57 protein-coding genes and 1 tRNA gene (1 of these 58 cut by a window edge) are annotated in these 56,755 nt (G+C 66.2%); 26 read left to right on the forward strand and 32 right to left on the reverse strand.

Translation table 11 applies throughout. The features are described from left to right. Positions 1-166: 166 nt before the first annotated feature. Positions 167-565 (reverse strand): metallopeptidase family protein, encoded by a 399-nt coding sequence (locus HY058_19725; protein ID MBI3499530.1) that lies wholly within the window; start codon positions 563-565, stop codon positions 167-169. Positions 566-642: 77 nt separating this feature from the next. Between HY058_19725 and HY058_19730 the strand changes: the two genes are divergently transcribed. Next, positions 643-936, forward strand: a complete 294-nt coding sequence (locus HY058_19730) for a 4a-hydroxytetrahydrobiopterin dehydratase (GenBank protein ID MBI3499531.1) — start codon at positions 643-645, stop codon at positions 934-936. Positions 937-1,030: 94 nt separating this feature from the next. Here the strand turns inward: HY058_19730 and HY058_19735 are convergent, their stop codons facing one another. The 3 genes from HY058_19735 to HY058_19745 form a co-directional block, all read right to left on the reverse strand. Then, complete coding sequence (locus HY058_19735) at positions 1,031-1,792, reverse strand: SDR family NAD(P)-dependent oxidoreductase (GenBank protein MBI3499532.1); 762 nt, start codon at positions 1,790-1,792, stop codon at positions 1,031-1,033. A gap of 25 nt (positions 1,793-1,817) precedes the next feature. Continuing rightward, a complete protein-coding gene (locus HY058_19740; protein MBI3499533.1) occupies positions 1,818-2,363 on the reverse strand; it encodes a GNAT family N-acetyltransferase in 546 nt (181 codons plus the stop codon). Between the two features lie 75 nt (positions 2,364-2,438). Continuing rightward, positions 2,439-3,443, reverse strand: a complete 1,005-nt coding sequence (locus tag HY058_19745; protein ID MBI3499534.1) for a DMT family transporter — start codon at positions 3,441-3,443, stop codon at positions 2,439-2,441. A gap of 69 nt (positions 3,444-3,512) precedes the next feature. Here HY058_19745 and HY058_19750 point away from each other — a divergent pair, with 69 nt between their 5' ends. The 5 genes from HY058_19750 (at position 3,513) to HY058_19770 (ending at position 8,451) form a co-directional block, all read left to right on the forward strand. Then, positions 3,513-5,477: an acetoacetate--CoA ligase gene (locus HY058_19750; protein ID MBI3499535.1), complete on the forward strand. Its 1,965-nt coding sequence runs from the start codon at positions 3,513-3,515 to the stop codon at positions 5,475-5,477. Positions 5,478-5,619: 142 nt separating this feature from the next. Continuing rightward, a complete protein-coding gene (locus HY058_19755) occupies positions 5,620-6,540 on the forward strand; it encodes a diguanylate cyclase (GenBank protein MBI3499536.1) in 921 nt (306 codons plus the stop codon). An 82-nt stretch (positions 6,541-6,622) separates the two neighbouring features. Next, positions 6,623-6,928: a hypothetical protein gene (locus HY058_19760; GenBank protein MBI3499537.1), complete on the forward strand. Its 306-nt coding sequence runs from the start codon at positions 6,623-6,625 to the stop codon at positions 6,926-6,928. Positions 6,929-6,943: 15 nt separating this feature from the next. Continuing rightward, positions 6,944-8,116, forward strand: a complete 1,173-nt coding sequence (locus HY058_19765; GenBank protein ID MBI3499538.1) for a pyridoxal phosphate-dependent aminotransferase — start codon at positions 6,944-6,946, stop codon at positions 8,114-8,116. 110 nt (positions 8,117-8,226) lie between these two features. Further along, complete coding sequence (locus tag HY058_19770; protein ID MBI3499539.1) at positions 8,227-8,451, forward strand: DUF1127 domain-containing protein; 225 nt, start codon at positions 8,227-8,229, stop codon at positions 8,449-8,451. Between the two features lie 48 nt (positions 8,452-8,499). Here HY058_19770 and HY058_19775 read toward each other — a convergent pair whose 3' ends face one another. From HY058_19775 to HY058_19785, 3 genes are all read right to left on the reverse strand, one after another. Continuing rightward, a complete protein-coding gene (locus HY058_19775) occupies positions 8,500-9,147 on the reverse strand; it encodes a glutathione S-transferase family protein (protein ID MBI3499540.1) in 648 nt (215 codons plus the stop codon). Between the two features lie 101 nt (positions 9,148-9,248). Further along, a complete protein-coding gene (locus tag HY058_19780) occupies positions 9,249-10,490 on the reverse strand; it encodes a class I SAM-dependent methyltransferase (protein MBI3499541.1) in 1,242 nt (413 codons plus the stop codon). A gap of 13 nt (positions 10,491-10,503) precedes the next feature. Next, positions 10,504-11,547: an asparaginase gene (locus HY058_19785; protein MBI3499542.1), complete on the reverse strand. Its 1,044-nt coding sequence runs from the start codon at positions 11,545-11,547 to the stop codon at positions 10,504-10,506. Between the two features lie 77 nt (positions 11,548-11,624). Here HY058_19785 and HY058_19790 point away from each other — a divergent pair, with 77 nt between their 5' ends. From HY058_19790 to HY058_19800, 3 genes are all read left to right on the forward strand, one after another. Beyond that, entirely contained in the window at positions 11,625-12,161 is a 537-nt protein-coding gene (locus HY058_19790; protein MBI3499543.1) for an RNA methyltransferase, read from the forward strand. Between the two features lie 297 nt (positions 12,162-12,458). Continuing rightward, a complete protein-coding gene (locus HY058_19795) occupies positions 12,459-13,091 on the forward strand; it encodes a hypothetical protein (protein ID MBI3499544.1) in 633 nt (210 codons plus the stop codon). Continuing rightward, positions 13,088-14,980 (forward strand): hypothetical protein, encoded by a 1,893-nt coding sequence (locus HY058_19800; protein MBI3499545.1) that lies wholly within the window; start codon positions 13,088-13,090, stop codon positions 14,978-14,980. Before HY058_19795 ends, HY058_19800 begins: the two co-directional genes overlap by 4 nt. Positions 14,981-15,428: 448 nt before the next feature. On the opposite strand, the gene HY058_19805 is transcribed toward HY058_19800, so the two are convergent. Then, a complete protein-coding gene (locus tag HY058_19805; GenBank protein ID MBI3499546.1) occupies positions 15,429-15,806 on the reverse strand; it encodes a DsrE/DsrF/DrsH-like family protein in 378 nt (125 codons plus the stop codon). Between the two features lie 54 nt (positions 15,807-15,860). Here HY058_19805 and HY058_19810 point away from each other — a divergent pair, with 54 nt between their 5' ends. From HY058_19810 to tcuA, 7 genes are all read left to right on the forward strand, one after another. After that, entirely contained in the window at positions 15,861-16,685 is an 825-nt protein-coding gene (locus HY058_19810) for an alpha/beta hydrolase (GenBank protein ID MBI3499547.1), read from the forward strand. Positions 16,686-16,700: 15 nt separating this feature from the next. Continuing rightward, positions 16,701-17,792: a lipoate--protein ligase family protein gene (locus HY058_19815; GenBank protein MBI3499548.1), complete on the forward strand. Its 1,092-nt coding sequence runs from the start codon at positions 16,701-16,703 to the stop codon at positions 17,790-17,792. 102 nt (positions 17,793-17,894) lie between these two features. After that, complete coding sequence (locus HY058_19820; GenBank protein ID MBI3499549.1) at positions 17,895-19,958, forward strand: ABC transporter ATP-binding protein; 2,064 nt, start codon at positions 17,895-17,897, stop codon at positions 19,956-19,958. 51 nt (positions 19,959-20,009) lie between these two features. Continuing rightward, complete coding sequence (locus HY058_19825; protein ID MBI3499550.1) at positions 20,010-21,599, forward strand: ABC transporter substrate-binding protein; 1,590 nt, start codon at positions 20,010-20,012, stop codon at positions 21,597-21,599. A gap of 139 nt (positions 21,600-21,738) precedes the next feature. After that, entirely contained in the window at positions 21,739-22,692 is a 954-nt protein-coding gene (locus HY058_19830; protein MBI3499551.1) for an ABC transporter permease, read from the forward strand. Between the two features lie 10 nt (positions 22,693-22,702). Then, entirely contained in the window at positions 22,703-23,596 is an 894-nt protein-coding gene (locus tag HY058_19835) for an ABC transporter permease (GenBank protein ID MBI3499552.1), read from the forward strand. A gap of 2 nt (positions 23,597-23,598) precedes the next feature. Beyond that, the gene (gene tcuA / locus HY058_19840; GenBank protein MBI3499553.1) at positions 23,599-25,116 is read left to right on the forward strand and encodes an FAD-dependent tricarballylate dehydrogenase TcuA; all 1,518 of its coding nucleotides are present in this window, start codon (positions 23,599-23,601) and stop codon (positions 25,114-25,116) included. On the opposite strand, the gene HY058_19845 is transcribed toward tcuA, so the two are convergent. After that, positions 25,076-27,181: a tetratricopeptide repeat protein gene (locus tag HY058_19845; protein MBI3499554.1), complete on the reverse strand. Its 2,106-nt coding sequence runs from the start codon at positions 27,179-27,181 to the stop codon at positions 25,076-25,078. The two genes, tcuA and HY058_19845, sit on opposite strands and share 41 nt — an antisense overlap. Before the next feature lie 168 nt (positions 27,182-27,349). On the opposite strand from HY058_19845, the gene HY058_19850 reads away from it, so the two are divergent. The 3 genes from HY058_19850 to HY058_19860 all read left to right on the forward strand — a co-directional run bounded on the left by HY058_19850 (position 27,350) and on the right by HY058_19860 (position 29,672). Continuing rightward, positions 27,350-27,976 carry a glutathione S-transferase family protein gene (locus HY058_19850; GenBank protein MBI3499555.1) on the forward strand — a complete coding sequence of 209 codons (627 nt, stop codon included), beginning with the start codon at positions 27,350-27,352 and terminating at the stop codon, positions 27,974-27,976. Continuing rightward, positions 27,973-28,350 carry a hypothetical protein gene (locus tag HY058_19855; protein ID MBI3499556.1) on the forward strand — a complete coding sequence of 126 codons (378 nt, stop codon included), beginning with the start codon at positions 27,973-27,975 and terminating at the stop codon, positions 28,348-28,350. The genes HY058_19850 and HY058_19855 overlap by 4 nt, the downstream gene beginning before the upstream one ends. A 113-nt stretch (positions 28,351-28,463) precedes the next feature. Next, complete coding sequence (locus tag HY058_19860) at positions 28,464-29,672, forward strand: argininosuccinate synthase (protein ID MBI3499557.1); 1,209 nt, start codon at positions 28,464-28,466, stop codon at positions 29,670-29,672. Between the two features lie 9 nt (positions 29,673-29,681). On the opposite strand, the gene HY058_19865 is transcribed toward HY058_19860, so the two are convergent. Further along, positions 29,682-30,383: an NnrU protein gene (locus tag HY058_19865; GenBank protein MBI3499558.1), complete on the reverse strand. Its 702-nt coding sequence runs from the start codon at positions 30,381-30,383 to the stop codon at positions 29,682-29,684. Between the two features lie 89 nt (positions 30,384-30,472). Here HY058_19865 and HY058_19870 point away from each other — a divergent pair, with 89 nt between their 5' ends. Then, positions 30,473-31,210, forward strand: coding sequence for a YbhB/YbcL family Raf kinase inhibitor-like protein (locus HY058_19870; GenBank protein MBI3499559.1), 738 nt, complete (start codon positions 30,473-30,475; stop codon positions 31,208-31,210). Positions 31,211-31,364: 154 nt separating this feature from the next. Here the strand turns inward: HY058_19870 and folD are convergent, their stop codons facing one another. Genes folD through HY058_19885 form a run of 3 tightly spaced genes read right to left on the reverse strand, consistent with a single transcriptional unit; the run spans position 31,365 to position 32,865 of the window. Then, positions 31,365-32,252, reverse strand: a complete 888-nt coding sequence (folD, locus tag HY058_19875) for a bifunctional methylenetetrahydrofolate dehydrogenase/methenyltetrahydrofolate cyclohydrolase FolD (protein ID MBI3499560.1) — start codon at positions 32,250-32,252, stop codon at positions 31,365-31,367. Then, positions 32,249-32,542 (reverse strand): DUF167 domain-containing protein, encoded by a 294-nt coding sequence (locus tag HY058_19880; GenBank protein ID MBI3499561.1) that lies wholly within the window; start codon positions 32,540-32,542, stop codon positions 32,249-32,251. Before HY058_19880 ends, folD begins: the two co-directional genes overlap by 4 nt. Positions 32,543-32,574: 32 nt before the next feature. Further along, positions 32,575-32,865, reverse strand: coding sequence for a YggT family protein (locus tag HY058_19885; GenBank protein MBI3499562.1), 291 nt, complete (start codon positions 32,863-32,865; stop codon positions 32,575-32,577). Between the two features lie 125 nt (positions 32,866-32,990). On the opposite strand from HY058_19885, the gene HY058_19890 reads away from it, so the two are divergent. Further along, positions 32,991-33,066 (forward strand) — tRNA-Ala (locus HY058_19890). Between the two features lie 217 nt (positions 33,067-33,283). On the opposite strand, the gene HY058_19895 is transcribed toward HY058_19890, so the two are convergent. The 7 genes from HY058_19895 to ccmD form a co-directional block, all read right to left on the reverse strand. Beyond that, positions 33,284-34,576: a TRAP transporter large permease gene (locus tag HY058_19895; protein MBI3499563.1), complete on the reverse strand. Its 1,293-nt coding sequence runs from the start codon at positions 34,574-34,576 to the stop codon at positions 33,284-33,286. Continuing rightward, positions 34,573-35,076, reverse strand: a complete 504-nt coding sequence (locus HY058_19900; protein ID MBI3499564.1) for a TRAP transporter small permease — start codon at positions 35,074-35,076, stop codon at positions 34,573-34,575. Before HY058_19900 ends, HY058_19895 begins: the two co-directional genes overlap by 4 nt. Before the next feature lie 123 nt (positions 35,077-35,199). Continuing rightward, the gene (locus HY058_19905) at positions 35,200-36,102 is read right to left on the reverse strand and encodes a TRAP transporter substrate-binding protein (GenBank protein MBI3499565.1); all 903 of its coding nucleotides are present in this window, start codon (positions 36,100-36,102) and stop codon (positions 35,200-35,202) included. Positions 36,103-36,309: 207 nt separating this feature from the next. Beyond that, positions 36,310-37,164: a FadR family transcriptional regulator gene (locus HY058_19910; protein MBI3499566.1), complete on the reverse strand. Its 855-nt coding sequence runs from the start codon at positions 37,162-37,164 to the stop codon at positions 36,310-36,312. A 125-nt stretch (positions 37,165-37,289) separates the two neighbouring features. After that, positions 37,290-38,663 carry a c-type cytochrome biogenesis protein CcmI gene (gene ccmI / locus HY058_19915; protein ID MBI3499567.1) on the reverse strand — a complete coding sequence of 458 codons (1,374 nt, stop codon included), beginning with the start codon at positions 38,661-38,663 and terminating at the stop codon, positions 37,290-37,292. A gap of 29 nt (positions 38,664-38,692) precedes the next feature. Continuing rightward, the gene (ccmE, locus tag HY058_19920) at positions 38,693-39,139 is read right to left on the reverse strand and encodes a cytochrome c maturation protein CcmE (GenBank protein ID MBI3499568.1); all 447 of its coding nucleotides are present in this window, start codon (positions 39,137-39,139) and stop codon (positions 38,693-38,695) included. Beyond that, a complete protein-coding gene (gene ccmD, locus HY058_19925; protein MBI3499569.1) occupies positions 39,129-39,335 on the reverse strand; it encodes a heme exporter protein CcmD in 207 nt (68 codons plus the stop codon). The genes ccmE and ccmD overlap by 11 nt, the downstream gene beginning before the upstream one ends. Before the next feature lie 224 nt (positions 39,336-39,559). On the opposite strand from ccmD, the gene HY058_19930 reads away from it, so the two are divergent. Continuing rightward, entirely contained in the window at positions 39,560-40,447 is an 888-nt protein-coding gene (locus tag HY058_19930; GenBank protein MBI3499570.1) for a hypothetical protein, read from the forward strand. Here HY058_19930 and HY058_19935 read toward each other — a convergent pair. The 10 genes from HY058_19935 to HY058_19980 form a co-directional block, all read right to left on the reverse strand. After that, complete coding sequence (locus tag HY058_19935) at positions 40,444-41,163, reverse strand: heme ABC transporter permease (protein MBI3499571.1); 720 nt, start codon at positions 41,161-41,163, stop codon at positions 40,444-40,446. The two genes, HY058_19930 and HY058_19935, sit on opposite strands and share 4 nt — an antisense overlap. Before the next feature lie 37 nt (positions 41,164-41,200). Continuing rightward, positions 41,201-41,866 (reverse strand): heme exporter protein CcmB, encoded by a 666-nt coding sequence (ccmB, locus tag HY058_19940; protein ID MBI3499572.1) that lies wholly within the window; start codon positions 41,864-41,866, stop codon positions 41,201-41,203. Further along, positions 41,863-42,501: a heme ABC exporter ATP-binding protein CcmA gene (gene ccmA / locus HY058_19945; GenBank protein MBI3499573.1), complete on the reverse strand. Its 639-nt coding sequence runs from the start codon at positions 42,499-42,501 to the stop codon at positions 41,863-41,865. Before ccmA ends, ccmB begins: the two co-directional genes overlap by 4 nt. A 258-nt stretch (positions 42,502-42,759) precedes the next feature. Then, on the reverse strand, positions 42,760-44,007 hold the full coding sequence (locus HY058_19950) for an AMP-binding protein (protein ID MBI3499574.1): 1,248 nt from the start codon (positions 44,005-44,007) through the stop codon (positions 42,760-42,762). Further along, positions 44,007-44,819 carry an ABC transporter ATP-binding protein gene (locus tag HY058_19955; protein ID MBI3499575.1) on the reverse strand — a complete coding sequence of 271 codons (813 nt, stop codon included), beginning with the start codon at positions 44,817-44,819 and terminating at the stop codon, positions 44,007-44,009. Before HY058_19955 ends, HY058_19950 begins: the two co-directional genes overlap by 1 nt. 181 nt (positions 44,820-45,000) lie before the next feature. Then, entirely contained in the window at positions 45,001-46,329 is a 1,329-nt protein-coding gene (locus tag HY058_19960; protein MBI3499576.1) for an ABC transporter substrate-binding protein, read from the reverse strand. Positions 46,330-46,517: 188 nt separating this feature from the next. After that, positions 46,518-47,582 (reverse strand): branched-chain amino acid ABC transporter permease, encoded by a 1,065-nt coding sequence (locus HY058_19965; GenBank protein MBI3499577.1) that lies wholly within the window; start codon positions 47,580-47,582, stop codon positions 46,518-46,520. A 4-nt stretch (positions 47,583-47,586) separates the two neighbouring features. Next, complete coding sequence (locus tag HY058_19970; GenBank protein ID MBI3499578.1) at positions 47,587-48,483, reverse strand: branched-chain amino acid ABC transporter permease; 897 nt, start codon at positions 48,481-48,483, stop codon at positions 47,587-47,589. A 153-nt stretch (positions 48,484-48,636) separates the two neighbouring features. After that, the gene (locus HY058_19975; protein ID MBI3499579.1) at positions 48,637-49,500 is read right to left on the reverse strand and encodes an ABC transporter ATP-binding protein; all 864 of its coding nucleotides are present in this window, start codon (positions 49,498-49,500) and stop codon (positions 48,637-48,639) included. After that, positions 49,443-51,416 carry an AMP-binding protein gene (locus HY058_19980; protein ID MBI3499580.1) on the reverse strand — a complete coding sequence of 658 codons (1,974 nt, stop codon included), beginning with the start codon at positions 51,414-51,416 and terminating at the stop codon, positions 49,443-49,445. The genes HY058_19975 and HY058_19980 overlap by 58 nt, the downstream gene beginning before the upstream one ends. A 150-nt stretch (positions 51,417-51,566) precedes the next feature. Between HY058_19980 and HY058_19985 the strand changes: the two genes are divergently transcribed. Then, the gene (locus tag HY058_19985; GenBank protein MBI3499581.1) at positions 51,567-52,379 is read left to right on the forward strand and encodes an alpha/beta hydrolase; all 813 of its coding nucleotides are present in this window, start codon (positions 51,567-51,569) and stop codon (positions 52,377-52,379) included. On the opposite strand, the gene puuE is transcribed toward HY058_19985, so the two are convergent. Both puuE and HY058_19995 read right to left on the reverse strand, forming a co-directional pair. Beyond that, entirely contained in the window at positions 52,376-53,332 is a 957-nt protein-coding gene (gene puuE / locus HY058_19990) for an allantoinase PuuE (GenBank protein MBI3499582.1), read from the reverse strand. The genes HY058_19985 and puuE overlap by 4 nt on opposite strands. A gap of 74 nt (positions 53,333-53,406) precedes the next feature. Further along, complete coding sequence (locus HY058_19995; protein ID MBI3499583.1) at positions 53,407-54,132, reverse strand: aspartate/glutamate racemase family protein; 726 nt, start codon at positions 54,130-54,132, stop codon at positions 53,407-53,409. Between the two features lie 126 nt (positions 54,133-54,258). Here HY058_19995 and HY058_20000 point away from each other — a divergent pair, with 126 nt between their 5' ends. The 3 genes from HY058_20000 to HY058_20010 all read left to right on the forward strand — a co-directional run. Next, a complete protein-coding gene (locus HY058_20000; GenBank protein MBI3499584.1) occupies positions 54,259-54,960 on the forward strand; it encodes a GntR family transcriptional regulator in 702 nt (233 codons plus the stop codon). Positions 54,961-55,216: 256 nt separating this feature from the next. Beyond that, the gene (locus tag HY058_20005; protein ID MBI3499585.1) at positions 55,217-56,215 is read left to right on the forward strand and encodes an ABC transporter ATP-binding protein; all 999 of its coding nucleotides are present in this window, start codon (positions 55,217-55,219) and stop codon (positions 56,213-56,215) included. Positions 56,216-56,255: 40 nt separating this feature from the next. After that, positions 56,256-56,755: the 5' end (the start) of an extracellular solute-binding protein gene (locus HY058_20010; GenBank protein MBI3499586.1), read on the forward strand. 808 nt of this gene lie beyond the right edge of the window; only the first 500 of its 1,308 coding nucleotides appear in the window; it begins with the start codon at positions 56,256-56,258; its stop codon lies off the right edge, out of view.

Genomic DNA, 56,755 nt, shown 5'->3' on the forward strand with positions numbered 1-56,755 from the left:
ATCATTATCGGCAGATTGCGCTCCGGGGAAACAGCATTGGTCTGCACTACAGCCGTTTCGCCATACCCAGCCTGTGCCAGCTCAACAACTTACAGGCAAAACAATCCCAAAAGCCGGGTCGAATCCGCGAAGATCGGCTAGGTTGCGGGCCTGGTCTCGATCGGCCTCACACGCCGGCTTCGATCGCTTCCATGTCTTCGTCCGAAAAGCCGAAGTGATGGCCGATCTCGTGGATCAGCACGTGGCGCACGAGGTGATGCAGATCCTCGCCCGATTCCGCCCAAAAGTCCAAGAGCGGCCTACGGTAGAGGAAGACCATGTCGGGCTGGTGCGGCACATCGTGGAGGCTCTTGCGGTCGAGCGCGGTGCCGCGATAGAGGCCGAGAATGTCGAAGGGGCTTTCGAGCCCCATGTCGCGCTCGGTCTCCTCGTCGGGAAACTCGTCGACCCGGATCACCACGCCCTCGGCATGCTGGCGCAGCGCCTCCGGGATCGAGGCGAAGGCCTCGTAGGCGATCGCCTCGATGTCGGCGAGGCTCGGCGGTTTGGTGCTGGCGATAGCCATGGCCCGAAATTAGCGATGCTTGCGCGCGCCCTCAAGGCGCGTTAACCAAGCCCGATAGGCGACCAAGGGAGAATGCGATGGCAGGCAAGCTCACCGGCGCCGGGCGCGCCAAGGCGATCTCCCAGCTTCCCGGCTGGAGCGAGGTCAAGGATCGCGACGCCATTCAGAAATCCTTCAAGTTCAAGGATTTCAATGCGGCCTGGGGGTTCATGGCGCGCATCGCCTTGATGGCGGAGAAGCTGGACCACCATCCCGAGTGGTTCAACGTCTACAACCGTGTCGACATCACGCTCTCGACCCATGATGCCGGCGGCGTCAGCGAGCGCGACATCAAGCTCGCGACCTTCATCGAGAGCGCCGCGCGGGAGTGACCTGAGCTGGCGAAACATCGTTCCGCGTCCAGCGGCTGGATCACGTGCATATCCATGTGAGCGACCGCAAGGCCGCCCTCGATTGGTGCCGACGCTACCGCGGCTGCATGCGGATGGCGCCGTCGAGGCGGATGACTTCGCCGTTCAGCATCGGGTTGTCGATGATCGCCAGCACCAGGCGGGCGTATTCCTCGGGTTTGCCGAGGCGCGAGGGGAAGGGGACGCTGGCGGCGAGGTTGGTCTTGACCTGCTCGGGCATGCCGATCAGCATCGGCGTGGCGAAGAGCCCGGGCGCGATCGCGACCACGCGAATGCCATGGCGGGCGAACTCGCGCGCAGCCGGCAAGGTCAAGGCGACGATGCCGCCTTTGGAGGCGGCATAGGCGGCCTGGCCGATCTGGCCTTCATAGGCGGCGACCGACGCGGTGGAGATGATGACGCCGCGCTCGCCATCGGCCAAGGGCGGCAGCGCCTGCATGCCGGCGGCGGCCAGACGCATGATGTTGAAGCTGCCGATGAGATTGATCTCGATCACGCGGCGGAACTGGTCGAGGGCCATCGGCCCGTCCTTGCCGACGATGCGGTCCGCCGGTCCGATCCCGGCGCAGTTGACGGCGATGCGGGCCGGGCCGTTGACCGCCGCCGCGCCGGAAACCGCCGCCTCGCCCCAGGCGGCATCGGCCACGTCGCAGGCGATGGCGAAGGCGCCGATATCGGCCGCCACCCGCGCCGCCGCCTTCTGGTTGACGTCGAGGATCGCCACCTTGGCGCCCGCACCGGCCAGCGCGCGGGCCGTCGCCTCGCCGAGCCCCGATCCGCCGCCGGTCACCAGGGCCGGCACACCTGCCAGCTGCATTGTCGTTTCCCCCTTTATCCCGCGCTTAGTCGACCCAGAGCGCCATCATGTATTCGTCGCGGTACTGGCCGCCGACGAATACCTGGCGGTGCAGCACGCCTTCGCGCTTGAAGCCTTGACGCTCATAGAGGGCGAGGGCCGACACATTGTCGGCCCGCACCGTCAGCATGAAACGGTGCTTGGCGTGCTCGGAACCCCATTCTCGGAGCATCTTGAACATGGAGGTGGCGATGCCGCGTCCCTGAAAGGTGCGGAGCACGCCCACGCCCAGGATGTTGCAGCTGTGACGGATGGCCCGGAATTGGCCGGCATGGGCCTCGATATAGCCCACGAGCTGCCCGCCGGCAGAGGCGATGACGATGATCCCGTGCTCGCCTGATGCCCGCGTGCCGATATGCTCGGCCAGCCGGTCCGCCGACAGCACCTGCTCGCCGGGCTGGGGCCCGAGGAAGTCGGTCTCGGCTATGAGCTGGCCCAAGAGCCGGATCAGCGTGGCTGCATCGGTCACCGTCGCCCGGCGGACATGGGCGGCGGCGGGAGCGGACGCCGGATGCTGGGTTTGCTCGGCCACGCTTCTTACCTCATGGGGCAGCGTCTCGTTATAGTCTTCGGCAGGCGGGTTCGTCAGCGATCTTTCTGGAGCGGGTCAAGATTTTGGCTCGAGCGCCTTCGGCAGCGGATGCTCGGCGGTCGCCGCCGCGGCCAAAGCGGAACGGGCGACGATCGCCTCACGGTGCGCGATGTAGACCGACGCGGCGGCGATGATGGCGCCGCCGATCCACACGAACTGGTCGGGTACCTCGCCGAAGGCGATGTAGCCGATGAGCGCCACGAAAGGCAGCCGGATGTAGTCGATCGGCAGCACCGCGGAGGCATCGGCGCAGGCGAAGGCCCGGGTCTGGCACAGCGCGCTGGTGGTGCCGACGACGCCGACGAGAAGGCAAAGGCCGAGCGCCTTCAAGGAGGGCGTCTGCCAGACCAGGAGTGCGGGGCCCAAGGCCATCGGCGTCAGATACAGCATGGTGTAGGTGACGATCGCGTTCGCGGCTTCGGTGCGCGCCAAGGTCTTGATCAGGAGCACCGAGGCGGCCGCGGTGACCGAGGAGAAGAGCGCCAGCATCGCCGGCAGGCCGATGTCCTGGTGGCCGGGGCGCACGATCAGGAGGACGCCGAGGAAGCCGACGATCGTGGCCGACCAGCGCCTGAGGCGCACGGTCTCGCGCAGGATCAAGGCCGCCCCCATGGTGGCAAAGAGCGGCGTGGTGAAGCCAAGCGCGGTCGCTTCCGCGATCGGCATGCGCGAGACCGCGTAGAACCAGGAGAGCAGCGAGGCGGCGGCGATGAGCGCCCGCAACCAATAGAGCCGCATGCGGGTGGTGCGCATTGTGCCGAGCCCCGAGCGGATGAGCCAGGGCAGCATGTAGAGGACGCCGAAGACGCAGCGGAAGAACGCCACCTGCATCGGATGCAATTCGCTGGACGCCAGCCGGATCGCGGTGGACATGAAGGTGCCGGTGCCGGCAGCAGCCAGCATCCACAGCATGCCCTCGACGGCAGCCGATTTTGGGGCAAAGCGCGCAAGCAAGAGGGATGGCCCGCTACTGTCGACCAAGCGGACCTTGCCCGGCGCCGGATCGGCGCGGTATAGCACGGAACATCGAGCCGCCTGAGGAACGAAGTCTAGGACGGCGAGAGCCCAAGGGATAGGGGGAAGCGAACAATGGACTCGTCCAACGAGGCGCCGCTGTGGCAGCCGACGCCGGAGCGGATCCAGCGGGCGAACCTCACCGGCTTCATCGCCCATATCGGGCGCGCATTTGGCGTCAAGATCGCCGACTATCCCGGGCTCGATGAGTGGTCGATCCGCGAGCCGGAGCGGTTCTGGCAGGCACTCTGGTCCTATGCCGGGGTCAAAGCCGCCGCCCAAGGCGAGCGGACGATCGAGAACCCCGGAAAGATGCCCGGGGCCAAATTCTTTCCCGACGCCAGGCTCAACTTCGCCGAAAACCTGCTGAGGCGTCGCGGGAATGAGGACGCCATCGTCTTCTGGGGCGAGGATAAGGTGCGCCGGCGCTTGAGCTGGGATGAGCTCCAGGGTGCGGTCGCCGGCTTCGCCGCGGCCTTGCGCGGCCAGGGTGTGAAGCCGGGCGACCGGGTCGCCGGCTTCATGCCGAACATGCCGGAGACGGTGATCGCCGCGCTGGGTGCTGCCAGCGTCGGCGCGGTGTGGTCGTCATGCTCGCCCGATTTCGGCGTGAGCGGCGTCATCGACCGCTTCGGCCAGATCAAGCCCAAGATCCTGGTGGCGGCCGAGGGCTACTACTACAACGGCAAGGCCTTCGACACGCTCGGCAAGCTCCAGGAGATCCTGGCTCAGCTGCCTACCGTCGAGAAGGCGGTGATCGTCTCCTATACGCGCGAGAGCGCCGATCTCTCGAAGCTGCCGCGGGCGCTCCCTTGGGCGGAGTTCGTCAAGGTAACGGGCAAGGGTGCCATCGCCTTCGAGCAGCTCCCCTTCAACCACCCGCTCTACATCCTCTACTCCTCGGGTACCACGGGCGTGCCCAAATGCATCGTGCACGGCGCCGGCGGAACGCTGCTCCAGCATCTGAAAGAGCACCGGCTGCATTCCGACGTGAGGGCCGGCGACCGGGTGTTCTACTTCACCACCTGCGGCTGGATGATGTGGAACTGGCTGGTCTCGGCGCTGGCATCCGAGGCGACGCTGCTCCTCTATGACGGCTCGCCGTTCCACCCCTCCGGAAACATTCTCTTCGACTACGCCGATGCGGAGACATGCACGCTCTTCGGCACTTCGGCGAAGTTCATCGATGCCGTCGCCAAGGCGGGCCTGAAGCCGCGCCTGACCCACAGCCTCGCCAGCATGCGCACGATCTGCTCGACCGGCTCGCCTTTGGCGCCGGAGAGCTTCGATTACGTCTATGCGGACATCAAGGCCGATGTCTGCCTCTCTTCGATCTCCGGCGGCACCGATATCGTCTCCTGCTTCGCCTTGGGCAATCCCGTGGGCGCAGTGTGGCGCGGCGAGCTGCAGGCGCGCGGGCTCGGCCTCAAGGTCGAGGTCTGGGACGAGGACGGCAACCCGGTCCGGGGCGAGAAGGGCGAGCTCGTGTGCACGGCGCCGTTCCCCTGCATGCCGATCGAGTTCTTCAACGATCCCGACGGGGCGAAGTACCGGGCCGCCTATTTCGAGAAATATCCGAATGTCTGGTGCCACGGCGACTATGTCGAGCTGACCCAGCATGACGGCCTCATCATCTATGGCCGCTCCGATGCGACCTTGAAGCCGGGCGGCGTGCGCATCGGCACCGCGGAGATCTACCGGCAGGTCGAGCAGATCGACGAGGTGGTGGAGAGCCTGGTCATCGGCCAGGACTGGGACAACGACGTGCGCGTGGTCTTGTTCGTGAAGCTCCGCGACGGGATTCCGCTCACCAAGGAGATCGAGGACAAGATCCGCAAGCAGGTGCGCATCGGCGCCAGCCCTCGGCACGTGCCGGCAAAGATCCTGCAGGTCGCCGACATTCCGCGCACCAAGTCAGGCAAGATCGTCGAGCTTGCGGTGCGCAACGTGGTGCATGGCCGGCCGGTCAAGAACGTGGACGCGCTCGCCAACCCGGAAGCGCTCGCGCTCTATCGGGATCGCGCTGAGTTGGCGAGCTGATGAGCAGGATTGCAAGTGCCATACGAAGACCCTCACCCCGACCCTCTCCCGCGGTGCGGGAGAGGGTGCCGAGCGAAAGCGAGGCGGGTGAGGGTCTTCATGGTTGGAACGCGGTGAAGCCACGACCGATGAGCACGGAAGCGTGAGCGATCTGCTGCAGTCCTTGTCGCGCCGCAGCGTCGAGGAGATCCTGGCCGTGCTCGAGGCGGCGATCGAGGAGCATCAGGCCTGGCTGCAGCGCTGGCATCGTTCGGTCGTCTGCAAGCTGCAGCCCTCCTCCGATCTCGTCTCGGAGAACGCCCACTACCTCTGCCGCTTCGGCAGCTGGTACGACCTGCATGGCGGCGCCGGGATCGTCGACCAGCCGGCCTTCGACGAACTAGGCGACGCCCATCGCCTGATGCATGACCACGGGCGCTGGCTGGCGGCGCGCGCGTGGAAGGATTCCCGGGTGCCGGCGGAGGAGTACGAGGCCTTCATGGCCAAGGTCGTGGCCTTCCAGGGCCAGGCCCGGCGGCTCGAGCGCGCGTTTCGCGCAGCCTTATCCGACCTCGACCCGCTGACCGGCGTGCACAACCGCAAGAGCATGCTGGCCGAGCTCGCCCGCGAGCAGGATCGCGCCCAGCGCACCCATCAGCCCTGTTGCTTCGCCTTGGGCGATCTCGACCATTTCAAGCAGATCAACGACCGCTACGGCCATGTCGTGGGCGACCGGGTGCTCCTGGCGGCGGCGGGCTCGTTCCTGTCGAGCCTCAGGCCCTACGACTCGCTCTTTCGCTATGGCGGCGAGGAGTTTCTATTCTGCTTGCCCGACACCGCGCTCGATCAGGCCCAGCGCACGCTGGATCGCCTGCGCCAGCGCCTGGCCGAGCAGCCGATCGAGGTGGAGGACGGTGAGCGCGTGCAGGTGACCGTCTCCTTCGGCATCGCGTTGGCGATCGCCGACGTGCCGATCGAGACGTTGATCGAGCGGGCCGACCGAGCCCTCTACGAGGCGAAGCAGCAGGGACGCAATCGCGTCGAGGTTTGGCGCGAGGACCTGCCGACGAACCCGGTGGCCTGAATACCCCGGTAGGACTGGTGGAAGCCGGGCGATTGCCTGTACCCTCCGGGGCAAGCGGACAAACGAGCGAGGAGACAGGCCCGTGATCGAGGATGTACACCGCCTCAAGGAGCTGGAGCACATGATCACGCGCATGGGTGCCGTGACCTCGGTGTTTCGCGTGCGCTCCGATGCCATCGGCTGCGCGCGGTTCCTTGCCTTCCAGGAGCTGATGGACGTGTTCATCAAGCTCTGCCGCCAGACGCTGGCCGAGCAGAACGACTTCTGCAAGGAAACGCTCAAGGTCGATGACAAGGATCGCCACGACGTGACCAACTCCTTCAAGGTGATCTTCGGCTACGAGCCGAATGATTTCTTCCGCCCGCCCACGGAAAAGCCGGAAGAATAGGCAAGCGATTTAGACGTGAATATCGCTCTGCGGCCGGCGGTCCGGCCCCGCATCGACGCGCTCGCGGATTCGAAGATTCGCGAAGTCGCCGCTCCGTGGATGACCAATACGGACGTGATCCCGCTCTGGTTCGGCGAGCCGGATCTGCCGACGCCGCGCTTCATCTGCGATGCGGCCTCCGCCGCCATGGCAGCGGGCAAGACCCAGTACACGCCGTCCGGCGGCATTGCCGAGCTCAGGCGGGCGCTCGCCCTCTACCAGGAAGGCTTGAAGGGCCGCGCCATCGATCCCGAGCGGATCGTGGTGACCGCATCCGGCATGAGCGCCATCCAGGTGGTGATGCAGTCGCTCATCGATCCGGGCGACCGCGTCGTCATTCCGCACCCGCTCTGGCCCAATGCCGCCGCGGTGATCCAGGCCCAGGGCGGGACGGTCACGCCGGTGCTGCTCGAAGCCGAGAACGGCGTCTGGCATCTCGATCTGGAGAAGCTGTTCGCCGCCCTCGGCGAGGATGCCCGCGCGCTTTTCCTCAACAGCCCGGGCAATCCCACGGGATGGATGATGACATCCGAGCAGCAGCGGCAGATCCTCGACTATTGCCGCCGCCGCGGGATCTGGATCATCGCCGATGAGGTCTACGAGCGCATCGTCTACGAGGCGCCGGTGGCACCCTCGTTCCTCTCCCTGGCCGAACCCGAGGACCGGGTGATTGCGATCAACAGCTTCTCCAAGACCTGGTGCATGACCGGCTGGCGCCTGGGATGGGTCACGGCACCCTCCTTCCTGGTCGCGACCTTGCATCGCCTGAACGAGTTCAACACCAGCGGCTCCAACACCTTCGTGCAATGGGCCGGGGTGACCGCGGTCGAGGCGGGGGAGCCGTTCGTCGAAGCGCAGCTCCAGCGCTACCGCCGGGCGCGGGATCTGGTGTTCCAGCGGCTTTCCGGCATGCGGCGGGTCTCGCTTCTGCGCCCCGCCGGGGCCTTCTATGCCTTCTTCCGGGTGGATGGCATGAAGGACAGCCTCGCCTTCGCCAAACGCCTGGTGGCCGAGCATCGGGTCGGCCTCGCCCCCGGCACCGCCTTCGGGGCGGGCGGGGAGGGCCATCTCAGGCTGTGCTTTGCCAGCGCACCCGAAACCCTGAGCCGCGCCATGGACCGCATCGAGACGGCGCTCAGCAAGATCTAAGCGCTGCCATGCCATGACCGCATGGCTCCCATGCCGAGCCAAGCATTGTCTGCATGCGTGTCCGCGCACATGTTCGTTGTGCAACGCACAATGACGCGACGGAGTTACCCATGCGGACCCCCTCCACGGCCAACTCGGCCAGCAGTCTTTCCAGCGCGCGGCCCCTCGGCTTGGCCGACCTGCCGCGGCGCATCGTCGACACGCTCTTGCTCTGGCAGCGCCGGGCCTCCGAGCGGCGGCATCTCCTCAGCATGGATGACCGGCTGCTGCAGGATCTGGGCGTGTCGCGCCTCGACGTCGAGTTCGAGGCCTCGAAGCCGTTCTGGCGCGCTTAAGCCCTCGGCCAGCCGTCCCCTGGGCCGGCGGGCTCGCTGGGCTCGGGCTCAGGCGGCGCTGAGCAGCTTTTCCCGCTCCGTCGCCTGCATGCTCGCGCGCTCGTTCATGCGCGCGAGCCAGGCGGCGAGCGTCTTGCCTTTCAGCATGCCCGCGCCTTCCGGCGTCCTCGCGAAATAGGCAAGGTGCGGCGCCAGCATCAGATCGGCGATCGAAATCTGGCCGCCGGCCATGAAGGCGTTGTCGCCTTTCAGTCGCTCGAGCTCGTCCACGCAGATCCGCGCATTCGGCAGCGCAGCGGCGATCACTGCTTCGTCCGGCGTGCCGCCCCGGAACTGCGGCACGATGATGCGCTGCCAGGTGATCGTCGCCGAGACCTGCGGGAAAAAATACCAATCGACGATGCCGGCGATCTGATTCATGCGCGCGGCGGCAGGCACCTCTTTGGGCTGCAGTGCCGGCCCGGGAAAGGCGGCGTCGACGTAGCGCAGGATCGCCTGCGTCTCGTAGAGCCGAAACGCACCGTGATCCAGCACCGGTATACGGCCGAAGGGGTTGCGCTGCAGATGCGCCTCGCTCTTGTGCTCGCCCATTGCCATGGCGGCCAGACGGTAGGAGACACCCTTCTCCTCCAGGCCCAGCAAGGCGCTCCTGACAAAAGGGCTTCCCGGGATGCCGTGGATGGTGATCTCGGCCATGAGTTGCTCTCCCTATCGACAGCGATGGACCTGCCGCCCGATCGCGATGGCATATCGTAAGTGGATACTTACCGATACGTCAAGCCGCTTGCGCGGCACCGCTAGCGCTGGCGCAGCAGCAGGCGGTTCAAGCCATTGAAGGCGGCATAGAACAGCCGGAACTGGCGATCGAACGCGGCCTCGTCCAGATCCTTGGCGACCTCGCCCGTCAGCGCCTGTCGGATTTCACCAAGGCTGGATCGCCCGTCGATGCGCTTTGCGATCGCCGGGGCGAGAGGCGGCAGGGGAGAGCGCAGAATGACGCCGTCGACCTCGGCGGTCAGGGTACCGGATGGCTTGATCCCGGCGGCCACGGTGGCAGGATCGAGATTGCGGAAGACCGGGACCCAATCGGGACTGTCAGGGCTGGCTACGCTCGGCCCGGCGTTGTCGGCTCTAACCGCATAGAGCACGTGACGGGCAAGGTTGCCCGCAAGCCGCTCGGCCGCCGCGGCCCGATCCAAGGGAGCCAGGCGGTCGAAACGCGGCAACAAGGTGGCGTCGCTGACGTAGCTCCTTGGCTCATAGCGCGCGGGCTCGATGAAGGACGACACTCTGAGTCCGGCGCCGGCGAGGAGCTCAGCCAGCTCCGGCACGGAGTAGGAGCGATCCTGGCGATGCAACAGGAGATCGTAGACGCCTGCATCGTCGCCCGTGACGTGATCCCCGACGAAGGGGTTGCGCTGCAACCAGTTGGTGGGCGGAAGCTGGGCCAAGAGCCGTCGCGTCAGCGAGATCCGCTCGCGATCGGGGAGATCGTCGGCGATCTGGCGGATCAGCGCCTGCATCGGATAGACGCCGGTGCGCCCGAAGGTGGCATAGACCATGAGGCCGATGCCGCCCTCGGGCTTGAGCGCGCGCGCCAAGCGGGCGAGCCCGGCTTTTGGATATGCGAGGTGATGCAGCACCCCGCAGCAATCGATGTAGTCGAAGGCCGCCTCCTCGTCCACGGCTTCGATCGCGCGTTGCTCGAAGCTGATGTTGGCAAGGCCCCGCGCCTTCGCGCGGGCCTTCGCCACGGCCAAAGAGGCGCTGGAGAGGTCGATGTAGTTGACCGCCGCCGGAACAGCGCGGTCGGCCAGGTGCTGCGCCAGCATGATCGCCCCGTCGCCGGTACCGCCGCCGGCAATGAGCGCGCGGAACGGCAGGCGCCAGTCGCGTTTGCCGGCGTAGATGTAGTGGTCGATCTCGAGGAGGTGGCTGGGGCTGCCCTCGATCAGCCGCTTCGATTCATCCCGCGGGTCCCGCGGTGGGTAGGGATAGGTTTCGTACTGGGCGCGAACCGGATCGTTGTCGCGAGTCAATGGAAGCCGCCCGTCAGAACGCCGCGTCGCTGGCGGGGTGAATCTGGCCGACCGGGGTGCCGACCCAATTCCTCAATGTTGGGGTGAATTCATCGGCGAGCGATGCGGCCTCCTCCCGGCTGAGCGCGCCCAGGCGGACAAGGGCTTGACCCATGGCGATGCCAGAGGCGCGTCCGGCGCCATCCTCGATCTTGATCGCCACGCCGATTCCCTTCTCCGGCAAGGCCGCCGCATGCACGCCCTCGGCCCCGCCCTTGACCAGGATTCTGCCGCGGCACGCGGCGATCACCTTAGAATCGAAGCGGCCGGTGCCGGCGATCATGAGCGGATTTGCGGCGACCGCGGCGACGACGCGCCGGCAGGCGGCGGCGCGCCCAGGCGAAAGCCCCGTTGGGTCGGCCAGGTGCGCGAGCGCGCGGGCCATCTCGGTCAAGCTCACGCCGAAGACCGGAATGCTGCAGCCGTCGCGCCCGCGCGGGCGCTGCCGCAGATTGGCCTCGCAGAGCTCCTCGAACAACGCGAGGAGCGCCCGCTGCACCGGATGATCGGGGTTGATGTAACCCTTGGTCGGCACACCCAGATGCCGGGCGACGGTGAGAAAGCCCGTGTGCTTGCCCGAGCAGTTGTTGTGGAGCTGGCTCGGCTCGATGCCGGAGCGGATCAGCCTATGGGCGACCTCGGTATAGCTCGGCAGCTGCACGCCGCATTCGAGATCGGCTTCGGAGAGTTCGATCCGTTGCAGCCAAGCCCTAACCGCGTCCACATGCATGGGCTCGCCATTGTGCGACGCGGACGCCAGCGCCACCTCGCGGTCGCTCACCTGGAACCGCTCCGCGGCACCGGATTCGACCAAGACGATGGCCTGCAACGGCTTGATCGCCGAACGCGGATAGATCGGCGTCCCGATCTCGCCCAGGGCCTCGAGGACACGGCCCTTGGCATCGATCACGGCGAGCGAGCCGCGATGGCGGCTTTCGACCATATCGCCACGGGTCACCTCCGCCAGGATCGGTGGGGCGATCATCGGTTCGGCACGTGGGTGGGGGCGGCTGATCATGGGGTGCTGGTGGAGGGATTGTTGACCGGGTTCGCGTCACCTTGCCCCCATGCTCCTCGTGGTGCAAGGTCCGCTTCATGCGCGGCTATTTCGGCATCGGTGTCGAGGGTATCAGCAAGGCGATGAATGTCGGCAGCCTGTTTCGCACCGCGCATGCCTTTGGAGCGAGCTTCGTCTTCACCATCGCCGCCGTCTACGACCGCGACGAGGGCGGGCTCGCCGACACCTCGGACACGGGCGACCAGGTGCCGTTCTACGAATATCCCGATCTCGCCAGCTTCACCCTGCCGCATGGCTGCCAGCTCGTCGGCATCGAGATCGCGAAGGACGCGAACGAGCTGCCGAGCTTTCGCCATCCCCGCACCGCCGCATACGTGCTGGGCTCGGAACGCTTCGGCCTGTCCGAGGCGATGCTCGCCCGCTGCGCCCATGTCGTGCGCATCCCCACGCGCTTCTCCATCAACCTCGCGATCGCCGGCGCGATCGTGCTCTACGATCGCACCATCAGCCTCGGCCGCTTCGCGCCCCGGCCGGTCGCCGCCGGCGGCCCCACCGAATCCTTGGCCCCACCGCAATTCGGCCCGCCCGCCTTCCGCCGCCGCGGGCCTGGGTGAGACGGCCGTCAGAGTCCCGCTCTTGGCTTGATCAGATGATGTCAGTCGGCTTTTCATCGTCGAGGCTTAGCAACACGCCGCGCGGTCGACATCGGCCCAATCGCTGCCGGGCGTGTCCGGCGGGAACGTGCTAACTGTGTTGTGGAGGCCCGCGCCAACGCAGGCGCGCGAGAGGTTCAGGGAATGCCATTTCTGGGTACCGTCATCTTGCTGGCATCCTTGGCATTTCTGCCGGGGATTGTTAGCGCTAGGGCGGATGATCCTCCGGCCGCCTCGCCAGCGGGAGCGCCTTCCCGCATGGTCGTGCGGGTGGTTGAATTGATCCCGCTGCCTGCGGTCGTTCTTGCCCGCGTTGCGGCGCGTCGCGTTGGCGGCGAGGGTGTGACGACCCTCTACGAGATCAATGCCGCCGGGCTGGATCTGCTGCTTGCAAGTCCGGAGCTGCAGTCGGTCGAGGTTGTCGCGACGCCCGGCAGCTCTGCCGCGATGATATCGGCGCTGCCCGCCGATCCTGTCCCTCTGCGCCGCCTGACTATCGATCTTGGTTTCGGCGAACCTACCGCCGCACCGGCATACGCTCCCAATGTTGCCCTCCGTGCCAGCACCGCGATTCCCGGAGCGACGATGCGTGCCGCGCCCGTCGTCAGCGATTTGACGGCGGCAGAGCCGGGCGTCATTGCCTTCCAGATCGAAGATGACCAAGGTGCCGTGCTGCAGGCTGGGTCTGCACCTGATCCTCGCTACGTCCGTGGCGAGCTGTCCGATGCCGATGGTCGGCTCTTCAGGCGTTTGGATGGTTGGGTCGGCGCCGGCGAATTGTTGCTGGACGTCCCCGACTTGCCCGGGGCCGCCGTTCTCAGACTGCGTATCGTCGACCGTGCCGATGGCGGTCCTATCCGGGCCCGCGATAGGATCTTGAGGCTGCCTTGACCGGCGTCTCCCGCGCGTCGATGGGTCGGCGTGCGATAGGTCGGCTCGTGCCGACGAGGCTGATCGTCGTCGTGGCGATCCTCACGGCTGGCATTTCCGATGCCAGGGCGACTGCCGCGGCCCTGCAGACGAACGGCCCTGCCGCCAACCGCGTCAACATAGTCATCCTCGGCGATGGTTATCGCAGCATCGAGCTGTCCAAGTTCGCCACCGATGCCGGCAGCTTGATGGGAACCTTCTTCAGCGAAGACCCCTGGTTGAGCTATCGGACCTATTTCAACGTCTGGCGCATCGATCGAGCGAGCAATCAATCCGGTGGCGCCGATTCCCAAAGCCAGACCCATGACACCGCCTTCGGTTCTTATTTCAATTGCTTCGGCATCCAACGCCTGCTGTGCGCCGATAGCCAGAAGGTCAATACGGCCGTTGCTCAGGAAATGCCGGCTGGCGTACCCATGATGGTCGTCGTTCTGGTCAACGACAGCCGGTATGGGGGATCGGGCGGAGCATTCAGCGTTGTCTCTCTCGATCCCAATGCATCGCAGGTGATGATGCATGAGGTCGGCCACTCGTTTGCGAACCTTTCCGACGAATATGTGGACCCTAGCACTTGCGCGGCCGGCATCTACGGTGCCCCCGTCAACAAGTTCAACGTGGCACCCACCTCCGACCGGGCGTCGCTGCCTTGGACCGCGTGGGTCGATGCGGCAACGCCGCTGCCCAGCCCTGATTCCGGTCCTGACGTGCCCGGCGCATACCTCGGTGGCTATTTTTGCCCTCAATATTTTCGTCCGACGCACGATTCGAAGATGAATCACCTGGGAATACCCTACTACCAAGTCAACCAGGAGCAGTTGCTTCGAAGCATCTATGCGAGAATCAATCCGATCGACTCGGCGTCGCCGGCGTCGAGCAGTGTTGCCGTCGACGGCGGAAGCGATGCCACTTTCAGCGTATCGACGCTGGTTCCCGCCAGTGGATCAGCGTTGTCGATCGCGTGGCGCCTCAGCGGACAGTTGGCTGGCCAGAATGCCACGCTGACACTGTCCGCAGCGGCGCTCGCTGCCCTTCCGACCGGAGGATCGGTTCTCGAGGTCGCCGTGAGCGACCGCACGTCCATGGTGATTCGCGATCCGAACAGCATCATGACGCGACGCCGGTCATGGACCTTGGTCAAAGGCGCTGCCAGCAGCCGTCCTCAGACAGGCTGGTGGTGGAATCCGACAGAGAGCGGCCGAGGCTTCAGCTTCGAGGTCAGCGGCAACAACATCTTTATGTCGAGCTATCTCTACGCAGGTGACGGCACGCCGCTCTGGTTCGTTGCGATGAGCCCTCAGCAGAGCAATCTGACCTTCCAAGGACCGCTCCAGCAATATGCCAATGGGCAAACCCTGTCCGGAAGCTACGGCGTCCCAGTTTTGAGCGGCTCGGTCGGCTCTGTGACGCTCAGCTTCGCCTCGCCAACGGTTGGGCAGCTGACCTGGCCCGGAGGTACCACGCCGATCCAACGCTTTGATTTCGTGCCAGGAGGTGCGGCCGCCGGCCCCGCCGCCGGCATGCCGCAGACGGGCTGGTGGTGGAATCCGGGGGAGGCTGGTAGGGGGTTCTTCTTCGAGGTGCAGGACACCACGATGTTCCTGTCGGGCTACATGTACGACAGCTCCGGCCAGGCCGCGTGGTACATCAGCCAGGCAACGATGAGCTCGCCCACGCTCTATGAAGGCACGCTTCAAGAATATCGAGGCGGGCAAACGCTGGGCGGAGCCTATAAGGCGTCAAGCCTATATGCCGACCGCGGCACGATATCGATTCAATTCTCGACGCCGACGACAGCGATCCTGACCTTGCCGAACGGGACACAAACGCCGCTTCAACGGTTTGGGTTCTAGTCAAGAGCCGGCGCCGAGATTCGCCCAATATGAGCCGCGCCTCTGGGTCATGAGGCTGTTCGAACGGCATGTGTCGAGCCTTCGGTGACACTCCCCATGCTCCCCACCCCGCGCCTCGTGCTGTCGCCGGCGACTACGGGCGATCTCGATCGCCTCTGGCGGCTGCTGACCGACCGCGAGGTCCGGCGCTATCTCTGCGACGACGTCGCGTTGACGCGGGCGGAGGTGGAGCGGCTGCTGGCCGGCTTAGCAATGCAAGACCCTCACCCTCACCCTCTCCCGCGGTGCGGGAGAGGGGGTGGCCGATACCTCGCTCATGCCCCCTCCCCCACACCGCGGGAGAGGGCCGGTGTGAGGGTTGGACTCATCCGATCGCGACGCCGATGCTGCCCGTACTCATAGCGTCGCGCCTGAGCCCAGCGGATTTTGCGAGAGCCGGGCGCGGCGCTCAATAGGTCAGCACGCGAACGTCGTCCTCCATGATCTGGACGACGAGATGCGCCGAGCCGATGAAGCCGGCGCATTCCGGGATCAGGTCCGCCTCGGTCATGTCGAAGAGATCGAGATTGCTCGGGCAGGCGTAGAGCTTGGCGCCGTGCTCATGGGCTTCCTTGATGAAGTCGTAGACGGTCTTATCGGCGCCGGGCTTGACCACCAGCGTCTCGGCGACGCCGCGGCGCATCAGCTTGCCGGCGGTCGCCATGCAGACGACCTCGACCTCATAGTCCATGGCGGCGGCGACCGCGGCCTGGACGAAAGGCGCGCCCAGCTCCTCGCCGTTGCGCGGATCGGTGTTGACGAGCACGATGATGAGCTTGCGGGCCACGCTTGCATTGTCCGGCCTCGGGGCCGCGCTTGCAAGGTGACGGAAAGGCGGGCGATGTCGACGATGGAATGGACCCTCGATCGGAGCTTCGACTACGAGGGCGACACGATTAGGTACCGCGTCATGGGCACCGGTCCCGATCTCGTGCTCGTTCATGGGACACCGTTTTCGTCCTATGTCTGGCATCGGATCGCGCGGGAAGCGGGGCGCACGTGGCGAATCCATGTCTATGACCTTCTGGGCTATGGCCAATCCACCAGGCGAGAAGGCCAAGACGTGTCGCTTGCCGTCCAAGACAAGGTGCTCGCGGCGCTTCTGGCGCATTGGCGGCTCGACCGTCCGGCAATCGTCGGCCACGATTTCGGCGGCGCAACGGTGCTACGCGCGCATCTTCTCGACGGATGCGACTTCAATCGAATCTTGCTCATCGATCCGGTCGCCATCCGGCCGTGGGGGTCGCCCTTCGTGCGGCACGTTCGTGACCATGAGGCGGCATTCCAAGGCATTCCGGCCTATATCCACGAGGCCATGGTCGCGCGCTACCTGCGCGGCACGATGGCCCGCCAAATTTCCGATGCCGAGCTCGCACCCTACCTCTCGCCATGGCTTGGCCCGGTTGGACAACCTGCCTTCTATCGGCAGATTGGACAGATGGATGAGCGCTTCACCGACGAAGTCGAGGCTCGGCTCGACACCATCCGTTGCCCGTTGAGCATCCTTTGGGGCGAGGACGACGGATGGATACCGGTCGCCCAGGGCGCTCGTCTGCAGCGCATGGTTCCGGGTTCGCGGCTGCGGATCGTGCCAAAGGCTGGACACTTGCTCCAGGAGGACGCGCCAGAAGCCGTAGTGGCCGCCATCTATGATCTCGGCGTCTAGCTGCGGTTGGCTCCCGTGGAAGCTCGGCCGGCCCTCCGTCTCCGCGTCATCGATTTCGGCTATGCCTCGGCGATCCAGTCACATGCCCTCTATCACGGGCTCGCCGCTGCCTTCGCCGCAGGAGATGCTTCCGTTCTGTCCCTGGTGAGCCCGATCGAGCCGCATATCTCCATCGGCCTCCATCAAGACCTCGCTCATGAGATCGACGAGGCCTATTGCGCCGGCCGCGGGCTGCCGGTCATTCGCCGGCGCTTGGGCGGCGGCGCCGCCTATCTCGATCGCGATCAGCTGTTCTTTCATTTCATCCTGCCCGGCGCCGGCGCGCTCGAACCTCCGGCGGCACTGTTCGCCCGGACCATGGCTCCGGTCATAGAGACCTATCGCACCTTCGGGATCGAGGCGCGCTATCAGCCACCCGGCGACATCGTCGTCGGCCAGCGCAAGATCGGCGCCTGCGCCGGTGCCGCGATCGGCGATGCCTCCGTCGTCATCGGCAGCTTCATGTTCGACTTCGACGCGGCCACCATGGCTTCGGCCCTCAGGGCGCCATCGGAGGAGTTTCGCGCCATCCTGCGGGCCGCCCTCGAGGAACGGATCACGACCATGCGGGCGCTGCTGCCGGCCGTCCCCGGGAGGGACGAGGTCAAGCGCCGCTTTCTCGGCGAATGCGCCCGTGCCTTCGGGCTGCCGGTCGAGATCTCGCAACCGAGCGTCCCAGAGGCGAGGGCGATCCAGGCGGCGGCTGAGGCGCTGCTGGAGCCGGACTCGACCGAAGCCGCGCGCGGCCCGATGGCGCGCCATGCGGTCAAGGTGGCGGAAGGCACGGTCCTGTCCGAGTGCGGCTTCAAGACCCAAGGCGATCCCGTTCGGCTCGTTCTCCTGGAGCAGGACGGCCGCATCGCCGAGCTCAGGCTCGGGGGCGCCATCGCCGGATTGACGGGGCGGGCGATGCAAGCATTGACGCTCCGGTTGCGCGGCACCGCGCTCGATGCCGAAGCGCTGCGCCGCGGGCTCGCCCGGGAAGCGGCCGACCTCCGGCTCGCCTTGCCGCCGCCGGAGCTGGAGCAGCTAGCCCGCGCCATTGAGGCGGCACGCCGGCAGCAATGAGATCCTGAGGGGCGCCCGTAACGAAGACGTGGCTTACGCTGGTCTTGGCAGGCACGGTATACTCAAAGAAAACGGCAACGCCACGGAAGCGGATTTCGCCGGATGGGGAATGCTCATGTCTTGGCTGACCTTGGCGATCGAGCCGAGGTTGCCCCCGCTGTTGCGCCTGGCCTCTTGGAAGTCGAGGATCTCCATGTGGAGTTCCGGACCTCCGCCGGCGTGGTGCACGCTGTCCAAGGGCTGAGCTTCAAGGTCAAGCCCGGCGAGATTGTCGCCATCGTCGGCGAATCGGGCAGCGGCAAGTCGGTTTCGGCCCTGTCGATCATGCGGCTTTTGCCGCGCCGAACCGCCCGCATCGCCAAGGGCAGCATCCGCTTCGAGGGCCGCGATCTCCTCGGCCTGTCGGACGAGGAGATGCGCCAGATTCGCGGGCGCGACATCTCGATGATCTTCCAGGAGCCGATGACCTCGCTCAATCCGCTCCTGCCGATCGGGCTGCAGATCACCGAGCCCTTGACCATCCATCTCGGCATGACCGAGGAGCAGTCGAAGGCCCGTGCCGTCGAGCTGATGCGGCTCGTCGGCATCTCCGCGCCCGAGACCAGGCTCGAGCAATATCCCCATCAGCTCTCCGGCGGCATGCGCCAGCGGGTGATGATCGCGATCGGACTCGCCTGCAACCCGAAGCTCATCATCGCCGACGAGCCGACCACGGCGCTCGACGTCACCATCCAGGCGCAGATCCTCGAGCTGATGAAGGACCTCGCGCGCCGTTTCAACATCGCCCTCATCCTGATCACGCACAACCTCGGCATCGTGGCGCGCTATGCCGACCGGGTGATCGTGCTCTATGCGGCTCGCCTCGTCGAGCAGGGCGAGGCCGATGCGGTGTTTCACCGGCCGCGCCATCCCTACTCCATGGGCCTGTTGCGCGCGGTGCCGCGGCTGGATCGGCCGCGCGGCCAGCGGCTGGAGACGATCGAGGGCCTGCCGCCCAATCTGACGGATGCGCCGCCGGGTTGCCGCTTCCAGCCGCGCTGCCCGCACCGGATTGCTCGATGCGCCGACGACCCGCCCTTGATCGAGGTCGAGCCCGACCACGTCTCGGCCTGCTTCCGCGCCGCCGAGATCGCGGCCGGCCAGCTCACCGAGCAGCGAGCCGGCACCGGAGCGATCGTCGGCGACGAGGTCCAGCGCCGCGCGCCGCTCCTCTCGGTGCGCCATCTGGTCAAGCACTTCGCCGTCAATTCCGGCTGGCGCGGCAGCCGGTCTACCGTGCGTGCCGTCGAGGATGTGAGCTTCGACATCTTTCCCGGCGAGACGCTGGGCCTCGTCGGCGAGTCCGGCTGCGGCAAGACCACGATCGGCCGCCTGATCCTCCGCCTGGAGACGCCGACCTCCGGCGAGATCAGGATCGAGGGACGCGATCTTGCCCGCGCCAGCCAGACGGACCTCATCGCCATTCGCCGGCGCGTGCAGGTCATCTTCCAGGATCCCTATAGCTCGCTCAATCCCAGGATGACGGTGGGCGAGATCGTCGCCGAGCCCTTGGCGGTGCATCGCATCGTCGAGACCCCTCGGGCGGTGGCGGAACGGGTGGCGCTGCTTCTCGGCCAGGTAGGGCTGAGACCGGAGATGCGCGCCCGCTATCCCCATCAGCTCTCGGGCGGGCAAAGGCAGCGCGTCGGCATCGCCCGCGCGCTCGCCTTCGAGCCGGCCTTCATCGTCTGCGACGAGGCCGTCTCGGCGCTCGATGTGTCGATCCAAGGCCAGATCATCAACCTGCTCGAGGACCTGCAGCAGGCCTACGGCCTCGCCTTCCTCTTTATCGCCCACGATCTGGCGGTGGTTCGCCACATCTCGATGCGCGTGGTGGTGATGTATCTGGGTCGGGTCATGGAGGTGGCACTTCGCGACGAGCTCTATCGCGATCCGCTTCACCCCTACACCAAGCTCCTCTTGGACGCTGCCCCGGTCCCCGACCCGACGATCGAGAAGGCGCGGGCGCCACGGCTCATCTCCGGCGAGTTGCCGAGCGCGCTCCGCCCCCCGGTCGGCTGCGTCTTCCATACCCGCTGTCCGATGGCGAGCCAGGAATGCAAGGAGGCCGTCCCGGCGCTGCGCGAGGTCCGGCCGGGGCATTACGCCGCCTGCATAAAGGTGTAAATTGCGCACCAAGACGGGAGCAATTCCTTCAGCCGTTAAGGGAGGAGCGACATGCGCAGACTAACGACGTTGCGGGTACTCGCCGCCGGCCTGTTAGCCGCTGGTCTCGCCGGCTGGCCTGCCTTCGCCGACGAGCCGAAGCGGGGCGGGATCCTCAATCTTGCCATCTCGGCCGAGACGGCGACTTATGACGGCATTGCCTCCGACACCTTCGCCACCATGCATTTCGCGGCGCCATTCTACTCCGAGCTGCTCAAGTTCGACCTCGCGAGCTATCCGAAGCTGAAGGGCGATCTGGCCGAGTCCTGGAGCGTAGCCAGCGACCTCAAGTCCTACACCTTCAAGCTGAAGCCGAACGTGACCTTCCACGACGGCTCGCCCCTGACCTCGGCCGACGTCAAGGCGAGCTATGACCGCATGCGCAAGCCGTCGCCGGGCGTGGTCTCGGTCAGGCAGGCGACCTTCGAGGACATCGGCACGATCGAGACGCCGGATCCGCTGACCGTGGTCTTCCGCATGGCGGACGTGAACCCGGGCATGCTCGAGCACTTCGCCAGCCCCTGGAACTTCATCTATTCCGCCGCCAAGCTCGCCCAGGATCCGAAGTTCCCCGAGCAGAACATCCTCGGCTCCGGTCCGTTCAGGTTCGTCGAGCATGTGCGCGGCAGCCACGTGCAGGGTGTGCGCAACGACAAGTACTTCCAGGCCGGCAAGCCCTATCTGGACGGCTTCCGCGGCGTCTTCATGCTGCAGCCGGCCGCCATGCTGAACGCCATGCAGGGCGGGCAGGTGCTGGGCGAGTTCCGCGGCATCTCGCCGGCCGAGCGCGATCGGCTGAAGCAGGCGATGGGCGACAAGATCCGCACCGAGGAGTCGAGCTGGACCTTGAACCTCTTGGTCAGCTTCAACACCCAGAAGAAGCCTTTCGACGACGTCCGCGTCCGGCGCGCGCTGTCGATGGCCATCGACCGCTGGGGCGGCAGCCAGGGCTTGGCGCGCACTTCGACCTTGAACGGCGTCGGCGGCCTCATGCGCCCCGGCTCGACCTACGCCACGCCCGAGGCGGAGCTGGTCAAGCTGCCAGGCTTCAGCAAGGATATCGGCGCCTCGCGCGCCGAGGCGAAGAAGCTCCTGGCCGAGGCCGGCGTTCCGAACCTCAGCTTCAAGCTGCTCAACCGCTCGATCGCCCAGCCCTACACCCCGGCCGGCGTGTTCCTGGTCGACCAGTGGCGGCAGATCGGCGTGACGGTTGAGAATCTGCAGCAGGAGACCTCGCCGTATTTCGCCGCGCTCTCCAGCGGCAACTATGACGTGGCGGTCGACTTCTCCAACCTGTTCATGGACGAGCCGACGCTCGGCCTGTCGAAGTACGTCTCCTTCGACCGGGCGCCGGAGAACCGCTCCCGGGTGATCGACCGCGACATCGATTCCTTGTTCGATAAGCAACGCCACAGCGTCGATACGAAGGTGCGCGGCGATCTCATCCGGCAGATGGAGAAGCGCACCTTGGAGCAGTCCTATTCGGTGCCTCTCCTCTGGTGGCACCGGATCGTCGCCACCAATGCCAAGCTCATGGGCTGGCAGATGTCGGCGAGCCATCTCCTGGGTCAGGATTTGGCCGACGTCTGGCTCGCCGAGTGAGGGGCGGCCGGTAAGGCGACAATCTCCCAAAGTCATGCGCAGACCCTCACCCGCCTCGCTGGCGCTCGGCACCCTCTCCCGCAGTGCGGGAGAGGGAGGCCCCTGCGTCTTCGCGGGAGGGTGAGGGTTCGGCGACGCCATGCTGCGCTACACCGCTAACCGGCTCCTGTTGATGGTACCCACACTCATCGGGGTGGCGGTGCTGGTGTTCTTCATGCTGCGGATCATTCCCGGCGACGTGGTCGAGGTGAAGCTCCGCGCCGATGGCGGCAATGTCAGCCAGCAGACGATCGAGGTCGAGCGCAAGCGGCTCGGCCTCGATCGGCCGATGGCGGTGCAGTTCGCCGACTGGATGGTGGGTCTGGCGACGCTCGATCTCGGCACTTCCATGTGGACCACCCGGCCGGTCAGAGAGGAGATCGCCATCCGGCTCGAGCTGTCGATCGAGGTGGCGATCATGGCGACCTTCTTCGCGGTCCTCATCGCCGTGCCGCTCGGCATGACCGCAGCACTGATGCGCGACACCTGGATCGACTACGTCGTGCGCCTGGTCACCATCGGCGGCCTCGCCGTGCCGTCGTTCTGGCTCGGCATGATGATCATGATCGGGCTGCTGACGTTCTTCAATTGGCTGCCGCCGATCACCTTCACGCCGATCTATGTCGATTTGAAAGAGAATCTGACGCAGCTCGTGTGGCCGGCGATGGCGGTCGGCTACCGCTACTCCGCCGTGGTCGCGCGCATGATCCGCTCGTCGCTCCTGGAGGTGCTGGGCGAGGACTACATCCGCACCGCGCGCGCGAAAGGCGTCTACGAGAAACTGGTGATCGGCCGCCACGCGCTGAGGAACGCGCTCCTGCCGGCGATCACGGTCATCGGGCTGGAATTCGCCTTTCTCATCGGCGGGCTGGTGGTGACCGAGCAGGTGTTCAACTTGAACGGCCTCGGCAAGCTGTTCGTGCAGAGCGTGTCGCGCAGCGACTTCACCCTGGTGCAAGGCCTGGTCATGCTGATCGCGCTGTTCTACGTTTCGGTCAATCTCGTCGTCGACCTGCTCTACGCGGTCTTCGATCCCAGGGTGCGCTACCGGTGAGGCCGCCGCCATGACCATCGCCGAGACTGTCTACCGGCCGACGCGCACGCTCCGGCAGAGCCTGCTCGTGCGCTTCTGCCGGGCGCAGCCCCTGGGTGCCGTGAGCCTGGTGGTCATCGTGGCGATGATGGCCGCCGGCGTCTTCTCCGAATTGGCCGCACCCTACGATCCGGTGGCGATCGATTTCGGCGGGATGCTGGCGGCGCCGTCGCTGCAGCATTTCTGCGGCACCGACGCCTTCGGCCGCGATGTGTTCTCGCGCATCATCTATGGGGCGCGCACCGCGCTGGCGATCGGCTTCCTCTCTTCCTTGAGCGGCTCCTCCATCGGCGCCGTGCTGGGCGCCACGTCGGCCTATTTCGGCGGCCACATCGACAATTGGGTGCAGCGCCTCATCGACATCATGCTGGCCTTCCCGATCATCGTGCTGGCGCTCGTGGTGGTAACCGTGCTCGGACGCAGTCTCGTGCTCGGCGTCGACGCCAACCTCATCGTCGCCATCGCCATTCCCATCATCCCGAACGTGACCCGGGTGGTACGGGCCGCCGCGCTGTCGATCCGCAACCTGCCCTACATCGATGCGGCGCGCGCCGGCGGCTATTCCCATGCCCGGATCATCTTGAGGCACATGGCCCCGAACCTGGTGGCGCCCTACATCATCATGTTCACCGCCTTCATCGCCCAGGCGATCCTGTTGGAGGCCTCGCTCTCCTTCCTCGGCCTCGGCGTGACCGAGCCGACGCCGGCCTGGGGTCTCATGCTGTCGGGCAACGCCACGGATTTCTTCAAAGAGGCGCCGTGGATGATCTTCTTCCCGGGCCTCGCCATCAGCCTCGCGGTGTTCGCCTTCAATCTCTTCGGCGATTCCTTGCGCGATTGGCTCGATCCCAAGTTCAAGACGTAGTGATGGCCTTGCGCCATGACGTGGTCGTGGTTGGGGCGGGCAATGCCGCTCTCTGCGCTGCCTTGGCGGCCCGCGAAGCGGGTGCCGATGTGCTGGTACTGGAAGCCGCACCCGAGCCCTTCAGCGGTGGCAATACGCGGTTTACCGCCGGCGCCATGCGGGTCGTCTATGACGGTGTGGAGGATTTACGGCGCCTGATGCCGGACTTGACCGACGAGGAGGTGGCCCGCACCGATTTCGGTACCTACACCGCCGAACAGTTCATGGACGACATGGGCCGGGTCACGCAATGGCGCAGCGACCCGGAGCTGGCAGAGACCCTGGTCGGCGGCAGCCGCGAGGCGCTCCTGTGGATGCGCTCGAAGGGAGTGCGCTTCCAGCCGATCTACGGCCGCCAAGCCTTCAAGGTCGACGGCAAGTTCAAGTTCTGGGGTGGGCTCACGGTCGAGGCCTGGGGCGGCGGGCCGGGCCTGATCGAGGCCTTGACCGCCGCCATCCGCCGCGAGGGCATCGCCCTTTGGTACGGGGCGCGGGCGGTTCGCCTCATCAATGAGGACGACGGCGTCGCCGGCGTTATGGTCAAGCATGACGGGGTGAGCCGGGAGGTGCGGGCGGGTGCGGTGGTTCTGGCGTGCGGCGGCTTCGAGGCGAACACCGAGTGGCGCACCCGCTATCTCGGGCCCGGCTGGGATCTGGCCAAGGTCCGCGGCAGCCGCTTCAACATGGGCGACGGCATCCGCATGGCGCTCGAGATCGGCGCCTCGCCCGCCGGCAACTGGTCGGGATGCCACGCCGTCGGCTGGGAGCGGAACGCGCCGGAGTTCGGCGATCTCGCCGTGGGTGACGCCTTCCAGAAGCACAGCTATCCCTTCGGCATCATGGTCAACGCCAAAGGCCGGCGGTTCGTCGACGAGGGTGCGGATTTCCGCAACTACACCTATGCGAAATACGGCCGCGTCGTCTTGGAGCAGCCCGGGCAATTCGCCTGGCAGGTGTTCGATGCCAAGGTCGTGCATTTGCTGCGCGACGAATATCGCATCAAGCAAGTGACCAAGGTCGCGGCCGGCACGATCGAAGAGCTGGCGGGCAAGCTGGAGGATGTCGACACGACCGCCTTCAAGGACGAGATCGCCCGCTACAACCCAGCCGTCAGGACCGAGATTCCGTTCAATCCCAACGTCAAGGACGGCAGGCGCACAGAAGGGCTCGCCATCGACAAGTCGAATTGGGCGAACACGATCGACACCCCACCCTTCGAAGCCTATGCCGTCACCTGCGGCATCACCTTCACCTTCGGAGGGCTCAGGATCGACGGCGCGGCGGGCGTGGTGGACACTGCGGGTGCGCCCATCGGCGGGCTCTTCGCCGCAGGCGAGCTCGTCGGCGGCCTCTTCTATTTCAACTATCCCGGCGGCACCGGCTTGACCTCAGGCTCGGTGTTCGGCCGCATCGCCGGCGGCGCGGCCGCAAGCCACGCGCTCAGCCGCCGGCAGCGATCCGCTGAGCGATCATCGTCTTGAAGGCCTCGACGATGCGCGGCACGTAGACGTGCTTGTAGGGGAAGTCGGTCTTCGAGTCGTTGAGGTGCACCAGCATGGTGGCGTTGGCCTCGAACACGAAGAGGCGTCCGTCCCGGGTCAGCGTGCAATCGATGCCGAAATAGTCCAGCGGCACCAGCCGGGCGATTTCTTGTAGAGCCGCCGTCGCCTTGGCGCCGAAGACCTCGTCGAGATCGGCGAGGAAGCGGTGCTCCTCGTCCTTCATCCACTCGGTCTCGCGCATTTTGGTGCGGTAGTAGTGCACCTTCCAATCCTCGTAGATGGCGAGGTGGTAGGGATAGGGGCGGCCGTCGACGAAGGCGACCCGATACTTCCGGTAATAGCCGTCGGCGCTCCGGAAATCGACGAACTGCGTCAGGTAAAACTCGCGGCCTGCGACGTCCCGCAGAAACGGCATCATCGCGGCGGGCGCATCGATGCGGACGAGATCGTCGCCGCCATGGGCGCCGAAGGGCCTGACCAGGATCGGCATGGCGAGGCCGGTGGCCGCCAGGGTCGCCTCCAGCCGATGCGGCGCCAGGTCTGCACGCGTGACCCGCACCGTGACCGGCACGAAGCCACCCTCGATGCCGGCGAGCAGGCGGGCCATGCGGTCGCGGGTGGTGCCGCGCACCGCCTCCGGGTGGTTGAGCCGTGGCTCGGGGCGCGAGGCGAGAAAGGTGCTAGCGAGCGCCAAGCCGCGCTCCGCCTTGTCGGGCTCGCCGATGCCGTTGAAGATCGCATCGAATGCCGGCAGGACGGGCGGCGCTTCGCCTTCGCCCACATCGAGGAGCACGAACTTGTGCAAGGTGAAGTTGTCGCGGGTCAGGAGCGCGCCGAACGGCACGTTGACGTCATCGGGCGACATCAGCAGCAGCACCGTGGGCGCCGTCGGGTCGGCGAGGCAGAGCTCGGTGTAGATGCGCTTGGAGGCAAGCGCGGCCAGCCGGTGGGCGCGGGCGGCGGGAAGATCGTCGCGCAGCCGAGAGATGTAGGAGAGCGCCATATGCGCGTCGGGATTCCCGGGCTCGATCGCCAGATACCGTTCATAGGCGACGCCGGCGGACTCGTACTCCTCTAGGTCCTGCAGGAGATTGCCGAGCTGGCCCAGGCTCAGGGTTCGCCCGGGATCGAGGGAAAGCGCCCGACGCTCGGCGGATGTCGCCTCGGCGATGCGGCCGGCGCCCTGCAGGCTTTGGGCGAGCATGGCGTGGAAATCCGGCAGCGTGGGAGCGATGGCAAGCGCCCGGCGCCCGCTCGAGAGCGCCCGCGCGCTCAGAGCCCTGCGCCCCTCGGTCTGGCCCAGGAGGCCGTGGGCGAGCGCCAAGCCGGGAGCGAGCGCCAGCGTCCTGCGATAGGCGGCGAGTGCCGCCTCGATCTCCTGGAGCTGCCGCCTGGCATTGCCGAGATTGAGGTGGAGCTCGGCCTGATCGGAGCGCTGGGCGAGCGCGCGATGAAACCACGGAATGGCGTCGGCGGGACCCCGGGCCTCGTCGAGGGCGGCACCGAGATTGCTGCCGGCGCCGGCATGCGCGGGCGCCCAGGCCAGTGCCCGCCGGTAGGCCGTCAGCGCCGCTGCGATCCGTCCGCGGCCGCGCTCGACCGTGCCTAGCGCGTCATAGGCCTCGGCGAAGCCCGCCGATGGTGCCGCCGCCCGGCGATAGGCGAGGGCGGCCAGGGCCAGCCCTCCCATGCCCCGGTGGATCTCGCCCAGCTGCGCCAGGCGCAGCTTCTCGCCGGGAGCCAAGGCGAGCGCGCGGCGATAGCCGGCCAAGGCCGCGCCAAGATCCCCCTGCTGGCGCTTCGCCTCGGCGAGGGTGGCGTGGAAGTCCGGCACAGTGGGCTCGAGCCGGGCTGCCTCGGCGATGCGCAAGTCCGCTTCCGCCGGCCGGCCGAGCTGGAGCGCCAGCGTGCCCAGAAGGTAGAGCGCCACCGTATTGCCGGGCTCGGATTCGAGCACCCGCCGGTAGAGCGGCTCCGCCACATCGAGGCGGCCGGCCTGGTGCTCACGCGCGGCGGTGGCGAGCGCTTCGGCGAGGGAGACCATCGCCGGAATATAGTGTCCCGCCCCAGAAATTCGTCAGCGAATTTCTGGGACAAGCGGGCCACTAATCTATTGAATCTAGTGTGATGATTCCGAAGTTCGATGACGAACTTCGGAATCATCACACTAGCCTCCGCCCTGGTAGGGCATTCCTTCGGAGAATTTCCTCATATGTACAAGCTCTTCTACGCCCCGGGCTCGGCGGCCATGGCGCCCCATGCCGTGCTCGAGGAGATCGGCGCCCCGCACGAGCTGGTGCGCGTCGATACCGCCGTAGGTGCGCACAAGCGCCCGGACTATCTCAAGCTCAATCCCCATGGGCGGGTGCCGACCTTGGTCGACGGCGATCTCGTCATCTACGAGGCGGCCGCGATCACGCTGCATCTGGCCGACGGCCACCCGAATTCCGGCCTCGCCCCCGCCTTGGGTATGCCGGAGCGGGCCCGCTACTATCAATACCTGGTCTATCTCACCAACACGGTGCAGGAAGCGTTCATCCAGTATTACCACGCGGAGTACTCGGCCGAGAGCGAAGCGGCCCGAGCCGAGGTGAAGGCCATGGCCGAGCGCCGGCTCTCCGGTATGTGGGAGAAGCTCGACGCCGCTTTGGCCAAACCCGGCCCCTATCTCCTCGGCGAACAATTCTCCGCCGCCGATCTCTATCTCATGATGCTGGCGCGGTGGAGCCGCAACATGGCGAAGCCGGCGACCAGCCATCCCCATATGAAGCGCCTCATTGACCGCGTCAGGGCACGCCCCGCGGTGGAGCGGATGATGCGGGCGGAGGGGCTGGAGTGAGGGGTGTGCGACGCCTGTGCCTCATAGCGGCGGTCCTGGCGTCGCAGGCCTGGGCGAGGGGCGCAAGCGCTCTCGACGACGACGGCAATGCGAACCTCCACGGACAGGGGGCCTCCACCTGCGCCGCCTTCGGTGCTGCCCGCAAGGCGGGCAAGGCCGCAGACTACGAGCAGTGGCTCGACGGCTACCTGTCCGCGGTCAACTTGGTGCTGCCCGACACCTACGACATCCTGGGCGCCAAGGAGCGGGGGGCGGCCTTGGCCTGGCTCGACCAGTATTGCGCCGGGAACGCTGGCGATGCCTTCGGCTTCGCCGCTAACCGCCTGGCGGCCTATCTCTATCCCAACCGCCATGCGAGCAAGCCCGCCAAGTGAGGCCCCGCCGAGCGAGGGGAGGGACGCTCTTGCTCTCTGCTTCGCCACTCCTATACTCCCGCGCCGCGCTCCGCCGGTCCCGCCGCCTTCCTTCCCTCGAACGAGGCTCCGCCATGTCCGATTCCGTGAAACGCGTCGTGCTCGCCTATTCCGGCGGCCTCGACACTTCGATCATCCTCAAATGGATCCAGGAGACCTACCGCGCCGAGCTGGTGACCTTCACCGCCGATCTCGGCCAGGGCGAAGAGCTGGAGCCGGCGCGCCGCAAGGCGGAGATGCTGGGCGCGAAGAAGATCTACGTCGAGGATCTGCGCGAGGAGTTCGTTCGCGACTTCGTCATGCCGATGTTCCGCGCCAACGCGCTCTACGAAGGCATGTATCTGCTCGGCACCTCGATCGCGCGGCCGTTGATCGCCAAGCGCCAGATCGAGATCGCGCGCGAGGTCGGCGCCGATGCGGTCGCCCATGGCGCCACCGGCAAGGGCAACGACCAGGTGCGCTTCGAGCTGACCTATTATGCGCTCGAGCCCAACATCAAGGTGATCGCGCCCTGGCGCGAGTGGAAGCTCACCTCGCGCACTGCACTCATCGACTATGCCGAGAAGAACCAGATCCCGATCGCCAAGGACAAGCGCGGCGAGGCGCCGTTCTCGGTCGACTCCAACCTCCTGCACATCTCCGCCGAGGGGAAGGTGCTGGAAGACCCGTGGCAGGAGCCGCCGCCTTACGTCTACAGCCGCACCGTGGCGCCGGAGGACGCGCCGGACAAGGCGACCTATGTCGAGATCGAGTTCGAAGGAGGCGATCCGGTTGGGGTCGACGGCAAGCGCCTGTCGCCGGCCCAGCTCCTGACCCGGCTCAACGAGCTCGGCGGCGCCAACGGCATCGGCCGCCTCGATCTGGTGGAGAACCGCTTCGTCGGCATGAAGAGCCGCGGCGTCTACGAGACCCCGGGCGGTACGATCTGGCATATCGCCCATCGCGCGATCGAGAGCATCACGCTCGACCGCGGCATGGCGCATCAGAAGGACGAGCTGATGCCGCGCTATTCCGAGCTCATCTATAACGGCTTCTGGTTCTCGCCCGAGCGTCGCATGCTGCAGGCCGCCATCGACGAGAGCCAGAAGCGCGTCAACGGCACCGCCAGGCTCAAGCTCTACAAGGGCAACGCCACGGTCGTCGGGCGCAAATCGCCCAACAGCCTCTATCGCCTGGACTACGTCACCTTCGAGGAGGACTCGGTCTATAACCAGAAGGAGGCGGAGGGCTTCATCCGCTTGAATGCGTTGAGGCTCAGGCTGGGGAAGCTGGCGGGGGGGTGAGCGCCCGGCTCATGGCGCGAAGACGCCGATCCCGGCGATCCAAGGATGCGCTCCGAATAGGCCGGCATAAAGTGCCAACCCGCCCATGACCCTAGCCCAGCCGATGCCGCGCCAATCGACGCGGGTGCGCTGGTCGTAGATCGCCAGGAAGGGCATGAGTGAGCTCCGCATGGCGAAGGGTCCCCAGGCCGCACCCAGCGTCTCCGCCTTCTTTCGATCGATGCGAAACATGCCGAAGAGCGCGTAGCCGCCGATCGTCAGAAAGAAGACGAGGCTGGCGAGATCGCCGGTGGGCGGGATATGGGCGAAGGCCCAGAGCGCCAGCGCCCAGAAGATCGGATGGCGGGTGATGCTGAGGATGCCGGGTGCGGGATTGGCATCGATGGTGAGCAGGGATCGGGCTTGGCCCAGCATGGTCGGGTTGGGGGTGGTGTAGCCGGCCACCAGCAGGATCGAGGCGAACGGCATCACCAGGATGGGAACCCAGCGTCCGGCACTGCCGCCGGACCAGAGTGGCGCCATCGGTGCCCGCGCATAGGCGAGCGCCAGCCAGATCAGCGCCAGCGCCGAGACGGCGGTGTAGAGAGCCAAATAGGTCGGCTCGCCCAATGCCGTCACCAAGCGCTGGCGAACGCCGAGTGTTGCCGGGAGGCTATGGCTGAGGACGAAAACACCGGCGGCGATGACCAGAGCCTGCATGGTGCCGATCATGGCCCGGCACTATACTACGAAGGGGCCTATGCCGGGCCGTTCCGTCTCAGGAAGCCGCCCACAAACCAAGCGGAGGAAATCCGATGTCCATGACCAAGCAAGCCATCTTCAGCGCCGCGGCGCTGGCGGCGACGGTCGCCCTGGCGCTGGCGGCCCCCTCTTTGGCGGCGGGGGCGGCGAAAACCGCCGCGCTCCGCGTCTCCGTCGACCGCATCGCCCGCACCAACGATCCGATCCCGGCGCAATACGCCTTCTGCGTGCCTTCGGCGCAAGGGCACACGGCGATGGGCGCCAACAAGAATCCGCGGATCCACTGGAGCAAGGGTCCGGCCGGAACCCAGTCCTACGCCATCATCGTCCACGACACCGACGTGCCCAGCAAGTTCGACGATGCCAACAAGGAAGGCCGGACCATCTCCAAGGATTTGAAGCGGATCGACTTCGTCCACATGGTGCTGGTCGACATTCCGGCGGCCATGACCGAGATCGCCGAGGGCAAGGACTCCGACAAGGTGACGCCCAAGGGCAAGCCGCCGGGCAAGACCGACCATGGGGTGCGCGGCGTCAACGACTACGGCAAGTTCATGTCCGGCGACATGGCCGGCGCCTATGGCGGCTATGACGGCCCGTGCCCGCCCTGGAACGACTCGATCCCGCACCACTACCACTTCGTCGTCTATGCGCTCGACGTTCCGAACTTGAACCTCTCCGGCAATTTCGGCGCGGCCGAGGTCAGGAAGGCGGTCAAGGGGCATGTACTGGGCCGCGGCAACTTCACCGCCGCCTACACCCAGAACCCGGACGTCGAGCTCATGGCGAAGAAGTAGCGGCGACGGATGTCGCGCCAAACATAACCACGGGACGCAAGGCCCTCACCCGCCTCGCTGGCGCTCGGCACCCTCTCCCGCATTGCGGGAGAGGGGGGACCTGCGCAAAGCGCGGGTGGGTGAGGGTTTTCGTGTGCCGCGAGCTGCCTGCGCGCTAGCCGACGCTCGGCAGCTTGATGCCCCGCCGGCGGCAGGCGGCCTTGAGGGTGTTGCTCAAGAGGCAGGCGATCGTCATCGGACCGGCGCCGCCGGGGACCGGGGTCAAATGGCCGGCCACGGTTCTCGCCTCGGCGAAGAGCACGTCGCCGACGAGGATCGGCTTGCCTTGACGCTCGACCCGGTTGATGCCGACATCGATGACGATGGCGCCGGGCTTGATCCAGCTGCCCCGCACCATCTCGGGGCGGCCGACCGCGGCGATGAGGATATCCGCGCGCCGGCACTCCTCGGGAAGATGCCGGGTGCGGGAATGGGCCATGGTGACCGTGCAGTGGCGTTGCAGGAGGAGCTGCGCCACCGGCTTGCCGACGAGATTGGAGCGGCCCAGCACCAGGGCCCGCAGGCCCTCGAGCGGGCGCCCGACCGTGTCGATGAGATGCATGCAGCCCTGTGGCGTGCAAGGGACCATGCCGTCGACGCCAAGCGCCAGGCGGCCGGCATTGACCACATGCAAGCCGTCGACGTCCTTGTCCGGGTCGATCGCATCCAGCACGGGGGCGGCTTCGAGCCCGGCCGGCAGCGGTAGCTGCACCAGGATGCCGTCGACCGCGGGATCGGCGTTGAGCTTCGCGACCAGCGCCAGCACCGCGGCCGCGCCGGCGCTTGCCGGCAGCTTGTGCTCGAAGGAGCGCATACCGGCGGCGACCGTGGCGCGCCGCTTGTTGCGAACATAGACCTGGCTTGCCGGATCCTTGCCGACCAGCACCACGGCAAGGCCGGGCTGGACGCCGTTCTCGTGGCCGAGACGGGCGACTGCGGCGGCGGTCTCCCGGTTCATCCGGTCGGCCAGCGCCTTGCCGTCGATGAGCATGGCTTCGCTCATGCCGCAGCCTGGAGGATGCGTTGCGCCAGGCTCTCCGCATCGCCCGAGATCCGGAGCGTCTTGGTGCGGTCGGAGGCGCCGCGCTCGAGCGCGATGGTCGATTTCGGCAGCCGCCAACGCTTGGCCAGGAGTTCGATGAGGGCTTGATTGGCTTGGCCTTCCGTCGGCGCCGCCGTCACCCACACCTTGAGCGCAGCCGCTCCCGCGGCATCGACGACGATGCCGCCGATGCGCGCCGCCGACGCCTTCGGCGTGAGGCGCACCGTCAACAACACACCGTCGGGAAGCAGACGAACCGGGCTCGGGGATGCCTTGCCGGCGGCTAGAGGTAGTTGACGCTGACCCAAATCACCAGCCGCTTCAGGAAATAGAGGCCCAGCAGGAGGACGATCGGCGAAATGTCGACGCCGCCGATCATCGGCACGTGACGGCGGATGGGCCTGAGGGCCGGCTCGGTCAGCCGGTAGAGGAACTCGCCGATGGTGTAGACGAGCCGGTTCGAGGTGTTGACGACGTTGAAGGCGACGAGCCAGCTCATGATCGCCGAGATGATGACGACCCAGGTATAGAGCTCCAGCACGACAAGGATGAGGTCGGAGACTGGATTGAGCATGGGCGTTGGCCGCGGACGCTTGTTTTCGTTGCCGGCACCCTAGCGATGCCACGGTGCCCGTGCAAGAAAATGCCGCGGCTTGACAGGCGCGCCGGGGCGCCCTTATACCCCCTCTGACAGCGGATGGGGCCGTAGCTCAGCTGGGAGAGCGTCGCGTTCGCAATGCGAAGGTCGGGAGTTCGATCCTCCTCGGCTCCACCAACCCCTCCGATTTCGCCGATTGTCGTCGGGCGAGCAGATGTCGCCCCGGGAGAGGACCTATCGCTCCGTCGGAAGCGGTTGTCGCTCTTGGGCCCCAATTCGCACGCGGAAGCTGGAACGGTCCGCCGGCGGCCGGGGCGTCCTCTTCATACGTGCGGGTGGCACGCGATTCGCTCTAAGAAACCGTCACCGCGCAACGCGTAAGGGTCGACAACGGCTACTTCAAGACCCAATTGGGAATGGCCGCAGCGACCGGCTCGAAGAACACCACCAAGAACAGCACGAGCACCTCGGCGATGATAAACGGCAGCACGAAGCGCACGGTCTGGTCGTAGGTCGTGCGGGCAATGGAGGTGGTGACGAACAATAGCGCCGCCACCGGCGGCGTGGTCGAGCCGATCTGGTTCGACATGACCATGATCAGGCCGAGCTGGAACGGATCGACGTTGAACGTCGAGCCGATATAGACCGCGACCGGCACGAATATGATCAGGATCGCCATCGATTCGACGAACATGGTCAAGATCAGCATCGCGACGGTGAGGACGACGAGGACGCCGGTCTTGGTGGTCGCCAAGCCGGTGATCAGCGCGATCGCGATCTCGTTGAATTGCAGGTAGGCGAGCAGCCAGCTGAATCCCCCCGCCATGGCGATGATGCCCGACACCATCGAGGTGACGGTCGCCGCATCGAGGAAGATCGCGGGAAGATCCCTGAAGTTCAGCTCGCGATAGACGTATTTGCTGACGAGGAACGCATAGAAGCAGGCGATCAGGCCCGCTTCGGTCGCCGTGAAGACGCCGGTGAGGATCCCGCCGACGATCACGCCGGGCGCCAGCAGCGCCGGCCAGACCTCGATCAAGGCACGCCAGACCTCGCACAGGTCGAAGTTGCCTCTGGTCGCGCGCAACTCCGAAAAACTCGGCAGAAATGTGTGTATCTTGACCGTGATCATGAGGAACAGGCCGACCAGAACGCCCGGCACGATGCCGCCGAGAAACAGTCCGCCGATCGAGACCTGCGCCATCGATCCATAGACCACCATGACCATGCTGGGTGGGATGATCGCGCCGATGGTGCCGGCGCAGGCGATGAGCGCTGCGGCGAATCCCGGCTTGTAGCCGGCCTCCTTCATGGTCGGGATCACCACCGATCCGATGGCGGAAGCGTCGGCGGTGGAAGAGCCCGAGACGCCGGCGAATACCATGCTGGAGACGATCGAGGCGTGGCAGAGGCCAGCTTGGAAATGCCCGACCAGCGTATGGGCGAAGCGCACGAGATGGCGGCTCAAGCCGCCATGCGACATCAGCGATCCGGCGAGTATGAAGAAGGGCAGCGCGAGCAGCGCATAGGTATCGAGCATGCCGAACATGCGCTGCGGAAACAGCGCACCGTTGACGCCCGGCAGCCAGAGCATGCCGGCCAAGCCGACCACGCCCATGCATAGGATGATGGGCACCCCGACGAAAATGAGCACGAGAATCGCCAGCAGCAGCACAAGCAGCATCATAGCGGAGCGTCCTGCGCCGGGGTCACGGCGATCGACCGAACGTGCCGATGCGCGACGAGCTTGCGCAAAGCGACGAGCGTCAGATAGGCACCGCCGACGATCATGCCGAGATAAATGTAGCTCATCGGAATTCCGAGAGACGGGCTCATCTGATAGGCGGCGACCCGCACGAGACGCATCGTGAAGAACGTGATGGAGAGGCCGAGCCACAGCCACATGACATCGACGAGGATCGCGATCGTCCGCCGAATGCCGGCCGGCATTCGTTCGAGCAGGATATTCATCAGGATATGAGCCCCGCGGTTGTAGGCGATCGGGATCGTGAGAAAGATCATCCAGACATGTCCGTAAATCTGGATCTCCTCGCTCCAGGCGAGCGGCATGTTGAGAACGAAGCGGCTGAATACCTGCATGCCGCCGACCACGACGATAAACATGAAGACCGCGACGACGCACCATTCGATCGAACGGTCGATCACGCGATTGATTGTCTCGATCACTCGAAAGCCCCCTGCAACCGCGCCTCGTTCCGGCGCCGTCGCGCTGTGAATGCGGTAAGGATCGCGGGCTCGATCGGGAAGGATTCCGTCGTCGGAGCCCTTCCCCGCGTCGGGCCGGCTCCTCTATTGGGCGAGGATCTGCTTCAGCAAATCCTCGGCATTGAGCTTCGCCGCCATCTCCTTTTGCACGTCGGCAGCTTTGGCGCGCGCCTCGCTCATGTCGGGACGCGTGACGATCATCCCGCGCTTCTGCAGGTCAGCGAGGCTCTCCGCGTCGCGGATCGGCGACATCGCCCGGGCAATGTCGGTCGCAAGCTTCGAGGCCTCCATGATGGTCGCCTGTTCCTTGGCGTCGAGCTTGCTCCATTCGGCGAGCGAGAATGCGACCACCGTCGGGTCGATCAAGTGTTGGGTCAGCGCGTAATATTTCGCGATTTCGTAGAACTTGAACGACAGGGTCGTCGATGCGGTGTGCTCGAAGCCATCGAGCACGCCGGTTTGCAGCGACGTATAGACCTCGCCGAAATTCATCGGCGTCGCCGAGGCGCCCATCGCATTCACCGCGCCGACGAAGACCGGCGTCGGAATGGTACGGATTTTGAGACCCTTGAGGTCCGCGACCGTCTTGATCTCCTTCTTCGCGGTCGCGACGTTTCGGTAACCCCACGAATAGAGATAGCCGACGACCTTGAATCCGACCGCTTCCATTTCTTTGGAAAGGTCCGCGCCGACCGGGCCGTCCAGCACACGCTGGACGTGATCGTAGCCCCGGAAGATGAAGGGCAGCCCGATCACGCCGCATTTCGCCTTGCAGAAATTGGCGAACTCGGCCATGCCGCCGATGTGCATGCTGGCGCCGGAACCGAGCTGCATCGCTTCGATCACCTGGCGCGATTGCCCAAGCCCGCTATTAGGGAACAGCCTGACATCGAGGGTCTGCGATCGGCTGTTCACGTAATTGGCGAAAACCCAGGAATACATCTGATGCTCGGTGCCGACGATGTCGTCGGCGCCAGCGTGATTCACGCGGATGATCTTCTTTTGAGCGAATGCGGCGCCGCCGGCAGTGCACAGGATCAAAGCAGCAGCGAATACGGCGAGAGCAAATCGCCGTAGGGTAGTCGATGCGAACGTCATGCCTTCCTCCCTTTACTTGGTCTCTTGATGCCGATTCGGCTGGGTCGTTTGCCGGTCCGATGAAAAGCTGAGTTCTTCCGCCCTTTCGAGTCGTTGTCATACCAATCGCAGGCGCGATCGACGTTTGCCGCGCGCTGCGTTTCGCCCACGGTCCCGGATGCTTTGCCGTCCTGCGCCGTCCCCGAAGACGGGCTCCAGATCGCGTGCCGTTCCGGCAAGCAGAATTCTCATCGCTTTCTCGGCGTCGTCGGGCGCGCGCTTGCGGATCGCTGCTGCAACCGCCAAATGTTCAGCCAGGGAGTTTTCGTAGGATTTGCGCGCGTTCGCGCTGGTCCGAAACAGCGTCAGCAATGCCGTGCGTATCGCGATCGCCAACCGGCTCAACAACATGTTGCCCGATGCACGCAAGATGGTCTCGTGAAAGACGAGGTCGTGCCGGCAGCAGGCCTCGACGTCATGCGGCAATGACTCGGCCATCCCTCGAAACGCGCGTTCGATCTCCAATATTTGCGCGGCACTCGCGCGCTGCGCGGCGAGACGCGCAGCGCCGGGTTCGAAGATCCCGCGCGCCTCGAGCAGCCCGATCAGAAATTCCTCGTCGGGCGGCGCCGCCGCCATCCAACGCAGAATATCCGCGTCAAGCATGTCCCACTGGCTCTTCGCGAGAACCGTCGTGCCCCGCCTCGCTCGAGACTCGATCAGACCTTTGCCGGCGAGCGCCTTGAGGCCCTCGCGCAGCGAGGCCCGACTCACAGAGAGCGTTCGTGCCAGATCTTCCTCGGTCGGAAGCCGATGGCCCGACGCATAGCTGCCGTCGACGATCATTTGCCCGAGCTTGTCGAGGACGCCCGCGGCCTTGCGCCGCTTGACATCGCTGTCGGCGCCGGGACCGGCGCGACGGAAACGCATGTCTCGAACGATCATGGCAAGTCCGGACTTGGCTTGCGGCAATTATCCAATCTATAATCGTAATTGTCAGACTATTTGTCAACGCCTTCCGGCCGGTCGAGCGACTGGACATCGAGCCTCCGCGAGCGCCGGGCGCGCGCAGCCCTGTCCGGAACTGCCGGTCGGGGTTAGTTCGTCACCGCCAGCCCGTCGATCCGCTTCCGGATCGCGCCGTGGGTTGGGCTCGCCGGATCGAGCTGGGCCAGGAGCTTCCGCCAGAGCTCGCCGGCGCGGGCCTTGTTGCCGGCTTCCGCCTCGGCCTCGCCCACGAAGAACAGTGCCTCGGGATTCTCCGGGGCCAAGCGCAGCACCCGGCGCATGGTGGAGACGAAGGCATCGGGCAGCGGGCCGGAAGTCTTGCCCGGCGGATAGATCGTGTGCGCGTAGTCGAGCAGCACGTCGATCCGATCCGGTGCGAGACGGATCGCCTCGGTGTGCGCTTCAAGCGCCTTCTCGCGCTCGCCCAGGACCGCGTAGGAGCGGGCGAGCCGGCGCCAGCCTTCGAGGTCGCCGGGCTCTTGCTTGAGGCGCTCCGCCAGACCATCGACCATGGCGCGGATCATCGCCCCGCGGGCGGCCGGATCGACGGGAACGCCGGCGCCGGTGCTGGCGGGGGCGGCGGCAGGATTCGCCTCCCGGAGCGAAGCACGGCGCTCTTCGAGGTCGATCCTGCCCGCGCGTGCAGTTTCCTCGAGCCGGGCTTTCAAGACCGGCAGCCAGAGCGCATCGGCGGGCGAGTCGAGCTCGAGGGCGAGCCAGGCATCGACTGCAAGTCCGGCGTCACCCTGCTGGGCCAAGGCGAGGCCGCGATAGAACCGCGCCCTGGGCTCGTCGGGATCGATCCGAAGCGCCTTATCGAAGGCCTCGCGCGCCGCGGGGATGACACTTCCATCATTGGCCTCGACCAGGGCCTCGCCATAAGCCGAGATCAGCTCCGGCTCCTCAGGAGCGAGCGCCACCGCCTTGCCGAAGGCGCGCGCCGCCTCCTTGGGCTTGCGGAGGGACATGAGCCCGCGGCCGAGCCGCGTCCATTCCGCGGCACTGCTGCTGCCGTCGATGAGACGCCGCTCCAGCTCGGCCACCAGAGACGCCGGATCCTGCCGCTCCTCGCTCGAGGCCGACGGCCGCGCGGACAGCGGTTGATCCGGCATGTCCGGCCAGCCGAGGCGAAGATAGAGAAGGATGGCAAGCCCCGGCATGAGCAAGGCGAGGAGCGAAGCGGTCGCCAGCCTGACGCGCCGGCTATCGTTCTTTGGCGCGGGCACGGCCGTGGCGGCTTCGCGGAGGATCCGGCGCTCGATCTCGAGCTTGGCGGCGGCGGCCTCGCCGTCGCCGAGACGGCCTGCCACCCGATCGCGCTCGAGCTCTGCCAGCTGATCCAGATAGACCGCGATCCCGTGGGCGCTGGCATTCGGCGCAGGTGTGCGGCCGCGAAGGAGCGGCCATCCCACGACCAGCACGACCAGGGCGGTCATCAGCGCGATCGCAAACCAGAAGATCACGGCACCGATGCTTTAGGAATGGGTTGACGTCACGGGGTCTTGCTCGGCTCTCGCCATTGCCCGCTCCGCTTCAGGGCCTCGGCCACTTCCGGCGGCATGTATTTCTCATCGTGCTTGGCCAGCACAGTCTGTGCATGGAATACGCCGTTTTTGAGGCTGCCTTCCGCCACCACGCCTTGGCCCTCGCGGAACAGATCGGGAAGAATTCCGGAATAGGTGACGGGAATGCCGCTGGCGCCGTCGGTCACGCGAAAATCGGTGGTGACGCCGTCGGCGCGCCGCTTCACGCTGTCCGGCTCGACCAGGCCGCCTAAGCGAAACCGCCGGTCCGGCGGTACCTGCTTCGCCATGGCTTCGCTGGGGCTGTAGAAGAACACCAGGCTGTCCTCGAAGGCGGTGAGCACCAGGGCCGTCGCCGAGCCCAAGAACGCCATTCCAATGATCAGCAGCAGCAGGCGACGCCGCTTACGCGTCATCGGTTCCTGCCTCGGCGGTGCCGCTGGGACGCCCGCGGCCGGGCGCTTCGAGCCGGACGAGCTCGGCGCGCCGACGCCGCACACGCCGCAGCGTATCGATGAGCAAGAGGACGAGCACCGCCGCGGTCACCCCGTAGGCCGGCCACACGAAGCCGGCATAGCCGCCCATGGCGAGGAATTGGCTGAACGTATTCATCTCCGACCACACATAGCGCGCACCCGTCTCAGCACCAAGCCTCCCTGGTGTCCCGCCCCTGAAATTCGTCCGCGAATTTCAGGGACAAGCCGGCCACTAATCTATCGAATCTAGTGTGATTCAGATTCCGAAGTTCGCCGACGAACTTCGGAATCATCACACTAGCTCCCAGGGATTCCAGCAGGCTGGGATTATCCCGGTACTTGTGCGAGCCTCATTTTACCATGTCCCGCGCCAACACCCGAATTCCCCATCTCGACGATGTGGTGCTGCAGGCTCTCGACCTGCATGCCTCCTATGTCATTCCGGCCATGAGGCTGCCGAAGGCGCGCCGCCGCCTGATCGTCGCCAGCGGCAATGCGCTGCCGACCGGGCGGATCCTGTTCGCCGAGGAGTGCGCTGTTTTCGCGAGCGAGAGCCAATACGGGCGGCTGCTGGAACGGGAGCCCGACATCGATCACGCTGTCGTGATCTCGGCCTCCGGCACCAAGCATGCGCCGAGGATCATCGGCGATCTCATCCGGCGCGGGCTCAAGCCCTACCTCATCACCTGCGAGCCGCACTCCCCGGCCGCGGCGCTCATCGATGCCGCATGCGTGCTGGCGACACGGAGCCTGCCCGAGCCGCTCACCTACAACACCTCCACATATCTCGGCATGATGCTGGCCAAGACCCGCGAGGAGCCAGCCGGCATCAAGCGATTCATCCTCGACGAGGTGGCGCCCCGTCTGCCGGATCTTGCACCCTACCGAGCCTTCTACCTCATGCTCCGCTCCCAGTTCGAGGTGCAGCAGCCGATGTTCGTGACCAAGTTCGACGAGCTCTTCGGCGGTCGCCTCGCCGGTCGCTGCTATACCGTCGATCAGACCATGCACGGCAAGACCGTCGTCTCTTGGGAGAAGGAACTGTTCATCGCATTTGGTTGCGAGAATGAGGATTTCGGCAACGCACGTCTCGCGGTCCCGTTGCCGCATGAGGCAGGTTTCGCGCAGATGATGGCGGTCGGCTACTACGTCATCGGGCGCATCCAGGCCTCGAAGCCGGCTTGGTTCAAGGAGCATGTCGCAAGCTACGCGCTGCAGCAGCAGCGTCTGTTCCAGAAGCGGGGCTAGCCGCGGGTCTCAAGGAGCCTGAGGGCGCGGATCCGGCGGGCGGCGATCGCTGCTTCCACGCGCAAGATGAGCAGGCTCGCGAACAAGGCGGTGAAGCCGACGGCCATGGCCAAGAGCGGCACCAGCATCGCCGTGTCGATCGCCGGCGCATCGAAGCGGGTGATCGAGGCCGGCTGGTGCAAGGTGTTCCACCAGTCGACCGAGAACTTGACGATGGGCACGTTGACCCAGCCGACCAGCGCCAGAATGGACGCGGCCTTGGCGCCGCGGCTGGGATCGTCGAAGGCATGCGCCAGCGCGATATATCCGAGATAGAGGAAGAACAGCACCAGGACCGAGGTGAGCCGCGCGTCCCACACCCACCAGGTGCCCCACATGGGCTGACCCCATAGCGCCCCGGTCACCAGGCAGATGAAGGTGAAGGCGGCGCCGATCGGTGCGGCGGCCTCGGCGACGAGCTCGGCCACCGGGTGCTTCCAGACGAGCGCCGTGGCGCTCGCCACCGCCATGGTGGTGTAGACGAACATCGCCATCCACGCGGACGGCACATGCACATACATGATGCGCACGGTCTCGCCCTGCTGATAGTCGGCGGGTGAGGCAAAGAGGCCGAGAGTGAGCCCGGCGGCGATCGCGACGGCGGCAATCGCGCTGGTCCATGGCAGCAAGGATCGCCCCAGGCGCTGGAACCGGGCAGGGTTGGCGAAGCGGTGCAGGGTCATCGTCATCGGCGAGGCTTATACCATGGGCCGCTCAAGCCAAGGCCTGGCGGAGGGCGGCCGCCATCGCCCAAGGTGTGAGCGGCAAGGCCGCCAGCAAGAGGGCGCCCAGCAGCAGAAGATGCGGCCGGGGAGAAAGTCCGGTCAGCGAGGCTTCGACCGCAGCGGCACCGAAGATCAGCACCGGGATCACCAGCGGCAGTACCAGGAGCGCCACTAGCACGCCGGCGCGTCTGGCGCCCAAGGTCAGCGCCGCGCCGATGCCGCCGATGAGGCTGATCGTCGGCGTGCCCAGCGCCATCGAGAGAACCAGGCTCGGGAAGCCGGAGGCCGGCATGTTGAGGAGGATCGCCAAGAGCGGTGTGGCCACGATGAGCGGCACGGAGGTGGCGATCCAGTGGGCGAGCACCTTCGCCAGCGCCACGGCGAAGAGCGGCAGCGGACCCATGAAGAGCGCATCCAAGGTGCCGTCCTCGTAATCGGCCTGGAACAGGCGGTCGAGGGACAGCATGGAGGCCAGCAAGGCCGCCACCCAGACCAGACCAGCGGCGATTCCAGCCAGGATCTCCGGCTCCGGACCGACGCCGAAGGGGAACAGCATCACCACCATGACCGAGAACAGGACCGCCATGGCCGCATCGGCACCCTGGCGGAAAGCGAGCTGCACGTCGCGGAGGAGAAGCGCCGTGAACGCCTTCATGGCCCGCCCGCACTTGGCCCTGGCGGCGGCCGGGAGGCGAGATCGAGGCGAAGGGCGCCGGGAAGGGCCAGGCCGCCATGGAGCGCTGCCGCCACCATGCCGCCGCCGTTTCGATGCCGGGCGAGGACCGCCTCGATGGCGGCGACCGAGGCCGCATCGAGGCCGTTGGTCGGCTCATCCAACAGCCAGAGCCGGGTGCCGCTGGCAAGGATGCGAGAGAGCGCCAGGCGGCGGCGCTGGCCTTGGGAGAGAAAGCGGGCGGGCATGTCGATGAGATGGCTGAGGCCGGTTGCATCGAGAGCTGCCGCCAGCGCCGAAGGATTCGCCTCCCGGCCTGCATAGGCGAGCCAGAACCGGAGATTCTCGCCGGCGGTGAAGGCGAGCTTCACCGCATCGAGATGACCGAGATAGGTCGTCAGCGCGCGGTGGGCGTCGGGATCGGCGTCGAGCCCGACCTCACCCCAGCCGAGCCAGCCCGTCTCGGGCGGGACCAACCCCGCCATCAGCCTGAGCAGGCTCGATTTGCCGCTGCCATTGGCGCCGGAGACGACGAGCGCCTGACCGGGCTCGAGACGGAAGCTCAAGCCGGAGAAGACCAGCCGCTCGCCGCGCACGCAGGCGAGATCGCGGCCGATGAAGGCAAGCGGGTTATCCTCGGCATGCCTCAGCAAGAACGGGGGATCCGAAAAAGCCGAGCCGCGCGTCCGACAATCGGCGGACCGGCGGCTCCGGGAGGAGAGCGGCGCGGCGCCGGGGGAGGGGGGGGCGGCGCCGCGCGCTCAAGAGCCGAGATGGCTGAGCCACCTCTCTCATGGCGACACTTAACCAAGCGAGCTGGGCGGAACGAAGGCAGGATTTGCCGCATTTGCCTCATTCGAGGGGCTGCCGGCGGCTCAGTCGAGCTTGCGCACGTCGTCGATCACCTTGCCGTCATTGGCCAAGCTGCCGGGCACGACCAGCATGACCTCGCCCTTGAGCTTGCACACGGCTTCAATCGACTGGGAAATCGCCGCCGCGAGGTCGGAATCCGGCTGGGCGCACTCGCAATGCAGCGTCATCACATCCGCCTGCTGCAGGCGATCCACCACCAGCCGCGCCTTGGTGATATTTGGGTGACGCCGGAGGAGCTCGGCGACCTGGGCCGGATGCACGAACATGCCTTTGACCTTGGTCGTCTGGTCGGCGCGGCCCATCCAGCCTTTGATGCGGCGGTTGGTGCGCCCGCAGGGGCTTTGGCCGGCAAGAAAGGCGGAGAGGTCGCCGGTGGCGAAGCGGATAAGCGGATAGTCCGGGTTGAGGGTGGTGACGACGATCTCGCCGACTTCGCCTTCGGCCACAGGATCGCCGGTGCCGGGCCTGACGATCTCGACGATCAGCCATTCATCGAGGATCATGCCCTCGCGCGCCGGGCTCTCATAGGCGACGAGACCGAGATCGGCGGTGCCATAGAGCTGGAGCACGCTGATGCCGTGTCCGGCGAGTTGGCCGCGCAAGCTCGCCGGCAGCGCCTCGCCGCCGACCACCGCCTTCTTCAGGCTGGAGATGTCGGCACCCATCTCCTTCGCCTTGTCGACGATCACCCTGAGAAAGGACGGCGTGCCGGCATAGACCGCGGGCCTGAGATCGGCGATCGCCTTCACCTGCAATTCGGTGTTGCCGACGCCGCCGGGAAACACCGGGCAGCCCAAGGCCTCGGCGCCGGTCTCGATCATCATGCCGGCCGGCGTGAAGTGATAGGCGAAGCAGTTGTGCACGAGCTCGCCCTCGCGCACGCCTGCGGCGTAGAGCGCCCGCGCCATCCGCCAATAGTCCGGCCCGCGCCCCTCGGCGTCGTAGATCGGTCCGGGCGAGGCGTAGATGCGGGCCAGCTCCTTGACCGGGGTGGCATTCAAGCCGCCGAAGGGCAGCGCCTGGCGTTGCCGTTCGATGAGCTCGCTCTTGCGGATGACCGGCAGACGCGCCAGCGCCGCGTAGGAGGTGATGTCGCTGGGGGTAACATCGCGGAGCAACTTTGCGACGCCCTCGGCCTTTTCCTTGGCAAGCCGGATCTGCTGCGGCAGCAAGTCGAACAGCCGCCGCTCGCGCAGCGCCGGGTCATGCGTCTCCAACTCGTCGAAATAGTCGCCGGAAGCGCCGACCATCACGCGAGCCAGCGCTTGCGCCGCTTGTAGTGCTTGACGTCACGGTAGCTCTTGCGGCCGCTTCCCGAGAGGCCGAGGTAGAATTCCTTCACATCCTCGTTCTGGCTGAGCTGGCGCGCCTGGCCATCCATGACCACGCGGCCGTTCTCGAGGATGTAGCCGTGATGAGCGTAGCGGAGAGCGATGTTGGTGTTCTGCTCGGCCAAGAGGAACGTCACCCTCTCTTGCTCGTTCAGCCGGCGCACGATCTCGAAGATCTCCTCGACCAGCTGCGGAGCCAAGCCCATGGACGGCTCATCCAAGAGGATCGTGCTCGGACTTGCCATGAGCGCGCGGCCGATGGCGCACATCTGCTGCTCGCCGCCCGAGGTGTAGCCCGCCTGCGCGCCGCGGCGCTCCTTGAGGCGCGGGAAATAGGCATAGACCTTCTCGAGATCGGCCTGGATCGGCGCCTTGCCGTCCGCCCGCGTGAAGGCGCCGGTCAGCAGGTTCTCCTCGACCGTCAGGTGGCCGAAGCAGTGGCGGCCTTCCATCACCTGGATGACGCCGCGCTTGACCACCTCGTTCGGGCTCAAGCGGTCGACCCGTTCGCCCTTGTATTCGATGCTGCCCTTGGTCACCTCGCCGCGCTCGGCGCGGAGCAGGTTGGAGATGGCCTTCAAGGTCGTGGTCTTGCCGGCGCCGTTGGCGCCCAGCAAGGCGACGATGCCGCCCGCGGGAACGGCGAGCGACACGCCCTTCAGCACCAGGATCACATGGTTGTAGATGACCTCGATGTTGTTGACGGCGAGCACGGAGGACGGAGCTGTCATCGCTGCCGCTGTCTAAAACGGTGGCCGGCGACCGCAGCCCCCACCCTAACCCTCCCCCGCCGAAAACGGCGGAGGAGGGAACCGAAGGACGCCGAAGTCAAACTCCCTCCCCCGCGAACGCGGGGGAGGGGCGGGGTGGGGGCAGTCACGAGGTGATTGTCCTAGCCGGCAATACGTCCTCTCAGCCCGGCTTGGAGCAGTCGCGGGCGGCGATGCTCTTTTCCTGGGCGTATTTCGCCGCCGCGGTCTCGACGAACGGGCGGAGCAGCTTGTCGTCCGCGGTGATCCAGTCGGAGATGAACTTCCAGCCCTTGCCGTCCCATTGCTGGATGCGGGCGCGGCTGCCGCCCTCATGGTCGAGGCAGCTGACCTTGAGCGGCGCCAAGAGGCCTTCGAAGCCCATCTGATTGATACGCTCGGGCGTGAGGTTCAGGTTCTCGATGCCCCAGCGCACCTGCTCGCCGGTCAAGGGTTTCTTGCCGAAGCGCTCCTGGGCGACCCGGATGCCCTCGATGCCGAGAGCGACGGAGACGAGGCCGCGGTTGTAAAGTACCTGGCCCACCTCCTCGCGCTTGGCGGCACCCTTGCCCTTGTCATAGAGGTGCTTCAGCACGTCGCGGACCACGCCGTAGCTGGTGCCGGTCGCGTGCAAGGCGAGTGAGTTGTAGCCGTTGGCGCCGGCTTCGGCCGGCACCACGTCGGGCTCGGCGCCGGACCACCACACGCCGTACATGCGGTTGCGCGGGAAGTTGACGGCTGCCGCCTCCTTGATCGAGGTCGAGTTCATCACGCCCCAGCCCCAGAGGAAGACGTAGTCGGGCCGGCCCTGGCGGATCTGCAGCCAGGTCGCCTTCTGCTCGACGCCGGGTGCCGTCACCGGCAGCGCCTCGAAGACATAGCCATGGCGCTTGGCCAGCTCCTGCAGGATCGGGATCGGCTCCTTGCCGTAGGGCGAGTCGTGGAAGACCAGCGTGATCTTCTTGCCCTTGAGCTTGTCGTAGCCGCCAAGCGTATTGGCGAGATGGTGGACCAGGATGTCGGCGGCCGACCAATAGGTGCCCAAGAGCGGGAACACCCAGGGGAAGATCCGCCCGTCGGCGGCCTCGGAGCGGCCATAGCCGACGCTCATGACCGGGATCTTGTCGGTGGGCGCCTTCTCGATGAGTGCGAAGGTGATGCCGGTCGACAAGGGATGGATGAAGGCAGCACCGGTCGGGCCTTTGCCCTTCAGGCGATCGAAGCATTCGACGCCGCGGTCGGTGGCGTATCCGGTCTCGCACTCCTCGACCACGAGCTTGACGCCGTTCACGCCGCCATCGCGCTCGTTGATCATGTTGATGTAGTCGACGAAGCCATTGGCGAATGGCGCGCCGTTGGGCGCATAAGGCCCGGTGCGGTAGACCAGCGCCGGAATGAATTGCTCATTCTGCGCCGCTGCCGGGCCGACGAGCCCAGTCAGGCCGACGGCGGCGCCGAGCGCGGCCAAGGCGAGTGTTCTGGTGAAGCGCATCGTCCCTCTCCCTAATCGTTGATCTTTGCTTGCCAGGTGCGACGGAACCCCCATGAAACCTTAGCACAAGTATCCGTGGAGGGGAGCTAGCGGGGGCGGACTTTGGGGTCGGGGCCGCGAAGAGCGGACCGACGGGAGGATCACCCCCTCCCCGACCCTCCCCGGGATCGCGCCCGCACCTGCCGGGTTCAGTGAGGGAACGGCCACAGGCGCAGCTTCTCCTTGGCGATCGCCCACAGCCGCGCCAGCCCCCTGGGCTCGGTGATGAGGAAGAAGATGATCAGCGATCCGAAGATCATGTTTTCGAGGTTGGAGATCATCGCCGTCGACAACGGGATGCCGAAGGCGGTCGGCAGCTGATTCAGGACCAGCGGCACGACGAGGATGAAGCCGGCGCCGAGGAAACAACCGAGGATCGAGCCGAGGCCGCCGATGATCACCATGAACAGGAGCGAGAAGGAGCGGTTGATGTCGAAGGCCGCCGGCTCCCAGGAGCCCAGATGGACGAATGCCCACAAGGCGCCGGCGACGCCGACGAAGAAGGAGCTGACTGCAAAGGCGCTGAGCTTCGCCTGCAGCGGCCGGATGCCGATGATCTCCGCGGCGATGTCCATGTCGCGGATCGCCATCCAGGAGCGGCCGATGCGCCCCCGCGTCAGATTCTTCGCCAGCGCCGCCATGACCACCACGATCGCGAGGGTGAGGAGATAGCGCCCGGACGGCGTGGTGATGCGGAATCCCAGGATCTCCAGCGGGGGTGCCGCCAGCGAACCCGAGGGCGTGTAGTTGGTGAACCAGCGAATGCGGCTGAAGGACCAATCGAGGAAGAACTGCGCGGCCAAGGTCGCGACCGCCAGATAGAAACCCTTGATCCGGAGGCTGGGCACGCCGAAGAACATGCCGACGGCGGCCGCGGTCAGGCCGGCCAGCACGAAGCAGACGAGAAGGTCGAGTCCCGGCACGCGGATCGCGAAGTTGTAAGCCGCATAGGCGCCCACCGCCATTAAGCCGCCGGTGCCAAGCGAGATCTGGCCGCAATATCCCACCAGGATGTTGAGACCGATCGCCGCCAAGGAGAGGATGAGGAACGGGATCAGGATCGAGGTGAGCAGATAGTCCGTGCTGAGGAGCGGCACCGCAAAGAAGGCCACGACCAGCACCAGGGCCAGCGCCAGGCGATCCTGGAGGATCGGGAACACCGCCTGGTCGGCGGCGTAGCTGGTCTTGAACTGTCCGGCCTCGCGATAGAGCATCCGCTCACACTCTTTCTATGATCCGTTCGCCGAACAGCCCCTGGGGCCTGACCAGGAGGAACAGCAGCGCCACCACATAGGCGAACCAGCTTTCGATGCCGCCGCCGACCAAGGGCCCGATGAAGACTTCGGAGAGCTTCTCGCCGGTGCCGATGATGAGGCCGCCGATGATGGCGCCGGGGACCGAAGTGAAGCCGCCGAGGATCAGCACCGGCAGCGCTTTCAGGGCCACCAGCGCGATCGAGAACTGCACGCCCAGCTTCGAGCCCCAGACCATGCCGGCGACCAGCGCCACGAAGCCGGCGACCGCCCACACGATGATCCAGATCTGGTTCAAGGGGATGCCGATCGACTGGGCGGCCTGGTGGTCGTCGGCCACGGCGCGGAGCGCGCGGCCGATCCGCGTCTTCTGGAAGAAAGTGGCGAGCACCAGCACCAGCACGCCGGCGACCACGGCGGCGAAGATGTCGAACTCGTTCACCAGGATCCCGCCTTCGAACAGCGACTCCAGGATGAAGATCGGATCCTTGGGCACGCCGAAATCGAGGATGTAGATGTCGCTGCCCCAGATCGCTTGGCCGAAGCCGTCCAAGAAGAAGCTGAGCCCGATCGTCGCCATGAACAGGATGATGCCCTCCTGGTTCACCAGGGGCCTCAAGATCAGGCGCTCGACGGCGAAGGCGAGCCCCACCATGATGGCGCAGGCAAGCATCAGGGCAAGCGCGAAAGGCATGATTTCCGCCAGCCTGACCAGCGACAAGGCGGCGAACAGCACCATGGCGCCCTGGGCGAAGTTGAACACCCCCGAGGCCTTGAAAATGAGCACGAAGCCGAGCGCCACCAGGGAGTAGAGCACGCCCGCGAGCAACCCGCCGATCGCCACCTCGAAGAAGAATCCCATGGGCGCTAGTACCTGAGCTTCCGCCGCACGTCACCCCCCTCCCTAACCCTCCCCCGCAAGGGGGGAGGTAACAGGAAAGAACGCGTACTTACTCCCTCCCCCCTTGCGGGGGAGGGATGGGGAGGGGGGTACTTGATGGCTCCGCAATGCATCTCAGTGCTGCACGCCGAGATAGGCGTCGATCACCTTGGGGTCGCGCTTGACCTCCTCGGGCGTGCCGTCGGCGATCTTGCGCCCGTAGTCGAGCACCACCACCCGGTCGGAGATATCCATGACCACTCCCATGTCGTGCTCGATCAAGGCGATGGTGGTGCCGAACTCGTCGTTCACGTCGAGGATGAAGCGGCACATGTCCTCCTTCTCCTCGACATTCATGCCGGCCATCGGCTCGTCCAGAAGCAGGAGATCCGGCTCGGCGGCGAGCGCCCGGCCGAGCTCGACCCGCTTCTGCAATCCGTAGGGGAGCCGGCCGACCGGCGTCTTGCGGATGGCCTGGATCTGCAGGAAGTCGATGATGCGCTCGCAGACCTCGCGGTGCTGAATCTCCTCGCGCTTGGCCGGCCCGAGCCAGATCGCCTGCAGGAGGAGGCCGGCTCGCATCTTCAAGACCCGGCCGGTCATGATGTTGTCAAGGGTCGACATGCCGCGGAAGAGCGCGATGTTTTGGAAGGTGCGGGCGATTCCGAGCCGGGCCGCCTCATGTGGTCGCATGCGCCGGCGGGTCTCGCCCTTGTAGGTGATGCGGCCCTCTTGGGGATGATAGAAGCCGTTGATCACGTTCAGCATCGAGCTCTTGCCGGCGCCGTTCGGTCCGATGATGGCGCGGATCTCGCCTTTGCGGATGTCGAAGCTGACATCGCTCAAGGCCCTGATGCCGCCGAAGGAGAGGCCGATGTCCTCGATGGCGAGCAAGTTCTCGCCGATATGGCGCGGGCCGATGTGTCCGACCGGAGCGTCCATCACCCTGCCTTGCGCAAGGGCTCGGGCTCCGCCGGCGGGGCGGCGGCCGGCAGGCATTGCGCTTCGGCGATGCGGATCTCGGCCCGGCTCTTGCTTTTGCGGCCATCCTCGAAGGTGACGTCGGTCTCGATCGCCGCCCGCTCCCGGCTGGAATAGAGCCCGTCCACCAGCGGCTGGTAGCGCTCGGCGACGAAGCCGCGCCTAACCTTGCGGGTGCGGGTGAGCTCGCCGTCATCGGCGTCGAGCTCCTTGTGCAGGATGAGGAAGCGCTTGATCTGCGAGCCGGCGAGCGTGCGGTCGTGGGCGAGATCGGCGTTCACCGCTTCGATGCAGCCGCGCACCAAATCGTAGACCTGGCCCATGGCGGCCAGCTCCTGGTAGCTCGAATAGGCGATGCCGCGGCGCTCGGCCCAATCGCCGACCGCGCTCATGTCGATGTTGATCATCGCCGCCGCATGGTCGCGGCCATGGCCGAAGGCGACTGCTTCCTTGATGTGCGGGAAGAACTTGAGCTTGTTCTCGAGATATTTCGGGGCGAAGAGCGTGCCGTCGTTGAGCCGGCCGACGTCCTTCGAGCGGTCGATGATCTTCAAATGCCCGTCGGCATCGAAGAAGCCGGCATCGCCCGAATGCACCCAGCCGTCCTCCGCCTTCGCCTCCTGGGTCGCCCGCTCGTTCTTGTAGTAGGCGACGAACACGCCGGGCGAGCGGTACATGACCTCACCGGTGTCGGTGATCTTGATCTCCACCCCTTCGACCGGCGTGCCGACGGTGTCGGGCTTCACCTCGCCATCGGGCTGGATGCAGAGTGCCACCGAGGCCTCGGTCATGCCGTAGAGCTGCTTCACGTTGATGCCGAGCGAGCGGAAGAAATCGAAGATGTCGGGGCCGATCGCTTCGCCTGCGGTGTAGGCAAGGCGGATGCGGCTGAAGCCCAGCGTGTTCTTGAGCGGCCCATAGACCAGCACGTGGCCCACGCCGTAAAGCAAACGCTGCAGGAGCGAGACCGGCTTCTCGTCGATGATGCGCGTGCCGATCCGCCGCGCCAACGTCATGAAGTAGTGGAACAGGCGGCGCTTGATGTAAGAGGCGTCCTCCATGCGGATCATGACGGTCGTCAGAATGTTCTCGTAGATCCTGGGTGGGGCGAAGAAATAGGTGGGACCGAGCTCCCGAAGATCGGTCATCACCGTGGCGCCGCTCTCCGGGCAGCCGACGGCGAAGCCCGCGACATAGGCCTGACCGTAGGAGAAGACGTGGTCGCCGACCCAGGCCATCGGCAGGTAGGCCAGCGACTCCTCATGCTCGTTCAATCCCTCGCGCTCGATCCAGTTGAGCGAGGTCGCCATGATGTTGCGTTGCGACAGCATGACGCCCTTGGGCTGACCGGTGGTCCCCGACGTGTAGAGGATGATCGCCACATCCTCGGCCTTGCCCTTGGCGATCTCCTCCAGGAAGAAGCCGGGATGCGCCGCCTCGAATTTGCGCCCCTCCTCCTGCACCGAGGCATAGGAGCGTAGCTGCTCCTTCGGATAGTTCCTGAGGCCTCTCGGATCGGCATAGATTACGGCCTCGAGCAGCGGACAGCGCTCCTTGAGGCCGAGCAACTTGTCGACCTGCTCCTGATCCTCGGCGATGGCGAAGCGCGCCTCGCAATGGTCGAGCACGAACTGCATCTCGGTTGCGACCGCATCCTGGTAGACCGGCACCGGCACGCCGCCCAAGGCTTGCACCGCCGTGATCGCCCAATAGAGATGCGGCCGGTTGTCGCCGACGATCGCGAGCTTGTCGCCGCGACGGAAGCCCATGGCGGCCAGGCCTAAGGCAAGCCAGCGGACCTCGTCCAGCACTTGCGCCCAGGTCCAGGTCTGCCAAATGCCGAGGTCCTTCTCGCGGTTGGCGGCGCGGTCGGCGAAGACCTTGGCGTTGACCAGCAGCACCTTGGGGAAGGTATCCGCATTGGCAAGCCGCAGGCGCGCCGAGGACGATGCTGCGGCTTGACGGCGAGGACCGTGTTCGAGACCCACTGTCACCTCCCGGGTGGCGCCTGGACTTTTGTTTGCCGGTGCGGCTCAAATCCTTGGGCGACGCAAGGTCATTAGCACATGGAAAATACAGGTCAATTGCCTGGCCGGCCAGCGGAACCGAAGCCGGAGGTGCTGGCGCTGGGTCCGCATCGCCTAGCAATTAGGCAACTTCGGAACCAAGCCGCCGGCGCCGCGAGCGTAGGGCCGATCCTCCTCTTCCTGCATGAAGGTCTGGGATCAATCGGCCAATGGCGCGACGTGCCCGACGCGCTGGCCGAGGCGACCGGACTTCCCGCCTTGGTCTATGACAGAATCGGCCATGGCGCCTCCTCGCGGCTGGAAGGCAAGCGGCCGCCGGATTTCATGCAGCGCGAGGCCTGGGAGACCCTGCCTCTTCTTTTGGACCGGCTCGGCATCAGCCAAGTAGTGCCGATCGGTCACAGCGACGGCGGCACCATTGCCCTCTTCTTTGCGGCGGCGTTCCCCGAGCGCGTGCCGGGCGTGGTGACCGAGGCCGCGCATGTATTTGTGGAAGAGGAGACGCTGACCGGTATCCGGAAGGCGGTCGAGGCGTTCGAGACCGGTGATCTCAAGCCCCGGCTCCAGCGCTATCACGGCGAGAATACCGAGACGATGTTCCGCGGCTGGGCCGATGTGTGGCTCAGCGCCGGTTTCCGCGGCTTCTCCGCGCTCGCATCATTGCCGAAGATCGCCTGCCCCGCCCTGGTGCTGCAAGGCGTCGAGGACGAGTACGGCACCAAGGCGCAGGTCGAGGCGATTCGGTCCGGCATCGCCGGTCCGGTCGAAGCGCATCTCATTGCTAATTGCGGACACGCGCCCCATGCGCAGGCGCGCGCCAGCGTGCTGCCGCTGATCGCGGATTTCGTCCGGCGCGTCGTTGACGGCTAGGAGCGGAGCGACGGCGCCCCCTTCGCGGGCGCATGGTGCGCGTGCCAGTGCCGCGCGATGTCGATCCGACGGGCGAGCCAGACGCCATCATGGGCCGCCGCATGGTCGAGGAAGCGCTCGAGCGCCGCGATCCGGCCCGGACGCCCGACGAGCCGGCAGTGCAGGCCGATCGACAGCATCTTTGGCGTCTCCGCGCCTTCGGCGTAGAGCGTGTCGAAGGCGTCTCTGAGGTAACCGAAGAATTGATCGCCGGAGTTGAAGCCCTGGGGGGTGGCGAAGCGCATGTCGTTCGTGTCGAGAGTATAGGGAATGACCAGATGCGGCCCGCGCGGGCCCGCGATCCAAATGGGCAGATCGTCGGCATAGGAATCCGACGAGTAGAGAAAGCCGCCCTCTTCCATGACGAGCTTGAGGGTGTGGCCGGAGCAACGACCGGTGTACCAGCCGAGCGGCCGCTGGCCGGTGACTTCCGTGTGGATGCGGATCGCCTCGCCGAGATGGACGCGCTCCTCGCCCTCGGGCATGTCCTTGTAGTCGATCCACTTCAAGCCATGGCTGGCGATCTCCCAATCGGCCTCGCGCATCGCCGCCACCGCTTCGGGGTTGCGCGCGAGCGCGGTCGCCACGCCATAGACGGTGATCGGCACCTTACGCCGGGTGAAGAGCCGCCACAGCCGCCAAAAGCCGGCGCGCGAGCCATATTCGTAAACCGACTCCATGTTCGGGTTGCGCTGGCCCGGCCACGGCACCGCGCCGACGCTCTCGGAGAGGAAGGCCTCCGATGCGGCATCGCCGTGCAGGATGCAGTTCTCGCCGCCCTCTTCATAGTTGAGGACGAGTTGCACCGCGATGCGTGCCGCTCCCGGCCAGCCTGCCTGGGGCGGACGGCGCCCATAGCCCACGAGGTCGCGCGGATAAGCGGAAGGAGAGCTCAGAGCCACGGGTTCCTCCATTCCATGCGGTGCCTTGCTGCGTCCTCGATGGCCTTGTGGCGCGAGCCGAAAATTGTCCGGTGGCGCATCCTCGCTCAGCGCGTTCGCCGGAGAGGTTCGACGACGAGGCGGCGCGCCGCCGGCAACGACAGCCGCGCCAGCGCCTCGGCTTGCGCGAGGGCGGCCTGCAGCGAGTCGATCAGGGGAACCTTGAATTCCGGCTGCAACGCGGCGGCGAAGCCGGCAAGCGCCGCGCCGCCGATGATCACCACATCGGCGTGATGACGCTCGATCGCCTCGACGACCGCCGCCCGGAGCTGGCTCAGCGCCTCGTCGCGCTTGGACGCGAGATCGAGGGCTTGTCCCGGGAGGGCGAGGATGGCGCAAGAGCGACGCTCAAGGCCGGTTTGGCGCAGCAATTCGCCGAGCATTCCGGGCCAGCGCTCGCCGACCGTGACGATCGCGAAGCGGTCGCCGGACTGCAGCGCCGAGAGAACCGAAGCCTCGGCCATGCCGACGACCGGGAATGAATGCAGCTCGCGAACGGCGCCGATGCCCGGCTCGCCGAAACAGGCGAGGACGCAGGCATCGAATTGTCCGGGTGCATACGCATCGACCGCCCCTGCGACGGTTTCGAGGATCCCATGGGCGGCGATCGTCGCCTCCGCGCGCGAGGCGATGTAGCGGGGACCGACGCGTGGAGCGGCGGCGACGATGGTGTAGTCGGGGCGATAGAAGCGGCGTGCCGAGAGGGCGAGCTCGCGGGTCAGCGCCTCAGTGGTGTTGCCGTTGACGAGCAGGATGTTGAGAGGGGCGGTCATGGATCGATCGTATACGCGATCCTACGCGAATTGCGGGCCAGATCGCCATGTATTGTATTCACGATGCATCTGGATCGGCTATAAACCGACGCGGATGCCTTTGCCACGGCCGTGGATGCTGCCCGGATGACCTCGTCGCGACCCAAGGCCCAGGATGTTTCCCGCAGCCAATTCGTCTACGAGGCACTGCGGCGCGCGATCATCGAGCAGGCGCTGCTGCCCGGTGACAAGCTGCCCGAGGACGTCATCGGCGAGCGCTTCGGCGTCAGCCGGACCATCGTGCGCGGCGTGCTCGGTCGTCTGAATGCCCAGGGCTTGGTGGATCTCCGGCCGAACCGGGGCGCCACGGTGGCGCATCCCAGCCTCGATGAGGCCTTTGACATCTTCGAGGCGCGCCGATCGCTGGAACGCGATGTCGTGCGCCGCCTCGCCGGCCGGGTGACGCGGGACGACCTGATCGCCCTCGAGGCGCATGTGGCGCTGGAGGAAGCGGCGCGCGAGCACGGCGGCGTGGAATCGATCCGGCTCTCTGGGGAATTTCACATCATCCTGGCCGAGCGTGCCGGCAATGCGGTGATCGCCCGCTACGTCAACGAACTGGTCTCCCGCTGCTCGCTCATTCTGGCGCTCTACGGCCGGCCCCATTCTTCCGATTGCGCCGTCAACGAGCACCTGCAGATCGTGGCCGCGCTCCGGGACGGCGACGCTGAGGCGGCGATCGAGGTCATGGCGGGGCATCTGGAGGCGGTGACGCAGCGGGCGTTGCTCGCCTCCCCCGACAAGCGCCGGCGGGACATTCGGGTGATCCTGGACGAATACGCCGGTTGACCACCGGGAGCGGCAGGCCCCTGCCCACCCGGCCGGCGCGGGTCCGAAAAATTGCATACGAAATAACCAAAAATCGTACACGAACTGATCAAGCCCTTTGCAGTCCCGCGGCGGCGGTCACGGGAGTGGAGGAAGGCCGGCTGCTGCGCCCGGGGTGAGCCGAGAGGCGAATCAGCGGCTTGCAGGCGCGCTTGGGGCTCCGCCGATCCGTGGCATGGGCATTGCGACGAGGGCCAGTCGGAGACGACTGGCAGGAATCATGCGCGGCGCCAAGCTCGAGCTCGTCAAGGTCACCAAACGCTATGGCGAAACCCTCGCGGTTGACGCCGTCGATCTCCGCATTCCCGCCGCGACCTATTGCTGCCTTCTCGGTCCCTCGGGCTGCGGCAAGACGTCGATCCTGCGGATGATTGCCGGCCACGAGGCGGTGAGCGGCGGCGACATCATCCTCGGCTCGGTCAACGTCACCGACATGCCGCCCGCAACCCGCGGTACCGCGATGATGTTCCAGTCTTATGCGTTGTTTCCGCATCTCTCCACGCTCGATAACGTGGCTTTCAGCTTGAAGATGCGGGGCATGCGGAAGGCGGAGCGGCAGGCCCGGGCGCTCGAGCTCCTGGGTCTCGTCGCCATGGAGGGATACGCCGCCCGCCGCCCGGCGCAGCTTTCCGGCGGCCAGCAACAGCGGGTGGCGCTCGCCCGCGCGCTGATCACCGCCCCGCAGCTTCTGCTGCTGGATGAACCCCTGTCGGCGCTCGATCCGATGCTGCGGGTCAAGATGCGCACCGAACTGAAGCGCCTGCAGAAAGACCTGGGCATCAGCTTCGTGCACGTGACCCATTCCCAGGACGAGGCTATGGCGCTGGCCGATCTCGTGGTCGTCATGAATGATGGCCGCATCGAGCAGGCCGGCCAGCCGCGCGCGGTGTTCAACGCGCCGGCCAGCGAGTTCGTCGCCCGCTTCATCGGCGGCCACAACGTCATCGAAACCGCCGCCGGTCTGGTCACCGTGCGCGCGGATCGGCTGAAGTTGATCCACGCCGGGCGGAGCGCGGACGGCGCCCTGGCGGGCACCGTCCGAGACATTGAATATCAAGGCTCATTCGTCCATCTCACGCTCGAAACCGAGCGGGTTCGAGACCTCACGGCGATCCTCGACGAGACGGCCTACTACGCCGATCCCCTCGATCCCGGCGACCGCGTCGCCATCACCTGGGATGAGCGCGACGCACACCCTCTAAGGGCAAGCGTCTGAAGGCGACAACCGCTCATCCAATGCAACCAAGGAGAACGTCATGACGGACAGGAAGAGGACGAGCAGCTCCATGCGTTTCGGCGCCGGCATGAGCCGGCGGACGGTGCTGAGAGGGGTCGCCGCCGCTGCCGGTCTCGCCGCCGGTAGCAAGGCCATCACCGGCTTTCCGGCGGTCATCGCCGCCGAGCCCGTGACCCTGCGCTATCTCGGCACCGCGGTGAACCAATCGGCCGACATCGCCAGGAAGGTGAAGGAGGATCTCGGCATCGTCATCGAGTACGTCCCGGTCACCACCGACGACGTGACGAAGCGCATCATCACCCAGCCGAACTCCTTCGATCTGGTCGACAGCGAGTATTTCAGCCTGAAGAAGCTCCTGCCTTCGGGCAACCTACAAGGCATGAGCGCGAAGCGGATCAAGCACTTCGACAAGATCACGCCGGTGTTCACCAAGGGTGAGATCGCGGGCAAGAAGATCGGCGACCAGGGTACCGCGCCAAAGAAGGTCTTCTATCTCGCCGGCGCGACCTCGACCAAGTT

Source organism: Pseudomonadota bacterium, from assembly GCA_016195085.1.
In the GTDB taxonomy this organism is placed as follows: domain Bacteria; phylum Pseudomonadota; class Alphaproteobacteria; order SHVZ01; family SHVZ01; genus JACQAG01.

What these genes read in the sequence shown, in the direction of transcription:
- HY058_19790 (MBI3499543.1), top strand. Translation starts at nt 11,625, where the DNA reads ATGCGCGGCTATTTCGGCATCGGTGTCGAGGGTATCAGCAAGGCGATG.
- HY058_19835 (MBI3499552.1), top strand. Translation starts at nt 22,703, where the DNA reads ATGACCATCGCCGAGACTGTCTACCGGCCGACGCGCACGCTCCGGCAG.
- HY058_19975 (MBI3499579.1), bottom strand. Translation starts at nt 49,500, where the DNA reads ATGCCTGCCGGCCGCCGCCCCGCCGGCGGAGCCCGAGCCCTTGCGCAA.
- HY058_19895 (MBI3499563.1), bottom strand. Translation starts at nt 34,576, where the DNA reads ATGATGCTGCTTGTGCTGCTGCTGGCGATTCTCGTGCTCATTTTCGTC.
- ccmD (MBI3499569.1), bottom strand. Translation starts at nt 39,335, where the DNA reads ATGAATACGTTCAGCCAATTCCTCGCCATGGGCGGCTATGCCGGCTTC.
- HY058_19795 (MBI3499544.1), top strand. Translation starts at nt 12,459, where the DNA reads ATGGTCGTGCGGGTGGTTGAATTGATCCCGCTGCCTGCGGTCGTTCTT.
- tcuA (MBI3499553.1), top strand. Translation starts at nt 23,599, where the DNA reads ATGGCCTTGCGCCATGACGTGGTCGTGGTTGGGGCGGGCAATGCCGCT.
- HY058_19735 (MBI3499532.1), bottom strand. Translation starts at nt 1,792, where the DNA reads ATGCAGCTGGCAGGTGTGCCGGCCCTGGTGACCGGCGGCGGATCGGGG.
- HY058_19820 (MBI3499549.1), top strand. Translation starts at nt 17,895, where the DNA reads ATGGGGAATGCTCATGTCTTGGCTGACCTTGGCGATCGAGCCGAGGTT.
- HY058_19810 (MBI3499547.1), top strand. Translation starts at nt 15,861, where the DNA reads ATGTCGACGATGGAATGGACCCTCGATCGGAGCTTCGACTACGAGGGC.
- HY058_19860 (MBI3499557.1), top strand. Translation starts at nt 28,464, where the DNA reads ATGTCCGATTCCGTGAAACGCGTCGTGCTCGCCTATTCCGGCGGCCTC.
- HY058_19775 (MBI3499540.1), bottom strand. Translation starts at nt 9,147, where the DNA reads ATGGCCGAGATCACCATCCACGGCATCCCGGGAAGCCCTTTTGTCAGG.
- HY058_19845 (MBI3499554.1), bottom strand. Translation starts at nt 27,181, where the DNA reads ATGGTCTCCCTCGCCGAAGCGCTCGCCACCGCCGCGCGTGAGCACCAG.
- HY058_19830 (MBI3499551.1), top strand. Translation starts at nt 21,739, where the DNA reads ATGCTGCGCTACACCGCTAACCGGCTCCTGTTGATGGTACCCACACTC.
- HY058_19850 (MBI3499555.1), top strand. Translation starts at nt 27,350, where the DNA reads ATGTACAAGCTCTTCTACGCCCCGGGCTCGGCGGCCATGGCGCCCCAT.
- HY058_19995 (MBI3499583.1), bottom strand. Translation starts at nt 54,132, where the DNA reads ATGACCGCCCCTCTCAACATCCTGCTCGTCAACGGCAACACCACTGAG.
- HY058_19965 (MBI3499577.1), bottom strand. Translation starts at nt 47,582, where the DNA reads ATGCTCTATCGCGAGGCCGGACAGTTCAAGACCAGCTACGCCGCCGAC.
- ccmB (MBI3499572.1), bottom strand. Translation starts at nt 41,866, where the DNA reads ATGAAGGCGTTCACGGCGCTTCTCCTCCGCGACGTGCAGCTCGCTTTC.
- HY058_19950 (MBI3499574.1), bottom strand. Translation starts at nt 44,007, where the DNA reads ATGGTCGGCGCTTCCGGCGACTATTTCGACGAGTTGGAGACGCATGAC.
- HY058_19960 (MBI3499576.1), bottom strand. Translation starts at nt 46,329, where the DNA reads ATGCGCTTCACCAGAACACTCGCCTTGGCCGCGCTCGGCGCCGCCGTC.
- HY058_19770 (MBI3499539.1), top strand. Translation starts at nt 8,227, where the DNA reads ATGCGGACCCCCTCCACGGCCAACTCGGCCAGCAGTCTTTCCAGCGCG.
- HY058_19725 (MBI3499530.1), bottom strand. Translation starts at nt 565, where the DNA reads ATGGCTATCGCCAGCACCAAACCGCCGAGCCTCGCCGACATCGAGGCG.
- HY058_19885 (MBI3499562.1), bottom strand. Translation starts at nt 32,865, where the DNA reads ATGCTCAATCCAGTCTCCGACCTCATCCTTGTCGTGCTGGAGCTCTAT.
- HY058_19750 (MBI3499535.1), top strand. Translation starts at nt 3,513, where the DNA reads ATGGACTCGTCCAACGAGGCGCCGCTGTGGCAGCCGACGCCGGAGCGG.
- HY058_19970 (MBI3499578.1), bottom strand. Translation starts at nt 48,483, where the DNA reads ATGGGATTCTTCTTCGAGGTGGCGATCGGCGGGTTGCTCGCGGGCGTG.
- HY058_19730 (MBI3499531.1), top strand. Translation starts at nt 643, where the DNA reads ATGGCAGGCAAGCTCACCGGCGCCGGGCGCGCCAAGGCGATCTCCCAG.
- folD (MBI3499560.1), bottom strand. Translation starts at nt 32,252, where the DNA reads ATGAGCGAAGCCATGCTCATCGACGGCAAGGCGCTGGCCGACCGGATG.
- HY058_19825 (MBI3499550.1), top strand. Translation starts at nt 20,010, where the DNA reads ATGCGCAGACTAACGACGTTGCGGGTACTCGCCGCCGGCCTGTTAGCC.
- HY058_19865 (MBI3499558.1), bottom strand. Translation starts at nt 30,383, where the DNA reads ATGATCGGCACCATGCAGGCTCTGGTCATCGCCGCCGGTGTTTTCGTC.
- HY058_19930 (MBI3499570.1), top strand. Translation starts at nt 39,560, where the DNA reads ATGTCCCGCGCCAACACCCGAATTCCCCATCTCGACGATGTGGTGCTG.
- HY058_20000 (MBI3499584.1), top strand. Translation starts at nt 54,259, where the DNA reads ATGACCTCGTCGCGACCCAAGGCCCAGGATGTTTCCCGCAGCCAATTC.
- HY058_19955 (MBI3499575.1), bottom strand. Translation starts at nt 44,819, where the DNA reads ATGACAGCTCCGTCCTCCGTGCTCGCCGTCAACAACATCGAGGTCATC.
- HY058_19785 (MBI3499542.1), bottom strand. Translation starts at nt 11,547, where the DNA reads ATGATCAGCCGCCCCCACCCACGTGCCGAACCGATGATCGCCCCACCG.
- ccmE (MBI3499568.1), bottom strand. Translation starts at nt 39,139, where the DNA reads ATGACGCGTAAGCGGCGTCGCCTGCTGCTGCTGATCATTGGAATGGCG.
- puuE (MBI3499582.1), bottom strand. Translation starts at nt 53,332, where the DNA reads ATGGAGGAACCCGTGGCTCTGAGCTCTCCTTCCGCTTATCCGCGCGAC.
- HY058_19870 (MBI3499559.1), top strand. Translation starts at nt 30,473, where the DNA reads ATGACCAAGCAAGCCATCTTCAGCGCCGCGGCGCTGGCGGCGACGGTC.